Origin of the sequence: Rathayibacter festucae DSM 15932, from assembly GCF_004011135.1 — a bacterium.
In the GTDB taxonomy this organism is placed as follows: domain Bacteria; phylum Actinomycetota; class Actinomycetes; order Actinomycetales; family Microbacteriaceae; genus Rathayibacter; species Rathayibacter festucae.
The window spans coordinates 1-56097 of sequence record NZ_CP028137.1 but is presented as its reverse complement, the minus strand read 5'-3'; the positions used below and the strand labels follow the sequence as shown (position 1 = coordinate 56097).

Below are 56097 nucleotides of genomic sequence, written 5' to 3'. Positions count from 1 at the left end.
CCGGTGTGGCCGACGCGGCCGGTGCGCGGCTCGATGTCGCGCATGCACATCTCGGCACGCGAGACCGAGAAGAGGATCGAGCGCGGGAAGAGGCGGTCGAGCAGGAGGAACTCCGCCGCGTTCCGCGCACTCGGCACGCCGCGGTAGGTGCGGAGGTACGCCTCGTAGGCCCCGCAGGAGCGCAGGATCGTCGTCCAGGACGGGCCGCTCGCCTCGGTCAGCGACCGCGTGGCCAGCAGCCGGGCCGTCATGTCGGCCCGCTCTATCGAGCGGCCGAGGGTGAAGAACTGCCAGGCCTCGTCGCGCGAGGTGGCGGACTCGATGATGCCGACGGCGAGCGCCGAGCGCTCGCGCACCCAGCCGAAGAACTCCGACACCCGCTCCCCCGTCACCCGGCGGGGCATCCGGGTGCGCGTGGTGTTCAGGCACTCCCACAGCTCGGTCGAGACGATCTCGCGGGCACGGCGGGCGTTCTCGCGGGCGGCACCGAGCGAGTAGGCGATCGAGGCGGGGTTCGTGCGGTCGATCGCGAGGATGGTCAGCACGTCGGCGCGGGTGACCTCCTTCATGTCGTCCGGGGCGGTGGAGCCCATCACCGACAGCAGCGAGCGGCAGGCGGTGTCCTCGTCGATCCACGGGTCCTCGAGCAGGAGCTGCAGGTGGACGTCGAGGATGCGGGCGGTGCCGTCGGACCGCTCGATGTAGCGGCCGATCCAGAACAGCGACTCGGCGATCCGGGAGAGCATCAGGCGTCCTCCCCTGCGGCGAGCGTCTGCTGCTGCTGCTGCTGGTCCTGGTCGTGGTTGGCCGCGTCCTGCGGCGACTGGTCGGGCGTGTGGTTCAGCGGATAGACGATCGGGATCGAGGTGGTCACCGCGGCCTGGTCCTCGACGAGCCCGGAGATGTCGTGGGCGTCCGGCTCGGTGAGCGGCGCGCCCTCGAGGCCGACGACCCAGGTGTCCTTCGACCCGCCGCCCTGCGACGAGTTGACGACCAGCTGGCCCTCGGGCAGCGCGACCCGGGTGAGTCCGCCGGGCAGCACCCAGATGTCCTTGCCGTCGTTGACCGCGAAGGGACGGAGGTCCGCGTGCCGGGGCCGCATCCCGTCGTCGACCAGGGTCGGGATGGTCGAGAGCTGCACCACCGGCTGGGCGATCCAGCCGCGCGGGTCGGCCTGCAGCCGCGAGCGCAGCTCGGCCAGCTCCTTCGCCGAGGCGGCCGGCCCGACGACGAGGCCCTTGCCGCCGGAGCCGTCGACCGGCTTCACGACGAGCTCGTCGAGGCGGTCGAGCACCTCCTCGAGCGCGCCCGGATCCTCCAGGCGCCAGGTGTCGACGTTCTTGATCACCGGCTCCTCCGAGAGGTAGTAGCGGATCAGGTCGGGCAGGTAGGTGTAGACGAGCTTGTCGTCGGCGACGCCGTTGCCGACCGCGTTCGCGATCGTGACGTTCCCCAGGCGCGCGGCGAGCATGAGCCCGGGCGAGCCGAGCATCGAGTCAGCGCGGAACTGCAGCGGGTCGAGGAACTCGTCGTCGACGCGGCGGTAGATCACGTCGACGCGGGTCGGCCCGGAGGTGGTGCGCATGAACACCTTGCCGCCGGTGCAGAAGAGGTCGCGGCCCTCGACCAGCTCGACGCCCATCAGGCGGGCGAGCAGGGTGTGCTCGAAGTAGGCCGAGTTGTAGACGCCGGGGGTGAGCACGACGACGGTGGGGTCGTCGACGCCCTCGGGGGCGGAGGCGCGCAGGGCCTGGAGCAGGCGGTTGGGGTAGTCGCCGACCGGCCGCACCCGCATCGACACGAACAGCTCGGGCAGCGTCTGCGCCATCACCCGACGGTTCGAGATGACGTAGGAGACGCCGGAGGGGACGCGGACGTTGTCCTCGAGCACCCGCCAGTCGCCGACCTCGTCGCGGATGAGGTCGATGCCGGAGACCTGGATCCGCACGCCGTTGGCCGGCTCGATCCCGGCGGCCTGGCGGTGGAAGTGGCTGGAGCTGGAGAGCAGGGCGGCGGGGATCACGCCGTCCTTCACCGCGTTCTGCGGGCCGTAGACGTCGGCGAGGAAGGCCTCGAGTGCGCGGACGCGCTGCTTGATGCCGCTCTGCACCTCGTTCCACTCGGCGCTCTCGATCACGCGCGGGACGGCGTCGAGCGGGAAGGGCCGCTCCTCGCCTGCGAAGTCGAAGGTCACGCCCTGCGCGAGGTAGGAGGAGGCGAGCGCATCGGTGCGACCGCGCAGCTCCTCCTGCGTCATCCGCGCGAGCGAGGAGTAGATGTCGCGGTAGGAGTCGCGGACGCCGGCCGGGCCGCTGGTCGCCGCGACATCGGCGAACATCTCGTCCCAGGGTGAGGCGCCCGTGCGGGGCCGCTCGACCTTCTGGGACCCGTATCCGTCGAAGAGGTCACCCATGGCACGACTCTAGTGCGGGGCAGATTGCGGGGATGTTTCGGGCGGCCGGAGGGCGAGGAGACCCCCCGTCACTCGAGGGTCAGGGCCTGCTGCCCGACCGTCACACTGAGCCGCCGGCGCCGAGGATCGCGTCGATGCGGGCCCGTGCCGTCTCGCTGCGGTAGGGGTCGGTCGCCTGGACGAGGGAGTCCGCGATGCCGAGCGCCCCGAGGACCGCGACGACGGAGTCGAGGCGGGCCGAGCCGTCCCCCGCCTCCAGGCGGCGCAGCGTCTCGCGGGTGACGCCCGCCCGCTCGGCGAGCGAGGACGCGGTCATCCCGTTCACGGCTCGCCACCGCCGGATGTTGGCGCCGATCTCGGCCAGCTGGAGGGAGCGGCGAGGCGATCGTCGTGCGACCATTCGATCCTCCTGAGCTCTGTAGCGCCCATTTTAGCGCTTCGTGGCACTTACAGCTTTCAGCCAATCTGCCGCCGGCCGTGCCGAAGAAGCCCTCGAAGCTCTCGGTCGTCTCCGTCTCGGCACGAGCGGTTACATCACGGGCAGTACCTGAAGGGTTACACTTCGAGATGTAGCCGTACGGTTACACCGCGGAGGAGGCGATCGATGTTCAGTGGAGTGAACGATCTGAGGCAGCTGGTGGTCTCACTGCGCGAGAACGCGGGCCTCAGCCAGGCCGAGCTCGCCCAGCGCGCGGGACTCTCCAGGAAGTGGGTGAACGAGTTCGAGCGCGGCAACCCCAACGCCCGCATCGGTGCGGTCCTCGACGTACTCCGAGCGCTGGGTTACGGGCTCGAAGAAAGGGCGCTCGATGGCCGTCCCACGTGAGCTCGTCGCGTACCTCGACGGCAGAAGAGCAGGAACGTTCCTGCAGGAGAACACGGGCGACACCGTCTTCGTCTATGACGACGAGTACAGGCGCGATCCGCTGAGTACGCCCCTCTCGCTATCGATGAGCAAAGCAGTCAAGCGCCACGGCAAGCGGCAGGTCCTGCCCTGGCTCAACGGGCTCCTCCCCGACAACGACGCAGCGCGAAGCGCCATTGCTCAACGCTTCGACGTCAATCCCAGGAATCCCTTCGCCATCCTCGAGCACACAGGGTCGGACGCCCCCGGCGCCGTTCAGCTCCTTCCTCCCGGCGAGGAATCCACTGACGCGGACAGCGACCGAACCGCGATCGAGACCCTGGCGGACGAGGACGTCGCCGAACAGCTCCGCCTCGTCATCGACGAGTACCGAGACGGGACTGCGGACGCGCGCCTCGATCAGCGCTTCTCTCTTCCCGGAGCGCAACCCAAGATCGCGCTCGTTCACGACCGACGCGGATGGGCACGTGCGCTGCGCGCGACGCCGACGACACACATCCTCAAGCCCGTCGCGCCGGACGGGTTCAGGCGCGTCGACGTCGTCGAATACGTGACGCTGACCGCGGCGAACACGCTCGGTCTCGCGACCGCCGAGTTCTGGATCCAGCAGATCGGGCCGCACCGGGTCTTCGTCTCGAAACGCTACGATCGCGCGCCGGGAGCAGACGGAATCATCCGGCGGTTGCATCAGGAGGACCTCGGACAGGCCCTGTCGACGGATCCGGCGAAGAAGTACCAGCGACGGGACGGGGGACCGGGGATCGGCGCCGTCGCGACCCTCATCCGCGCTCTCGCACTTAGCGACAGCCAGAGAGTGCGGATCGGATGGGAGTTCTTCCGCGGAGTCGCCTTCAACAGCGTCGCGTACTGCACCGACGCGCACATCAAGAACTACTCGATGATGCTCGACGGCGCCCACACCCGGCTCGCGCCTCTCTACGACCTGAACACCATCGCCCCCTATCTCGACGATCGGTCCCGTTTCGGCGCCAGGGGTGAAGCGCCACAGGCAGCGATGTCGATCGACGGGGAATATCGCTTCGATGCGATGTCCGAAGCAGGCTTCGCGAAAGAAGCGAAGAAGCTCGGGGTGGACGGTGGCCGAGCCGTCGACGAGATCCGTCGGCTTCGCCGCGATCTGGTGGGAGCCTTCGAGAGCGCCCGAGACTCCCTCGTGGCTCTCGATGACGACACGACGAGCTTCGCCCAGGAGGTCGTGGACGGGGTGGCCCGGATCCCTTCCCTGAATCGCTCCTGAGCGGTCGAGCAGGTGGCGGGAATGAATCCAGCCGCACGTGGTTGGATGAGGATGTACATGCGAACGCATGAATCAGGTCTCGCCAGGACGGGGCCACGGAGAGAAGGAGCGCCTGATGCAGTTCGGCATCTTCACGGTCAGCGACATCACGACCGACCCCACGACCGGCCGCACCCCGACCGAGTCCGAGAAGATCGCGGCCACCGTCGCGATCGCCCAGAAGGCGGAGGAGATCGGCCTCGACGTCTTCGCGCTCGGCGAGCACCACAACCCGCCGTTCTGGTCCTCCTCCCCCACGACGACCCTCGCCTACATCGCCGCGAAGACCGAGCGGCTCCAGCTCAGCACCGCGATGGCGCTGATCACCACGAACGACCCGGTGAAGCTCGCCGAGGACTACGCGATGCTCCAGCACCTCGCCGGCGGTCGCGTCGACCTGATGCTCGGCCGCGGCAACACCGGCCCGGTCTACCCGTGGTTCGGCAAGGACATCCGCCGCGGCATCGAACTCACCATCGAGAACTACGACCTGCTGCACCGCCTCTGGACCGAGGAGTTCGTCGACTGGGAGGGCCAGTTCCGCACGCCCCTCCAGGGCTTCCAGTCGACCCCGCGCCCGCTCGACGGCGTCGCCCCGTTCGTCTGGCACGGCTCCATCCGCTCGCCGCAGATCGCCGAGCAGGCCGCCTACTACGGTGACGGCTTCTTCGCGAACCACATCTTCTGGCCCGCCTCGCACACCGCGAAGATGGTGCAGCTCTACCGCCAGCGCTTCGAGCACTACGGCCACGGCAGCGCCGACCAGGCGATCGTCGGACTCGGCGGCCAGATCTTCCTCGCGAAGAACTCGCAGGACGCGGTCTCGCAGTTCCGCCCCTACTTCGACAACGCCCCGGTCTACGGCCACGGCCCCTCGCTGGAGGACTTCACCGAGCAGACCCCGCTCACCGTGGGCTCGCCGCAGGAGATCATCGACCGCACCCTCGGCTTCCGCGAGTACGTCGGCGACTACCAGCGCCAGCTGTTCCTGATGGACCACGCGGGCCTGCCGCTGAAGACCGTCCTCGAGCAGATGGACATGCTCGGCGAGATCCTGCCCGCTCTGCGCGCCGGCTTCGCCGAGGGCCGCCCGGCGCACGTGCCGGACGCGCCCACCCACTCCTCGCTCGTCGCCGCCCGCGCCGAGCAGCCCGTCCCCGTCAGCGCCTAGGAGGCCCCGCCCATGGACACCCGCAGGATCACCGTCCTCTCGGCCGGCCTCAGCACGCCGTCCTCCACCCGCCTGCTCGCCGACCGCCTGGCCGACGCGGCCGAGGCCTCGCTCACCGAGCAGGGCTTCGCCGTCGAGCGCAGCGTCGTCGAGCTGCGCGACCTCGCGCACGACGTCACGAACAACCTGCTCACCGGCTTCGCCAGCCCGGCGCTGCAGACCGCGCTCGACGCGGTGGCCGGCGCGGACGGCCTGATCGCCGTGACGCCGATCTTCACCACCAGCTACAGCGGGCTCTTCAAGTCGTTCGTCGACGTGCTCGACACCGAGGCGCTGCGCGGGCTGCCCGTGCTGCTCGCGGCGACCGGCGGCTCGCCCCGCCACTCGCTCGCAGTCGACTACGCCATGCGCCCGCTCTTCAGCTACCTGCACGCCGCTCCGCTGTCGACGACGGTCTTCGCCGCGACCGAGGACTGGGGCGGAGCCACCGAGGACGGCCGCGCGCTGCCCTCGCGGATCGAGCGGGCGGGCCGCGAGCTCGCGACCGAGGCGGCGCGCACTTCCCGCGCTCCCGCCGACCCGTGGGCGCTCGACGGCTCGTTCGAGGGGATGCTCGGCCGCCGCAGCTGAGCACCGCTTCTCTCACAGGAGCGCGGATCCGTCCAGTAGCGGCGCACGCCGATGCCCGCAGCTAGCCTCCCCTCGGAGGGCCCGCCGGTGGCCCCCGAGGGGAGGCCATGATGGCTCTGGACACGACTTCGCTCCGCAGGGGCGCCTTCGATCGGGTGACGCTGGACCGCCGCCGCTTCCTCAGCGCCCTGGGCGTCGCCGCCTCGGTCCCGGTGCTCGCGGGCTGCGGCTTCGCGCCGGCCCGCCCGGCGGCGAGCGCCGACAGCGGCACGCTGACCTTCACCACCTGGGGCACGGACGCCGAGCTCGCCGGCTTCCAGCGGGCGATCGACCGCTTCCAGGAGGCGAACCCCGGCTCGACCGTGGCGCTGAACTCGGTGCCGTACGAGCAGATGTTCACCAACATCGACGCGCAGCTGCAGGCGGGCAACCCGCCGGACGTCTTCCGCGTGCCGTACTACACCTTCGGCAGCTACGCGGGTCGCGACCAGCTGCTCGACCTCACTCCGCACCTCGAGGCCGACGTGGCCGACCGCTTCACCGACCCGGCCTGGGCCGCGGTGCAGAGCGGCGGCAGCCCGTTCGGCGTGCCGCACCACACCGACACCTCGCTGATCCTCTACAACACCGAAGCGCTCGCCACCGCGGGCATCACCGACTTCCCGGCCTCGCCGGAGGAGGCCTGGACCTGGGAGGAGTTCACCGAGGTCGGCCGGACGCTGCGCGCCTCGCTCCCCGCCGAGCGCTACCCCTTCGCCTACAACTGGCAGGGCAACGGCGTCACCCGCTGGCTGAGCCTGCTCTTCCAGGCCGACGGCCGCTTCCTCACCGAGGACCTCTCCGCTCCGGCCATCGACTCCGACGCGGGTCGCGCGGCGATCGACTTCAGCCGCAGCTTCTTCACCGACGGCCTCGTGCCGCCGAGCAGCTCGATCCAGGCGACGACCTACGCGAGCGACCTCTGGTACTCGCAGACGACCGCGATGACCTTCGGCGGCGCCTTCCTCATCCCGGACGCGGAGTCGACGCTCGACTTCGAGTGGGGCGCGACCTACTCGCCGCGGAACGTGCGCGGCGGCGGCGACTTCGGCGGCAACGCCCTCGTCGCGACCAAGGCGACCGCGAACCCCGAGCTCGCGGCGGCGTTCCTCGCCTTCGTGACCGAGGAGGAGTCGATGCGCGACTTCTGCGCCGGCGCCTCGCTCCTGCCCACCCGCCGCGACCTGACCGAGTCGGGCATCGAGTTCGAGGTGCGCCCCGAGCTCGCGGAGGTCTTCCTCGGGCAGGCGGGCACCGTGCAGGCCGAGGACGCGGCGCAGGTCGCCTCGCCGGACATGGCGGCGATCATCGCGGTGCTGAAGGAGCAGCTCGAGCAGGCGTTCGTCGGCGGTCAGAGCACCGAGGACACGATCGCGAAGCTCAGCTCCGGCATCGCCACCGCCGTGCAGTGAGCGGCGCGACCCCGTGACCTCCACCCTCCCCGCCCCCGAGGAGGTGACGGCGCGACCGCGCCGCGCCTCCCGGGCGCCCGCCGCCCGCGAGACCGTCGCCGCCTACGGGTTCCTCGCGCCGAACCTGCTGATGCTGGCGCTGTTCGTCTTCGTGCCGCTGGTCGGTGCGTTCCTGCTCAGCTTCCAGCGCACCAACGGCTTCGGCGACGGCGTCTTCATCGGCCTGGACAACTACGCCCGGCTGCTCGGCGACCCGCTGTTCTGGCGCTCGACCCTCAACACCGCGCTGTTCACGCTGATCGTCACGCCGCTCTCGATGGCGCTCGGCCTGGGCGCCGCGGTGCTGCTGAACTCGGTGCTGCCGGCCCGGCCCGTCTTCCGCTCGATCCTGATCCTGCCGATGGCCGTCTCGGGCGTCGCGACGGCGCTGATGGGCGTGCTGATCTTCGACGAGAACAGCGGTGTGCTCGACGGCCTTCTGCAGACGATCGGCCTGCCGCGGATCGCCTGGCAGTCCGGCGGAGCCGCAGCCTTCGCCTCCGTGATCCTCGTCACCCTGTGGTGGCGGGTCGGCTTCAACATGCTGATCTACCTGGCCGGGCTGCAGGGCGTGAACCCCGCCCTCTACGAGGCCGCGCGGCTGGACGGCGCGAACGGCTGGCAGCAGTTCCGGCACGTGACGGTGCCGCTGGTCGGCCCGTCGACGTTCTTCCTGCTCATCCTCAACGTCATCTACTCGTTCCAGGTCTTCGACATCGTCTTCGTCCTCACCGGCGGCGGGCCGCAGAACTCCACCTCGGTGCTGGTGACCTACGCCTACGACACCGGCTTCGTCACCCGCGATCAGGGCTACGCGGCGGCGATCGGCATCGTCCTGCTGATCCTGACGATGATCTTCACCGCCGTGCAGTGGCGCACGAACCGCTCGAGGGACCTCGTCGAATGAACCGCGTCTCCCGCTCGACGACCGCGCTCCGGCTCGTCCTGGCGATCCTCGTCTCCCTCGTCATCCTCTTCCCGCTCTACTGGATGCTCGTCGTCGCGTTCTCCTCGCGCGCCGAGCTGCTCGGCGGCACGCTGCGCCTGTGGCCGCGCGAGTTCACGCTGGCCAACTTCGAGCGCGTCTTCGACTCGTTCCCGGTCGCGACCTGGTTCGGCAACTCGCTCGCGATCAGCCTCACCACCGCGCTGATCACCGTGGCGATCAACCTGCTCGGCGGCTACGCCTTCGCGCAGCTGCGCTTCCGCGGCTCGGGGGTGCTCTTCCTGCTGGCGCTGTCGACGCTGACCCTGCCCGTGCAGGTGATCATGGTGTCGCTCTTCCGGCTCGTCACCGACCTCGGCCTCTACGGCAGCTACTGGGCGGTGATCCTGCCGACGGCGGCCTCGGCCTTCGGGCTCTTCCTGGCGCGGCAGTTCATCCTCGCCATCCCGCGGGACCTGATCGAGGCGGCCCGGATCGACGGGGCCGGTCACTTCCGCGTCTTCACCCGGATCGTACTCCCGCTCTCGAAGCCGCTGATCGCGGTGCTGTTCTTCATGTCGCTCCTCGGCTCCTGGAACGACTTCGCCTGGCCGCTGATCGCCCTCAAGGAGAACGTCCTCTTCACCCTCCCGATCGGGCTGCTCTACCTGCAGGGGCAGTTCGGCAGCGACTACGGCGGGACGATGGCCTTCGCGCTGGTGAACGTGCTGCCGATGGTCGTGCTGTTCCTGATCTTCCAGCGCTACTTCGTGCAGGGCTTCGCCCGCAGCGGACTGCGCTGAGCGGTCCCGCTCGGTGCCGGATCGACTGCTTCTATCACGGCCGTATGTCAATCCCGGCTATTGCGCTCCCCGTTGTCGCGGCACCGCGGTACCGTCTACCCAGGTGCTCGTCCTGAGCGCCACGGAGCACTCCGCTCCAGCGGAAGGCGGGTCGTCGTGAGCACCATCGCCGCCAATGCCGCCCAGCAGCGGGTGGCCGGTCGCTACTACCTGATCGAGCGGATCGGCTCCGGCGGGATGGGCTCGGTGTACCGGGCCCGCGACGAGACCGTGCAGCGCGAAGTGGCCGTGAAGGTCTTCCGCGCCGAGGCCTCCAACCCCGAGGACGTCGCCCGCCAGGAGCGCGAGGTGCGGATGCTCAGCTCCTTCGCGCACCCCGGGATCGTCAACCTCTTCGACGCCGGCCTGCACAACTTCGGCGGCGAGGTGCGCCGCTACGTCGTGATGGAGCTCGTCGCCGACCCGACCCTCGAGGCGCGGCTCGAGCCCGGCCCGATGGCACCGGACGAGGTCGCCGCGATCGGCACCCAGCTGGCCGAGGCGCTCGCGTACCTGCACGAGCGCGGCGTCGTGCACCGCGACGTGAAGCCCGCGAACATCCTGGTCAGCGAGGTCGCCTCCAGCGGCTACGCCCGCACCGCCAAGCTCACCGACTTCGGCGTCGCCCACTTCATGGACGGCTCGCGCCTCACCAGCGACGGCATCGTGATCGGCACCGCCAGCTTCGTCAGCCCCGAGCAGGTCGCGGGCGAGCCGATCAGCGGCGCCAGCGACGTCTTCTCGCTCGGCCTCGTGCTGCTGGAGGCGATCACCGGGCACCGCGAGTACTCCGGGACCGTCCTCGAGGCGGCCATCGCGCGCCTCAACCGCTCCCCCGTCGTCCCGGCGACGCTGCCCGCGCCCTGGCGCGCGCTGCTCACCTCGATGACCGAGCGCGACCCGGCGAAGCGGCCCACCGCCGACCAGGTCGCGCACCGACTGCGCGCGGGCATGACCGCGTCGTCCCCCTCCGGGCTGGATGCGGCGTCCGCTCCCGACGGCCGCGCCGTCCGCCTCCGCCGCGCCGTCATCATCGGCTCGAGCGTCGTCGGCGTCGGCGCCGTCGCCGCCCTCTCCTGGATGCTCGGGATGCTCGCCGGCCGCTGAGCGGATCCCCCGCCGGCCGAGCAGCCGCCACCGCACATGCCGGTGGAGCAGCCGCGCAGCGGCCGCCTTGCATGCTGGTCGAGCAGCCACGCAGCGCGGCGTATCGAGACCCGCCCCTCCCTGACATGAGCCCAGCGGCTCAGGTCTCGGTGACGGCGGATCTACTGGGAAGAGACGCCAGCATGCTGGTCGAGTAGCCCCGCAGGGGCGTATCGAGACCCACCACCGCATGGACGTCGGTCTCTTCCCCGCCCTGCGCTGGCGCCGAAGGCGTCCCCTCCGCTCGATACGCACGCTTCGCGTGCTGCTCGATCAGCATGCAGGGGCCCGCTTCGCGGGCTCCTCGATCAGTAGGCGGGCTCCCGCTCCGCGGGCTCCTCGGCGGCGTCGATCGGCAGGGGGTCAGGCCTCGCCCGGGAGGGCCTGGCGGAGGACGATGCGGGTCCAGGCGCCGACGTAGACGCGGTCGCCCTCCTCGATCTCGCGGCGCTGGCCGGTGGGGATCGGCGTCTGCGGGAGCGGGGCGCCGGCCGCGGCGAGGTAGGTGCCGTTCGCGGACTGCAGGTCCTCGACCCACCAGCGGTAGCCGTCGGTGTTGAGCTGGCAGTGGCGGCGGGAGACGCCGGAGTCGGTGCCGCAGTCGATCTGCGGCGAGATGCCGCGCGAGACGGAGGGCCGGCCGACGAGCACGCTGCGCTCGCGCAGCACGACGATCGTCGGCGGGCCGGCGGAGGGCATCGGGTCCTCGGCCCGCTGCTCGGCGTACCAGTCGGGGTCGACCCAGATCTCGGCGATCCAGGGGTCGTCCTCCTCCGCGGCCGCGGGCACGGCGGGCGCGGTCGTCGGCGTGCTCCCGGTGACCTCGGCGAGGACCTCCGTGGCAGGCGCGGCGGGCGGCGCGGTGGCGACGGGCACGTCGAAGCCGGCCTCCTCCTCCGGAACGAGCGCGGGCGGCGCACCGGGAGCGGCCGGCGCGGGCGCCTCGCCCAGGTGGGCGGCCGGATCACCGGCCGGCGTGGCGGAGCCGCCGACCTCGCCCGGCGCTCGAACCGCGCCCGACTCGGTGAACGGGTCGGCCTCGGGCAGTGAGCCGGTGGTGAAGTCGTAGCCGCAGTTCTCGCAGAACAGCGCGCCGGCCTCGTTGGGGTAGGAGCAGTTCGGGCAGACGGCGGGACCGGTCGGGATCGCCGTGGTCGGGTCGGCGGCACGGGGCGCGGGGGCGGACGGCGCGGCGGGCGCGATCGGCGCACCGCAGACGTCGCAGTAGTCGCCGGACTGGGAGGTGTGCCCCTCCGGGCAGCGGTAGCTCACTTGCGCACCCGCGTGGTCTTCGTCGAGGCGGTGTCGAGCGCCATCTCGTCCAGGCGGGCGACGCCGCGCTTCAGCCGCACCGTCCCCTCGTTGGGGTCGTCGATCTCGACGACCTTGCGCAGCTTCGCGGTCGCCTCGTCGTTGCCCGTCGCGGCGGCGAGCTGCACGGCGCGGCCGAGCTTGACGGTCGCGGTGGCGTCGTCGCCGACGGCCTTCGCGGCGAGGCCGTCCTGGATCGCCGAGGCGAGCTCGGTCTGGCCGGTGTAGTGCGCGACGGCGGGATCGATCCGCGCGGTGAGCGCCGAGTCGTCGGTCCAGCGGGCCTTCACCAGCGCGGAGGCGACGACCTCGTCGCGCACGCTGAGCTGCACGCGGGCGGCGAGCTGCTCGGCGCCGACCGGCTTCGACGCGACGCGGACGGCCACGTGGTACTCCCGTGACTCGTCGCCCCAGGCGCCGGTCGGGTAGGAGCCGGTCAGCGGGTTCACCGAGGTGCGGCGCGAGCTGAGGTCCTCGAGGTTCGGCGCGACCTGGCGGACGAAGAGCAGCTGCGAGCCCTGCGGGGTCCAGACGCGCAGCTCGCCGTCGGCGACGCCGCGGCCCATCGATGCCTGGATCAGCTGCTCGAAGTCGGCGGCCATGTCGGCCGGGTTCGCGATCAGTCCGACGGTGCCGAGCAGCGCGCTGGCGATGGTGCGCGCCTCCTCGACGACCCAGCGGGAGCCGACGCCGCGGACGTCGCACTGGAAGACGCCCCCGGCCGCGCGGATCGCCGCGTCGAGCTGCATTCGCGACTCGTGCTCGTTCTTGCCGTCGGTGAGCAGGATCGCGTGCCGCTGCTTCGCCTCGGGGACGCTGGAGAAGAGCTGGCGGGCGAGGGTCAGCCAGGTGCCCATCGCGGTGCCGCCGTCGGCCTGGAGGAAGCCGATGGCCTCCTTCGCGGCCGCCCGGGCGCCCGGCTCCATCCGCACCATCGACACGGAGGCGTTGGGGTACGGGAAGGCGCGGTCGGCCCGCTCGGAGCCGGCGACGACGGCGAAGAAGGTGCCGTCGAGGATCTGGTCGACCGCCACGGCGGCGGCGCGCTTGGCCGCGGTCATGTTCTCGCCGGTCATCGACCCCGAGCAGTCGACGATGATGATCTCGGCGGCCGCTCCGTCGCTGCCGGCCGCGCCGGTGCCCGAGGCGGTCACCGTCACGATCGCGTGCACATCCGTCGCGCCGTCCGAGAGGAACTCGTTCTGAAAGACACTCGCGCTGAACTCCGCCATTCGGCCAGTTTATTGTGCTGCCTGGCCGCGACGGCCCTCCTCCTCGCCGGATGCGCAGCAACCGTCGGACAGCCGGCCCCTCCCCCGGCGGGCGCGGGCTTCGACTACCAGCTCGGCGGCAGCTACCCGCCGGCCGACGGCGTCGACCTCGTCGTCCGCGACCGCGAGGCCGAGCCCGCGCCCGGCGTGTACTCGGTCTGCTACGTCAACGCCTTCCAGACGCAGCCCGGCGAGGAGGCGGCGTGGGCGTCGCGCCCGGAGCTGCTGCTGCGGGACGCCGCGGGCGAGCCGGTCACCGATCCGGACTGGCCGGACGAGACGCTCCTCGATGTGTCGACGGAGGCGAAGCGGGAGGCGCTGCTCGAGGTGGTCGGGCCGTGGCTCGAGGGCTGCGCCGAGAGCGGCTTCGACGCCGTCGAGGCCGACAACCTCGACTCCGCCACCCGCTCGGAGGGGCTGCTCACCGACGACGACACGGCGGCGTTCGCGCGTGATCTCGTCGACGCCGCGCACCGGGCCGGGCTCGCGATCGGCCAGAAGAACGCGGCCGAGCGAGCGGAGGAGATGCGCGGGCTCGGCTTCGACTTCGCGATCACCGAGGAGTGCGAGGTGTTCACCGAGTGCGACGCCTACACCGACGTCTACGGCGAGCGCGTGTACGAGGTGGAGTACACGGACGTGGACGACGCGGACGCGGTGTTCGCGCGGGCGTGCGCGCGCGGCGACGGCGTCGGCGTGCTGCTGCGCGACCGCGACCTGCTGACGCCCGGCGACGAGGGGTACGTCTCGGAGCGGTGCTGAGGGCGGGGTCCCTAGCGGGTGCCGTAGATGTCGGCGCGATGCCCGATCCTCAGGACGGACACCACTCGCGCCTCCTCGTCGATGGCGACCAGCACGCGATACGCCACGCCGACGTAGCCGGAGCGCAGACCCGCGAGCTCCGCGCTCAGCGGCTTCGTGACGCGCAGGGGGTTCTCGGCGAGGGGCTCGGCGCAGAAGCGGAGCACCGCCTCGGCCAGCTTCGGCGGCAGGCGGTGCAGGGCTCGAACGGCGGGACTGGTGAACCGGACCTCGAAGGGCGGTTCCGGACTCACGCCCGTCGACTCGCCAGCTGCGCGCGGACCTCGTCGAGGCTCAGCGTTCGACCCGCTGCGACCTCCGACTCCGCCTCGCCGATCTCTCCCCGGTGCGCCGGATCGGAGAGCCAGGCGATGGTCTCGGTCAGCGAGTCGAGGTCGTCCGGCGAGATGAGGACCGCCGCCGCCTTGCCGTGGCGCGTGATCACGACGGCGTCGTGGGTCGCCTCCACCGAGTCGACGAGGGACGAGAGGTGGTTCTTCGCTTCACTGACCGAGAGAGTCTGCATGACGGGAATTGTAGCCCGACTTCGGGCCATTTCGGCAGGTCGGACGGACGGGAAGGCCGGGACCGCGGAGGCTGGGCGCGCTGATCCGCTCGGAGCGACGGGCGCGCAGGTCAACCCCGGTCCGCGGCCCGCGTCCGCCTGACAGGCTGGGCGCCGTGTCTCCCTGGTCCCTCGCGCTGCTCAGCGGCGCCATCGGCGGAGCGACCCTCCTCGTCGGAGCGGCGCTCGCCTGGTTCGTCCGCGTCCCGCCCAAGCTGACCGCCGCGATCTCGGCGTTCGGCGCGGGCGTGCTCATCTCTGCACTCGCCTACGAGCTGGTGCAGGAGGCGGCCGACGACGGCGGACTCCTGCCGACGATCCTCGGCACGCTCGCCGGCGCCGTGGTCTTCGTCGGCGCGGACGCGCTGCTCACCCGCGCCGGCGCGGGGAACCGCAAGAGCGCGAAGGGCTCCGGCTCCGCGGGCGGCGGCACCGCCATCGCCGCGGGCGCGCTGATCGACGGGATCCCCGAGTCGATCGTGCTCGGCCTCTCGGTGGCGCAAGGCGGCGCGGGAGCGGCGATCAGCGTGCCGATCGTGGCCGCGGTGGCGATCTCGAACCTGCCCGAGGGGCTCTCCTCGACCGTCGGGATGAAGTCCGACGGCCGCTCCGCCCGCTACGTCTTCACCGTCTGGGGCGGCATCGCCGCACTCTCCGCGATCGCCGCGCTCGTCGGCTTCCTCGTCTTCGCGAGCGCGCCCGGAGCGGTCGTGGCGTTCGTCACCACGGTCGCGGCCGGCGCGATCCTCGCGATGATCTCGAACACGATGATCCCGGAGGCGTTCGACCGGGACGATGTGCTGACCGGGCTGTACGCCGTCCTCGGATTCATCACGGCGTTCGCGCTGCATTCCATTTCCTGAGACGCCGCGGAGCGGCGTCTCGCGGTCGGCGGAGTGCCGCACGCGTTCCATGGAGCGTCTCGCGTTCGCCGACGGGAATCCGCTGGCACGCGGATTCCCGGATACGGCTCGTGCGTGGCCGGGTGGCTCGGAGGACCGCCGGCCGATGGTCGGGGAGAGATGCATGGTGGTCGAGCAGCCCCGGAGGGGCGTATCGAGACCCGGCCTCTGCAGGACGGCGGATCTCGATACGCCCGCTCCGCGGGCTACTCGATCAGCATGGGGGCCCGCCGCGCGGGCGGCTCGATCAGCAGGGGGAGCCGGTCAGCCGCTGAAGGCGGTCAGGGCGTCGTCGAGCAGGGCGAGGCCGCGGGCGACCTCGGCGGGGGTGACCACGGCGGGCGGGACGACGTGGATGCGGTTGTCGGCGGTGAAGGGCAGGAGGCCCCGGGAGAGCAGGTCCGCCTTCAGGCGGCCGACGGCGGCGGCGGGCAGCGGCTCGCGGGTGGCGCGGTCGGTGACCAGCTCGAGCGCCCAGAAGACGCCGGAGCCGCGGACCTCGCCGATCAGGTCGTGCTTCGCCTCGAGGGCGGCCAGGCCGGGGGCGAGGTGCTCGGAGCCGATGGTCTTCGCGTTGTCGACGATGCCCTCCTCCGCCATGGCCTCGAGGGTCGCGACGACGCTCGCCGCGGCGAGCGGGTGGCCGGAGTAGGTGAGCCCGCCGGGGAAGACGCGCTCGTCGAAGTGGTGCGCGATCGGGTCGTCGATGAGGACGCCGCCGATCGGCACGTAGCCCGAGTTGACGCCCTTGGCGAAGGTGATCAGGTCGGGCCGGACGTCGAAGGCGTCGAAGGCGAACCACTCGCCGGTGCGGCCGAAGCCGGCCATCACCTCGTCGAGGATCAGCAGGATGCCGTAGCGGTCGGCGAGCGCCCGCACGCCGGCGAGGTAACCGGGCGGCGGCGTGAGGATGCCGGCCGTCCCGGGGATGGTCTCGAGCAGCAGCGCCGCGATCGACTCGGGGCCCTCGGCCTGCACGACGCGCTCGAGGTGGTGCAGCGCGCGCTCGCACTCCTGCTCGGGCGTCTCGGCCCAGAACTCGGAGCGGTAGAGGTAGGGACCGAAGGCGTGGACGTGCCCGCGGGCGTACTCGTTGGGGATGCGGCGCCAGTCTCCGGTGGAGACGATCGCGGCCCCGGTGTTGCCGTGGTACGAGCGGTAGAAGGAGACGATCTTGTCGCGACCGGTGTAGAGGCGCGCCATCCTGATCGCGTTCTCGTTGGCGTCCGCGCCGCCGTTGGTGAAGAAGATCTTCTCGAAGCCCTCGGGCGCGCGCTCGGTGATCAGACGCGCCGCCTCGGCCCGGGTCTCGTTCGCGAAGGCCGGGCCGACGGTGGTGAGGACCGCCGCCTGCGCCTGGATCGCGGCGACGACCTTGGGGTGCTGGTAGCCGATGTTGACGTTCACGAGCTGGCTGGAGAAGTCGAGGTAGCGGGTGCCGTCGACGTCCCAGACCTCGGCGCCCAGGCCGCCGGCGATCGGCAGCGGGTTGAGCGCGCCCTGCGCGGACCAGGAGTGGAAGACCCGCGAGCGGTCGGCGGCGGTGACGGAGGCGTTGGTGCTGCCGGTGGGAGTCGTGTCCGAGGAGGTCGTGTCCGAGAGCGTCATGCCTCCATGGTGCCGCGCGGGGGCCATTCGCGGGCGGCCCGCTTTGTCGAAGCGTCAGTCCTACGATGGACAGAACGTCGAATCCGATCCCGAGTGGAGCCGCCCGTGCCCGCGACCGTCCGCGATCTGCTCGCCGAGCCCGCCTTCCGCCTCCACGTCCTCGCGGGCGTGCACGACGAGGCGGCCCTCGACGCCCCGCTGGTCTGGGCGCACTCCTCCGACCTCGTCGATCCGACGCCGTGGCTCGAATCGGGGCAGCTGCTGCTCACCGACGGGGTGCACTTCGAGCAGGCTCCCGGGACGCAGGGCGCCGACTTCTCCGAGGCGTACGTGGCCCGCCTGCGCGGCCGGGGCATCCGCGCCCTCGGCTTCGCGACCGGCATCGTGCACGACGAGGTGCCCGCTCCGCTCATCGCGGCCTGCGCCCGGCAGGGGCTGCCGCTGCTCGAGGTCGCCGATCTGACGCCGTTCATGGGGATCATCCGCTTCGTCGCCGACGTCATCTCGCGCGAGCAGCGCGAGCGCCTGGAGTGGTCGCTGGAGGCGCAGCGCCGGGTCGCGCGGGCGGCGCTGCGCCCGGACGGCCTCGCGGCGATCCTCTCGGAGCTGGAGCGCCAGCTGGACTGCTGGGTCGCGCTCTACGACGCGGTCGGCCAGCGGGTGCACCTGCCGACCCGGCTCGACGTGCCGGAGGCGGCGGAGCGCTCGGTCGCGGCGGCCGTGCGCCAGGCGCTCGCCCGGGGCAGCCGCGCGGGGCTCCGGCTCGACGACGGCGGCGGCGTCACCCTGCAGACGCTCGGGCAGCGCGACCACCTGCGCGGGGTGCTCGCGGTCGGCACCGGCACTCCCCTGGATCCGGCCGGCAACGACCTGGTGGCGAGCGTGATCGGGCTCGCGAGCATCGCGCTCGAGCAGCGGCGTGCCCTCGACACCTCGCGGCGGCAGCTGCGCTCGGGTCTGCTCGAGCTGCTCGTCGCCGGGGCCTTCGACGTCGCGGCCCGCACGGCGCGGCAGCTCTGGGGCACGCTGCCCGCCGAGCCGGTCCGCGTGAGCGTGCTGAGCGAGCCGGTGCGCGGCGACTCGCTGCTCGACGAGCTGGAGGTGTTCGCGGAGGAGAACGGGGCGCGGCTGTTCTTCGCCGAGCGCGACGGGGCCCTCGTCGTCATCACGGGTGCGGACGACCTGGCGCTGATCGCGGGAGTGCTGGAGCGGCACGGTGCGCAGGCGGGGGCCTCGGCGCCGGTCGCCTGGGCCGAGCTGGACCGGGGGCTGGTGGAGGCGCGGCGCGCGGCCGATCGGGCGACGGCCGAGCATCCGCTGCTCCGCTTCGAGGACGTGTCGGCGCAGGGGATGCGCGGCCTGCTCACCGCGGCCGGCGCCGAGCCGCTCGCGCGGCGGCTGCTCGCGCCACTGCTCACCCCCGAGGGCGGCGTGCTGCTCGAGAGCGCCCGCGTCTGGCTCCGCTGCAACGGGGCGTGGGAGCCGGCCGCCCGCGAGCTCGGCGTGCACCGGCACACGCTGCGCAACCGCGTCACGGCGGTCGAGCGGGCGCTGGGTGTCGACCTGGACGACGTCGATGCTCGGACGGAGCTCTGGCTGGCGCTGAGCGTGGTCTGAGGGCGGCGTCCACCGCGCCTGCGGTGGGCGGGTCTCGATACGCCGCCTGCGGCGGCTACTCGACCAGCATGCGACGGCAGCCGCTCGGCAGCCAGGCCGGCCGCGGACGGGCCGACGCCTCATGCTGATCGAGTAGGACGCGCAGCGTCCGCATCGAGATCCACCCCTCCGGGGGCGTGCCTCAGTTTTGAGGGAAGCCAAGGTTGATGCCGCCGTGGCTAGGGTCAAGCCAGCGGCTCGTGATCGCCTTCTGCTGCGTGAAGAAGCGGACGCCCTCCGCGCCGTGGGCCTTGGTGTCGCCGAAGAGGGACGACTTCCAGCCGCCGAAGGAGAAGGTCGCGACCGGCACGGGGATCGGCACGTTGATGCCGATCATCCCGACCTCGACCTCGTTCTGGAATCGGCGGGCCGCCCCGCCGTCGTTGGTGAAGATCGCGGTGCCGTTGCCGAAGGCGCCGTTGTTGATCAGGGCGACGCCCTCCTCGTAGGACTGCACCCGGACGATGGAGAGGACCGGTCCGAAGATCTCCTCGGTGTAGGCCTTCGAGGTGATCGGGACGTCGTCCAGCAGCGTCGGGCCGAGCCAGAAGCCGTTCTCGTCGCCGTCGACCTCGATGCCGCGGCCGTCGACGACGACCTTCGCGCCGTCCTCCTCCGCGATCGCGATGTAGGAGGCGACCTTGTCGCGGTGCGCCTCGGTCACCAGCGGTCCCATGTCGCAGCCGCGGCGCCCGTCGCCGATGCGCAGGGTCGCGGCGCGCTCCTGGATCTTCGCGATCAGCTCGTCGGCGACCGGCTCGACGGCGACGACGACCGAGATCGCCATGCAGCGCTCGCCGGCCGAGCCGAAGCCCGCGTTGATGGCGGAGTCGGCGACGAGGTCGAGGTCCGCGTCGGGCAGCACGAGCATGTGGTTCTTCGCCCCGCCGAGGGCCTGGACGCGCTTGCCGTGGCGGGTGCCGGTCTCGTAGACGTACTGGGCGATCGGGGTGGAGCCGACGAAGGAGATCGACTTGACGTCGGGGTGCTCGAGGAGGCCGTCGACCGCGACCTTGTCGCCGTTGAGCACGGTGAAGACGCCGTCGGGGAGACCGGCCTCCTTCCAGAGGGCGCCGAGCCAGATCGCCGACGACGGGTCCTTCTCGGACGGCTTCACGACCACCGTGTTGCCGGCGGCGATCGCGATGGGGAAGAACCACATCGGCACCATCGCCGGGAAGTTGAAGGGGCTGATGATGCCGACGACGCCGAGCGGCTGCTTCACGGAGTAGACGTCGACGCCGGTCGACACCTGCTCCGAGTACTCGCCCTTGAGGTGGTGCGCGAGGCCGGTCGCGAACTCGACGACCTCCTGGCCGCGGGTGATCTCGCCCATCGCGTCGGAGAGGACCTTGCCGTGCTCGGAGGTGATGATCTCGGCGAGCTCGCCCTTCTTCGCCTCGAGCAGCTCGCGGAACTTGAACACGATCTGCTGGCGCTTGGCGAGCGAGGTGTCGCGCCAAGCGGGGAACGCGGCCTTGGCGGAGGCGACGGCCGCATCGATCTCGGCGGCGTCGGCCAGCGCGACCTCCTTGGTCGCGACGCCGAGCGCCGGGTCGTAGACCGGCGCGGTGCGGCCGGATGACGAGGGCGAGGCTGCGCCGTCGATCCAGTGGCCGACGGTGGACAGCGAGGTGGCGGGCGACTCGGCGATGCTCATGGGGACGAGGGTAGGCGGCGACGGCGCGGACGCGGGGAGCGGATGTGTCCAGGCACCGGTGCCTCGGATGGACGGAGCGGCACGGCGGGGGGATCTCGATACGGCCGCTGCGCGGCCTACTCGATCAGCATGGGGCGCCGCAGGCTCGGCCTACTCGGTCGGCGGCGCCGCCTCCGCCGCCGGGGCGAAGCGTGCCAGGGCCGCCGTGATGTTGTCCTGGCCGCCGCGCTCGTTGGCCCAGGCGACGAGCGCCTCCGCCAGCGCGACGGGGTCGTCGCCGACGCGGGCGACGGCGTCGTGCAGGACGGCCGCGAGCTCGTCGGCGGGCGAGGCGTAGTTCCAGAGGCCGTCGGAGCAGACGAGCACCCAGCCGGGCTCGTCGAGCACGGTGGAGGCGAGGGTCGGCGACTCGTCGTGCGCGTCGGCGCCCAGCCACTTGGTGATCGCGTGCGCGTCGGGCGCCGACTCGGCCTCGGCGCGGGGCACGCCCGAGGCGATCTGCTCCTGTGCCCAGGAGTCGTCGACGGTCAGCTGCCGGGCGGGGCCCGCGTCGGGGATCCAGTAGCTGCGGCTGTCGCCGACGTTGCCGGTGACCAGCAGTGCGCCGTCGAGGATCGCGGCGGTGAAGGTGCAGGAGGGCGGGTTGTCGCGCTTCTCGGGCACCGCGGCGTCGATCGCTCCGGAGGCGCGCGCGACCGCCATCTGCAGCAGCGCGCCCCAGCGCTCGGCGCCGTGCACCTCGCCGCCGACCTCGCTGCGCAGGGCGCTCAGCGCGGCTCGGGCCGCGGCGAGGGAGGCGGTGTCGGAGTCGGGGGTCGAGGAGACGCCGTCGCAGACCACCAGCAGCGCCGTCCGCAGGCCGCCGTCCTCGCCGGCCGTCGCGCCGAGCGCCATCGCGTCCTCGTTGGCCGCGTGCCGGATCCCGCGGTCGCAGACCCCGCCGACCAGCGGGTGCGGCGCCTCCGCCCAGTGCTCGCGCTCGGTCGGCGCGCGCTGACCGCACTGCTCGCAGTAGCCGTCGTCGGCGATCGCTCCCCCGCAGTGCAGGCAGGCGGTCGGGCCCTCCGAGCCGGCGGCGGGCGGGGCGGCCGCGGCGGCCGGGACGATCAGCGTCGTCCCGCAGGCCTCGCAGAAGGCGTCGCCGGTCGAGACCGGCTCGCCGCAGTTCGGGCAGGGCGTCGACAGCTCGGCGCTCACAGCGCTCTCCCCGCTCACGTCGCTCTCCCCGCTCACGTCAGCGTCCAGCGGCGCACGGCGTTCGCCCGGTCGACGAGGCGCAGGCGCTCCTCCTTCTCGCGGGTGGCGGCCGCGAGCGAGCGGTAGGAGGTCTCGAGGCCGTCCCGGAGGGCGGGCTCGGTGGCGTCGATCCCGCCGATCGTCGCGCCCTCGGCGGGGCCGTCGCGGCGGACCAGGTCGAGCGCCGACTCCAGCACCCCCGTCGTCAGCTCGAGCCGGGTCCGCGAGTCGATCGCCACCGTGTCGACACTGGCGAGCGCGGCGGAGAGCGACGGAAGTCCGCGGCCGGAGCCGGCCAGCAGCTCGGCGCGGCGGCGGCGGGCGTCGACGTAGGAGGAGCGGGTCGGCGTGACGATGTCGAGCGCGTCGAGCGCGCCGTCCAGGTCGGCCCGGTGCTGCCGGACCCGGGCGAGGCCGAAGGCGGCCGGCGCGGTGTAGTTGGCGTCGGCGCGGGCGCAGATCACGTAGAGCGACTCCGCCACCTCGGGCTCGCCGCTCGACTCGCAGGCCGCGGCGAGCGCGAGCTTGGGGGCGAGCTCGCCCGGCACCTGGCCGTAGACGGTGTTGAACGAGGCGCGGGCGCCGATGTCGTCGTGGCGGGCGAGCTGGGCCAGCCCGCTCATCCAGACCGCGCGCCACTCCCACGGGTCCTCGGTGAGGATCTCGCCGGTCGCGCGGGCGACGTCCTCCCAGCGCTCGGCCTCGATCGCCGCGCGGGCGCGGGCGAGCCGCACCTCGACGGTGACGGTCGGCGCGAGCGCGAGGGCGCGCAGCCGGACGATCGGGTCGGCGACGTTGACGCCGGCCAGCCAGGCGCGGGCCGGGTCGGACTCGTCGGTCTTCAGCCCGGGCAGCGCGTCCCAGGGCAGCGGACGGTCGACCACGTCGGCGACGGGCGCCTCGAAGAGCGCCGACTCGGTCGAGTGCAGCGCCGGGTGCCCCGGCCCGCGGTCGGTCGCGACGACCTCGCGCAGCACGCCGAGCAGCTGCCCGCGCATCTCGTCGACGGTGGCGAAGCGGTCCTGAGGATCGGGCGCGCAGGCCTTCGCGACCAGGCGGTAGAACGAGTCGTACTTCTGGAACAGCGGCGTCTCGGACACCGGCGGCAGCGAGGCGACGTAGGTGGTCTGGTTGCCGCGGAAGTCGAGGACGAGCGAGGCGATCGTCCGCCCGATGGTGTAGACGTCGGAGGCGATCGACGGCCCCAGCTCGGGCACCTCGGGCGCCTGGTACCCGACGGTGCCGTAGATCGCCGACTCCTCGTCGTCGGCCCGGCGCACCCCGCCGAGGTCGATCAGCTTGACCTGGTCGCCGACCTGGATCATGTTGTCCGGCTTGAAGTCGCAGTAGAGCAGCCCGTGGTCGTGCAGGTAGGCGAAGGCGGGCATCACCTCGAGGACGAAGGCGAGCGCCTGGTCGACGGGCAGCGGATCCGCGGAGCCGCCGTTCGCGTCGCGGCGCTCCTGGAGGATCTGCTTGAGGCTCGGACCGCCGACGTACTCCATCACGATGTAGCCGGCGCCCTCGTGCAGGACGAAGTTGTAGATCTCGACGATCAGCGGGTGCTCGACCTCGGCGAGGTACTGCCGCTCCGTCACCGCCGCGGCGTAGGCGTCCGGGTCGCCGGAGTTCAGCAGGCCCTTGAGCACGACCCAGCGGCCGGAGACGTTGCGGTCGCGGGCGAGGTAGATCCAGCCGAGCCCGCCGTAGGCGAGGCAGCCGACGACCTCGTACTGGCCGCCGACGACGTCGCCCTTCGCGAGCTGTGGCGTGAAGCTGAACGGGGTGCGGCAGTTGGGGCAGAAGCCCTCGGTGCGGCCGGGCTTGCCGTCGCGGCCGCGGCCGACCGCGGTGCCGCAGTTCGAGCAGAAGCGCTTGCGCTCGGGGAGCACCGCCTCCTTCATCAGCGCGGCCATCGGGTCGGCGGCGGGGCGCGAGGGGACGGTCGTCAGCCCGGCGCCGAGCCGCGGTCCGCGCAGGCGGGTGGAGGTGGTGCCGACGCGGCGGGTGGTCTTCGAGCCGGTCTGCGCGGTGCGTGCCGAGCCGAGCGCGGCGGTCGCGAGGCGGGCGGAGGAGGTGCGGCCGCTGCGGGCGGTCGCCGCCTCCTCGGTGCTGGAGCCGACGGGGGCCTGCGCGTTCGGCGCGCCCTCGGCGAAGCCGGTGCCGAAGGCGGCGGAGGCGGTGGCGGGCGCGGGGCCGGCCGCGGGAGCGGGGCGGCGCGCGGTGGGAGCGGACACCGCGACGGCCGGCGCCTCCGCCGGCAGCCCGCAGACGTTGCAGTAGCCGTCCTCGATCACGCCGGTGCAGCCCGGGGTCGAGGTGCAGGGGTCGCCGTTCATGAGCTGGCCTTCCGGTGGTGCGAGGGAGACGGGGCTGTGGGCAGGTCGCGGGTGACCACGTCGTACTGCTCGACCAGGTGGCGGGCGAGCGGCACCGAGCAGGGCACCGCGTCGAGCGCGGCGCGGACCTCGGCGTCGGCCGCGACGCCGACGGCGGAGGCGGCCCGGCCGTTGGCGGCGGCGCGCTCGCGCAGGGCCCGCAGCCGGAAGCCGAGGGCGGCCCGCTCGCGCAGCGGCGAGGTGTAGGCGGCCTCGACGGCGTCGAACGCCCGGCCGACGGCGGTGAGGCGGGCGAGGTGCGCGTCGAGCGCCTCGCGGCCGGTCGGCGGCTCGCCGAGGCGCGAGACGTCGGGCACCGCGAGGCGGGGCGGATCCGCGATCTCGCGGCGGCAGCGGGCGACGAGCTCGCGCAGCGGCGCCTCGCGCAGCTCCGCGGCGGCGGCCAGCTCGCGGGCGCGGACCCGGTCGTGCTCGAGGCCGCGGCGCTCGGAGGCGGCGATGATCAGGTCGCGCTCCAGCCGGGCGGAGTCGCTCTCGAGCTGGCCGAGCGGCCCGGAGACGTCGGCGCCGCGGCCGGCCTTCTCGGCGAGGGCGTCCAGCCGCGAGCGGAGCACGGCGACGCGCTGGGCGGCGGCCTGGTCGACGGTGCCGCGCGCATCGCGGGTGAGGTCGCGGCAGCGCTCGATCTCGGCGCGCACCCCGACGATCCGGCCGGCGACGTCGGTGCCGCTCGGGTCGAGCTCGAGGCGCGACTTCAGCTGGCCGATGACGGCGTCGCAGAGCCGGACGGCCTCGACCAGCGAGACGGCGGCACTGCCGCCCGAGCCGGAGGAGTCGAGGCGTCCCCAGATCAGCTGCGACATCCGCTCGCGGGCCACGGCGTCCACGCGGCCGGAGTCCCAGACGACCTCGAGCTCGGCCAGCCGGCGGGTGACGGACTCGCGCAGCGACTGCGCGAGGACGACGTCGGCGGTGTAGCTGTCGGCCTGCGGCGAGGCGAGCGCGGCGGCGTCGAGCCGCGAGAGCTCGCGGGTCGTCCGCTCCAGCCAGCGGCCGAGCTGAGCGAGGTAGTCGAAGAGCGCGCGCTGCGGGATCGCCTCGCCCAGGCGCCCCGGAGCGACGGGCGTCCCCTCCGAGACGCCCGCCTGCGCTCCCGTCACTGCCGCCATCAGCGCCCGTACACGGCGGCGGGCGGCGTCGCCGTGCCGAGATCGCCGAGCCAGCGGTCGTAGATGCTCTGCCAGCGGCCGTCCGCGCGGATGCTCTCGAGCGCCGCGTTGACGAAGCGCACGTAGTCGGTGTCGCCGGCGGGCATCCCGAGGCCGTAGGGCTCGGAGCTGAGCTGGTCGCCGATGACCTTGGCGTACGGGTCCTGCGCGACGAAGCCGGCGAGGATCGTGTCGTCGCCCGCGATCGCGTCGACGGATCCCTCCTGGAACTCCGCGAGGCACTCGGTGTGCGTGTCCGCGGCGACCGCCTTCACGTCGGGGTAGTCGCTCTCGAGCCGGCTGAGCGTGGTGGTGCTCCGCGGTGCGCAGACGTTCTGCCCGGCCAGCTCGTCGATGCCGTCCGCGTCGTTGCTCTCGGAGACGAGCACCTTCAGCCCCGCGGCGTAGTACTCGGAGGAGAACGCGATGCTGCTCCAGCGGTCGCAGGTCATCGTCAGCGTGCGGGCGACCAGGTCGACCTGCGGCGTCGCGGCGTCGCCGCTGAGGGCGGGCAGGCGCTGAGCCGAGGTGATCACGACGAACTCGATCGCGGTCGGGTCGCCGAAGATCGCGCGGGCGATCTCGCGGGCGATGTCGATGTCGAAGCCCTCGATCTCGCCGGTCAGCGGGTTGCGGGAGGACATCAGAAGGGTGTCGGCCGAGACGCCGACGCGGAGCTTCCCGTAGTCCCGGATCTGGGCGAGCCGGGTGCTGTCGGTGACGCCGGTGGGCGCGTAGGAGGTGACCGCCGAGGGCGAGCACTCGGCCGTGGCCGGAGCGGCGGTCGACGGCGCGGACGCCGTGGGGGTCGGCGTGGTCGCCTCGGTGATGGTGCCGAGGTCGCTCGCGCCGCTGGTGCAGCCGGAGACGGCGAGCACGGTGCCGAGCAGGAGCGCGACGGCGCCCGTGCGCAGGGTGCTGAGGCGGGTCATCGGTACTCCTCCAGTCGCTGCGCGACGCCGCGCCAGGCGAGCAGGGCGCCCACCAGGCCGGCGGCGAGCAGGATCCAGGAGGCGACCGAGGCGGTCGCGCTCCCGTCGTCGAGCTCGGTGCGGGTCGCGTTCGTGTCGTCGACGATCGCCAGCCGCGCGTCATCGGCGAAGGCGTCGAATGCGACGTTGGCGGACTCGGGCTCCGTCGAGGTGGCGAGCAGGACCGCCCGGTCCCAGTTCCCGCCGTCGTCCTCGGCGCGAATCGCCGCGTGCAGATCGAGCCACGCGTTCAGCTCCGTCAGCAGCGCCCCGTCGACGATGCCGTCGTCGACCCCGGCCTGCAGCCGGTCCCCCGCGTCCTTCGCCGCCGCCTGGAACTCCGCCTCGAGGGCCGCTCCCGAGCCGCGCTTGATCAGCGTGAAGCTCTCCAGCGACTTCGCGTCGCTCGCCGCGGTGAGCGCCTGCGAGACGACGAGGGTCGCCTGGTAGGGCTCGGCGCGGACCGCCGCCGCACGCCCCGCGATCGAGCCGAGCAGGAGCGCGCCGCCGATCCCGACCAGCAGCAGCAGCCCGGTGGCGGTGGCGAGCGGGCGGTTGAGGTAGCGGTGCGTCCGCCGCGCCAGCCAGACCTGCGCCGCGATCAGCAGGAGCAGCATCGCGAGCGAGCCGATCAGCAGCAGCACGCTGAAGCGCACGGTGTCGTAGGCGGCGGCGACGCGGTCCGCCCCGCGGGTGACCAGCCCGTTGAGATCCGTGAGGATCCCCTTCTCGGAATCGGTCAGCTGCGCCGAGGCCTGGTCGAGGTACGCGGAGCCGACCGGGAAGCCCTGCCGGTTGTTCGCTCGCGCCTGCTCGATCAGCCCGCTGTAGGTGGTCAGCTTGGTGGCGACCTTCGCGAGGGTCTCGGCGTCGTCGGGCTGCGTCGCGGCGAGCTGGGCGATCCGCGAGGACGCGTCGGCGAGGTTGTCCACGTAGGTCTGGCGCTGCTCCGCGGGCTCGAGTCCGCCGACCAGGAAGGTGTTCGCCGCGATCGCATTGGCGTCGACGAGCTGGTTCCGCACGTCCTGCACGCCGATCAGCTGGGCGGCCTGCTCGCGGGCCTCCTGCGCGGCGCGCGCCTGCAGCGACGCGGCCTGCTGGGCGAAGACGCCGAACAGCACGGCGGCGAGCGCCGTCAGCACCAGCAGCAGGCGGAGGGTGCGCGGAGTGGTCGACGTCGCACGGGCGAGGAGGCTCGGCCGCCGAGCGGCCGGCGCGGTCTGCGCGGCTGCGGGCGGAGCCGGCGGCGCGGCAGTGGCGATGCTCATGCGATCTCCTCGGTCGATGCGTCGGTCTCGGACTCCGCTGCCGGGGACTCCGCTGCCGGGGACTCCGCGTCCGGCAGCTCCGCCTCCACGACGTCCTCCGCCTCCAGGGTCCGCAGCTCGTCGAGCGTCGGCTCCTCGGTGTCGCGCAGGCGCCAGGCGTGGCGCGCGATGGCCGCGTCGAGCACGTTGCGCACCCAGCGCCCGTTGCCGAACGCCTCGGTGCGCTCCTGCGCGGCGGCGACGTCGGCGAAGGCGGCGACCGCCTCCTCGGTCGGGGTGAAGTCGGCGGCGGCGGCGAGGCGCGCGAAGATCGCGGACAGCTCCTCGTCGCTGTAGTCCGCGAAGTCGATGGTGGTGGAGAAGCGGCTCGCGAGCCCGGGGTTGGTGTCGAGGAAGCCCTGCATCGGCCCGGAGTAGCCCGCCACGATGACGACCAGGTCGCCGCGGTGGTCCTCCATGTCCTTGACCAGGGTGGTCACCGCCTCCGCGCCGTACTGGTCGAGCGCGAGCGCGTAGGCCTCGTCGATGAAGAGCACGCCGCCGCGGGCCGAGGCGATCACCTCGGCGGTCTTCATCGAGGTCTGGCCGAGGTAGCCGGCCACCAGCTCCGAGCGGTCGACCTCGACGAGCACGCCCTTCGAGAGGATGCCGAGCGAGCGGTAGATGCGCGAGACGAGACGCGCGACGGTGGTCTTGCCGGTGCCCGGATTGCCGGTGAAGACGAGGTGCCGGGTGAGCGTCGGCGTGGTGAGACCGGCGGCCTGGCGCAGGGTGTCGATCCGGAGCAGCTGGGTCTGCCGCTTGATCTCGCTCTTCACCCGGTCGAGGCCGATCAGCGCGTCGAGCTCGGCGAGCAGGTCCTCGATCGCCTCGGGCGGCTCGAGCGGCTCGGGCTCGGCTTCCGGCGCGGGAGAGGCGGGCGGCGCGGCGGCGGCCGGGCCCGGCTCGTCCTGCGGCCCGTCGTGCTCGGTCCGCCGCAGCCGCGCGAGGATCTCGTCGACCCCGGGGACTCCGGCGGGAAGATCGCGCGGGAGTTCGGGCGCGGAGGATCCGGCCGGCGAAGCCGCCGCTCCCTGCACAGCCCCCAGCTGCGCCGCCGCCGTCGCCGACGCCGCCGCGATCCCGCCGATCCCCGGCTGCCCGAGCGAGCTCGCCGCGGACACGACCTCGGTCAGCGCCCGCGCGTACGCGCCGGCCTGCTCCGAGTGCGCCGCGACCAGCCCGGCGAGCAGATCGGTCGGCGAGCTGCGCCAGCGCCGGGCGCTCGACGCCGCGGTGAAGAACGCCTCGAGGCCGCCGGTCGTCCCGGTCTCGGCGAGCCAGTCCTGCCCCGCCCCGGTGATCGACTCCGCGACCGCCGCCGCGAGCCGGGCGCCCTCGGCGCGCACGGCGGCGCCGTCGAGCCCGGCCGCGGCTCCGACCAGGACGAGCGCGTCGAGTGACGCCGGCAGCGTGCTCACGAGGCGCTCGGCGGGGTCAGCGAGCCGGGAGCGGTCGGCGTCGTCGGAGCGGCCGGCGCGTCGAGCCCGCTCGACAGCGACGACTCCGTGAACTTCTCGGCGAGGAACTGCCCGTGCGCGATCAGCGCCGAGGCGTCCTGCCGCGAGACGGCGTCGGAGATCCGGTCGAGGGTGCCCCCGAGCAGGTCGAGCTGGTCGCAGAGGATCATCAGCGAGGTCTTCCCCTTGTAGACGGCGCGGCGGTCGGCGAAGTCGCGCGGCAGGCGCAGGTAGCCCTCGACCGCCTCGGGCAGGTAGCTGGTGGCCGTCGCGACGACGGTGTGGCCCTGCCGGCTCATCCCGCCGAGGCGGTCCAGGCGCGGCACCATCTCGCGCACGGTCTCGTCGACCCGGCGGATGCGGGCCGCGACGATCGCCGGGACCTTGCCCGCGGTCTCCGCCGCGACCCGGTCGAGCGCCGCGAGGATGTCGTCGCTGGACGGCACGCGCGGGAGTGCGGGCGCGGTCTCCTCCGGCACCGAGTCGGTGCCGCCGAACAGGCGGGAGAGCCAGCCCATCGGCTAGCGGCCGAGATCGAGCGAGGAGGCCGCGTCGATGTCGGAGTTGCTGCGGCGGGCCCGCTCGACGTACTCGCCGGCCTTCGCGGTCTCGACCTGAAGGACGCCGACGGTCTGCGCCATGCTGTCGAGCGCCTTGATCTTGAAGTCCGAGATCGAGTCCATGGTCTGGTAGATGTTCGCGAACGCCGCCTGCAGCTGCGGGAGCCCGACCGTCGCCGACGCCGCCTGCGACTGGATGCTCGCGGACTGCTCGGCGAGCATCCGCGAGGTGGCCTCGATCATGTTCGAGGTCGTCGTGTTCAGCGCGGTGATCTGGTCGAGCACGAGGCGCTGGTTGGCGAGCGCCTGCGCGACGATGACCGCCGTGCGCAGCGCCGACACGGTCGTGGTGGTCGCGCGGTCGACGCCCTTGATCAGCTCGACGTTGTTCTTGATCACGACGTCGATCGCCAGGTAGCCCTGGATCGAGACGGCCAGCTGGGTCAGCAGGTCCTGGTGCTTCTGCCGCGCGTAGAAGAGGACGTCCTCGCGCAGCGCCCGGGCGCGGTCCGGGTCGGTCGCGTCGAGCTCGGCGATCTTCGCGGACAGCTTCACGTCGAGGCGCTCGGCGACGTAGATGTACTCGTTGAGGCGCGTCATCGTGTCCCAGAGGTTCTGCTTCTCCAGGTTGAGCGCCGCGTTGTCCTTCCGGAGCTCGTCCTGGCCGTCGTAGAGCGCCTGGATGATCGCGTTGAGGTGCGACTGCGCGCTCTCGTAGCGGCGGAAGTAGTCGGTGATCTTGTTGCCGAACGGGATGAAGCCGAGGATCTTCTTCTGGATGTTGTCCTCGGAGGGGTCGAGGTCCTCGACGGTCCGGCGCAGCTCCAGCAGCGTCTTGCCGATGTTCGAGCCCTCGGAGAGCCCGCCCTCCTGCAGCGCCCGGACGGGCGTCTTCAGCAGCCGGTTCGAGGAGTCGGCGGCCGAGCGGATGTCGGCGTCGCCCATCGTGCGGATGTCGTTGGCCTTCGCCGCGAACTCGGGGCTGCGGGCCTCCGCGGACATCAGCGACGCGAGGTAGCCGTCGACCTTCGCCTCGAGCCCGGGCAGCGCCTGCTCGGGGACCTTCGGCGCGATCGACGGCGCCGAGGTGGTCGCGACGGCGGCGACGGGCTCGGGCGGCGTGAGCGAGAGAGCGTTCTGGGGCGGCTGCAGGGCCTCGGTCATCGGGGGATCCTCACCGTAACGGGCGCGCACCGTGACCGGCGCTCGGCGCCGACTGGACGAACGTGGCCCCAGCATATCGCCGGGGAGTGAGCGCTCCCTCAGACTCCCGCGGGCCGCCGCCGGAGCGTGGCGACCGCGACTCCGCCCAGCGCGATCGCGCCGCCGATCAGCGCCGCGGCCGGCGGGGTCTCGGCGAGCAGGAGCCAGGACAGCAGCACCACGACGGCCGGGACCGCGTAGGTGGTGGCCGCCGTGCGCCCGGCGCTGGAGCGGGAGAGGACGTAGCCCCAGGTGGTGAAGGCGACGGCCGTCGGGAACACGCCGAGGTAGACGACGGCGGCGATCGAGGAGGCGGGCGCGGCCTGCAGCGAGGCGACCAGCTCCGGGGCGAACGGCAGGCAGGCGACGGTCGCCGCCAGGCAGCCGATCCAGGTCATCGTCATCGCGTCGACGTGCCCGAGCAGACGCTTCTGCAGCGTCGCGGCGCTGCCGTAGAGGACCGCTGCGGCGAGGCCGAGGACGACGCCGATCACGTCGAACTGCCCCGAGGAGGTCGAGAAGGCGATGACCGCGACTCCGGCGAGCGCCACCGCCATGCCGCCGAGCAGACGCCGCGGGAAGCCCTCGCCGAGGAGGAGGCCCGCGAGGACCGCGGTGATCATCGGCGCGATGTTGACCAGGAGCGCCGCGGTGCCGGCGTCGACGTGCCGCTCGGCCGCGTTGAGCGCGAGGTTGTAGACGCCGAACCAGGCGACGCCCCAGACGAGCACGAGCAGGAGGATCCGGCCGCGCGGCACCCGGCTGCGCTCCGGACGATCACCGCGGCGGCGCGCCGTGATCACCAGGCGCACGACCGTCAGGGCGATCGAGCCGACCACGATGCGGCCCAGGGTGAGGGCGCCCGGGCCGAAGTCGTCCGCGGCGAAGCGGATCCCGACGAAGGCCGAGGCCCAGAGCAGCACCGTCACCGCGATCGCCGACCAGAGCAGGGCCGCGTCGCGGCGGCTCGGGACGGCGGTGGTGCGGGAGGGCGCGGTGCTGGTCATGGACTCATCGTGGCGGGGCGGCGGGCGTCAGCACCAGTCCACGGTTCTACCGGATCGTGCAGTGCGGCTTCATGATCGCTAGGGTCGGCGCATGCTCGACGTCCAGCGCCTCCGCGTCCTCCGCGCCGTCGTCGCGGCCGGCTCGATCGTCGGCGCCGCGTCGTCGCTCGGCTACACGCCCTCGGCGATCAGCCAGCACCTCGCCGCCCTGCAGCGCGAGACCGGGCTGACGCTGCTCGAGCGGGTCGGGCGCGGCGTCCGGCCGACCGCCGCGGGCCGCACCCTCGCCGAGCAGGCCGACCGCGTGCTGGAGCGGCTCGGCGAGGCGGAGGCGGTCGTCGCCGACCTGCGCGCGGGGCGGGCCGGGCGGCTCTCGATGACCTACTTCGCCTCCGTCGGCAGCGCGTGGATGCCCGAGGTCGCTCGGCGGCTGATCGCCGGCTTCCCGCAGCTGGCACTCGATCTGCGCCTGGGCGAGGAGGTGGCGGAGGACCCGGCGGCGCGGCCGGACGTGCAGCTGCTGGTCGCGGAGCCGGGTGGGACGGCGGACTCACCCGGCTTCACGGCGCACCACCTCATCGACGATCCGTATCTGGCCGTCCTGACCCGGTCGCACCCGCTCGCCGGGCGCGCCGAGATCGAGCTGGCCGAGATCGCGGGCGACCGGTGGATCGACAACGACCTGCCGACCGGCTGGTGCCGCCGGACCCTCGTCGACGCCTGCGCAGCGGCGGGGTTCACGCCGCGCTTCCACGTGCAGGCGAACGATCACGTGACGGCGGTCGCCTTCGTGGCGGCGGGGATGGGACTCACGGTGCTGCCGGCGCTGGCCGCCCAGCCCCTGCCGGCCGGGCTCGTGGCGGTGCCGCTGGTGCGGCCGCGCCCGCTGCGGTCGATCCACGCGGTGGTGCGCGGGTCGGTGGCGTCGTCGGCGCCGGTGCGGGTCGCCGTCTCGGCGCTGGTGGAGCTCGCGGGAGCCGGCTCCGGGCGGTGAATCGCGCCGCGGAGGCCGCGGGGCGCGCCGATACTGCGCTGCACAGGCCGGTTCGCAGCAGCGGGGAGCACGATGGCGGCGTGACCTCCGTCGAATCCGTGACCCGCTCCGCGCCCGCGCTCGGCGGGCCGCGCATCCTCCGCCAGCGCTGGACCGAGGCCGCCTTCCTGCACTGGCGCGTCGACCCGGCGCTGGTCGCGCCGCACCTGCCGCCCGGAGTGCGCCCGGACGAGCACGACGGCGCCTCCTGGGTGGGCCTCATCCCGTTCCGGCTGTCGCGGACGGCGTTCCTCGGCGGGCCGCGCGTGCCGTGGCTGGGCACCTTCCCCGAGGTGAACGTGCGGCTCTACTCGATCGACCGGCACGGGCGCCGCGGAGTCGTCTTCGTCTCGCTCGAGGCGTCGCACCTTCTGCCGGTGCTCACCGCGCAGGCCGTCTTCGGCCTGCCCTACCGCTGGGCGCGGATGGGGATCGAGCACCGCCACGGTGCGGTCATCTACACGACCGAGCGGATCGGCGATCCCGCTGCGCGCTCGCGGATCGTGGTGCGGCCGACCCCGGGCACCGACGCCTCCGAGGACCCGCTGGCCGGCTTCCTCACCTCGCGCTGGGCCTACCACGAGCGCCACCTGGGCTCGACCTGGTACGGCCGCAATCTGCACCGGCCGTGGCCGCTGCAGCGCGCGGAGCTGCTCGCGCTCGACGACGGGCTGCTCGAGGTCGCGGGCTTCCCGGGGCTGGCGACGCGGGCTCCGGACTCGGTGCTGTACTCGCCGGGCGTGGAGACGGTGTTCACGGTGCCGCGGCGGGTGTGACACCCACGGTCCCCCAGAGCTGAGGTGATGGCTCCTCCACAGGGACGACTTCGGCGAGTTCTCCGACGATCCGTCGGAAGGGGCAACCGGAAGTCGGTGGTCTCTGGAACCATTCTCGTATGGTTCAGAACGAGGACGGGGAGCGATCCCGCGAAGGGCGCGCGGGCGCCAATGCCGCGCTCGCCTCCGCGGTCGATGCGGTGTGCGCGGCCGATCCGCTTCGGGCGCGAGCGGAGGCGCAGCGTGCCGAGCTGGTCGAGCGCGCCCGGCTCGCGGCGACGGCCTCGTACGAGGTGCTCGTCGATCCGCTGGTGCGCAGCCGAGCGGAGCGGAGGGAGGCGGCCGAGCGGGCGCTCGTCGCCGAGCTCGCGACCGCCCTGCGGATGTCGGAGGCGTACGTCACCGGGTTGATCGAGGAGAGCAGGCTGCTCGTCAACGAGCTCCCGCAGACCCTCGCCGCGCTCCGTGAGGGGCGGATCTCGCCCGAGCACGCGCGGGTGATCCTCCGTGCGGCCGTCGAGCTGCCGCCCGAGGTGCGCGGGCGCCTCGACGAGGAGGCCGCCGTGGTCGCGGCCGACCGCACTCCCCCGCAGCTGCAGCGCCGCCTCCGGACTCTGCGGGAGCGACTGCATCCCGAGTCGACGACCGAGCGCCACCGGCGCTGCGCCGCGCGGCGCGCGGTCTGGCTCGACGGCGGGAGCGACGGCATGGCCACCCTGCTCCTGCACCTTCCCGCTCCCCAGGCGCAGGGCGCCTTCGACCGCATCGACCGCGCGGCGCGCTCCCTGCGCGAGCTGCCCGGCGAGAAGCGGACGATCGGGCAGCTGCGGGCGGACGTCGGAGCGGCGCTCCTGATCGACGGCGAGACCGACGGCGCGGAGCGGCGCTCGACCGGTACCGCCGTCCCCGTCGGGATCCGTCCGCGGGTCGCGGTCACCGTCCCCGTCCTCACGCTCCTCGGCCGCTCGGACGAGCCGGGCACCCTCGACGGCTACGGGCCGATCGACCCCGAGACCGCCCGCCGCCTCGCGGCCGATGCGCCCTCCTTCACGCGGATCCTCACCCATCCGGAGACCGGCGCCGTGCTCTCCGTGGGCCGGACGTCGTACCGGGTGCCCGCCGACCTGCGGCGCCACCTGCTGCACCGCGACGAGACCTGCCGCTTCCCCGGCTGCACCCGGGCGGCCTCCGCGGGCGACGTCGACCACGGCGTCGAGTGGCAGCACGGCGGCCGCACCGACGCCGACAACCTCGCCCACCTCTGCCGCCACCACCACCGGCTCCGGCACACCAGCACCTGGCAGGTCGAGCACCGGGCCGCCGGAGTCCTGCACTGGACGAGCCCGACCGGCAGGCGGCACGTCACCCACCCGGCGCGCATCGGGCCGCCGAGAGGCCGCGCGGCACCGGACAGGGAACCGGGCGCCGTGAAGGACGAGCCACCGCCGTTCTGAGGTCGGGAGGGTGTCGATGGGAGGATCGGAAGGGGGACCTCTTCAGCGAGAGAACGGGAGCGGGGGCCAGGAATGATCGATGCTTCGCCGCGCCTGATCGAAGTCGTCCGAGCGGGCTGGGAGATGGACTGCTGCGGCGCGCCGTTCGCGGTAGGTGACCGTGTCACGTGGTCGCTTCTGAGCTACCCGGCTCGACCGACCGGTCCGGCCCGCTACGCGGAGGAGCACCACCAGGCCCTGTCCGACGCACTCACGGTGTCCGGGGTCGTGCGCGGGATCGTCGGCGAGACGGTGCTCGGCAGCATCCCGGCGATCGGCGAGGGTGGTGTCCTCGTCCCCGACCCCTCCCGACGGAGGCTGCAGCGACTCGCGTCCTGGGACCGCTCCACCGGCGGCGCGACCCTCCGCGTCGCCCTCGAGATCGACGCGGACGCCGAGCTCCCGCCGCCGTGGGAGCCGCCGGAGTCCACCCCCGACACTCGGACGCCGGACCCGGAGGTCGTCGCCGCTCTGCACGCGCTGCTCGTCCGCCTCCACGACGCGTGGCGCGGCCGGATCGGCATCCGGTCCGCCGACCGCGGCAGGAAGGCGAGCATCGTCCCGCACACCGCGGGCGCCGGCGAACTGCACTGGGCACTCGGAACCGAGCACCTCGTCGTGAACCTCGGCTACGACCGCGTGATCCTGCCCGGCGATCTCGAGGGCGTCGCCCGGCTCGAGGTCATCGCCGACGAGGTCGCCCGCGGCGTCGTCCGTCAGGACCCGCCGATCACGAGTCAAGGGGTCCTGCTGATGCCCGTGCGCAGGCGTAGGGTTCCCACTTCGGCCTGGTGAGAACCGGCTCCCGCACTCGGCTCACGCATCCAGCTCCCGCATCCAGCAGAGGACGAACCACATGCCCACGACACCGACCGCCGTGCTCTTCGACATCGACGGCACGCTCGCCGACACCAACTTCCTGCACGTGGAGGCCTGGTCGCGCGCGTTCTGGCAGGCGGACCTCGACGTCGCGACCTGGCGGATCCAGCGGGCGATCGGCGCCGACTCGTCGGAGCTGCTCGACCTGCTCCTCGAGGACGACGTCGACGACGACGCGCGCACCTTGGTGAAGGGCCTGCACGCGAAGAACTACGCCGAGGCGTCCGCTCGGATCGCGCTCCTGCCCGGAGCGCGCGAGCTGATCCGGGCGCTCGCCGGGCGGGGCGTCCGCATCGTGCTGGCGACGTCCGCGCCGCAGAACGAGCTGGAGATCCTGCTCGACGTCCTCGACCTCGGCGACGCGGTGCACGCGGTGACGAGCGGCGAGGACGTCGAGACAGCGAAGCCGTCGCCCGATGTGATCAGCATCGCGCTCGAGCGCGCCGGCGTCTCGACCGATCGCGCGATCATGATCGGCGACGCCACCTGGGACGTCCTCGCCGCCGAGCGGGCCGGCCTCGCGACCGTCGCGGTGCAGTCCGGCGGCACCGGCGAGCACGAGCTGCGCGAGGCCGGCGCCGTCGCGGTCTACGAGGACGCCGCGGCGATCCTCGCGGATCTCGAGGGCGGACCGCTGGCGAGCCTCCTGCGCTGACCCCGGGAGGAGAGCAGGAGGCCCGCCCCGCGGTCAGCTCTGCGGACGCCTCCGCAGCACGAGCAGCGTGATGCCGATCGCCGCGACGACGGCCACGAGAGCGCCGCCGATCCACAGCACGTCGCCCAGCAGCGCCGGGTCCGACCCCGTCGCCGCCTCCGCCCCGTCCGCGGACGGCGCCGAGGCGTCGGACACCGCGACGGTGCCGTTGCAGTCGGGGACCGACTCCGAGCCCTCGGCGAGGGCGACGTCCGCCCCCGGCTGCCAGTCGAAGCCGTACTGCCCGGAGACGGGGTGCCCGTCGGTCGAGACGACCTGCCAGGTCACCTCGTAGGCACCGGCCGCGCCCAGCTCGAGCGGCATCGACGCCTCCGGTCCGACGACGCTGACGCAGCCGTCGCCGTAGTAGAGCCCGTCCGGCCCGACGACGCGCAGGGCCGCCGCGGCGCCGTCGTTGCCGAGGACCAGCAGGTCGTCGTTGGTCGTCAGAGCGAGCGTGCCGGGCTGCTCGGTCACCGTCGAGTCGACGGCGGGTGTCGTCGAGACGAGGTAGTTGTGCGCGCTGGCGGGCGCCGCCACCGCGACCGAGCCGATCAGCCCGATCGCGGCGGCGGCGAGGACGAGGCGTCCGCCCTTCCGGTGATCGAGCGTCACGCGGACGCCTTCGGGCTGCGGCGACGCGACGCGAGACCGAAGGCGACGCCGACGGCACCCAGGACGAGTCCGCCGACGCCGAGGACGCGCGCGAGCACGTCGTCGCTCTGGCCGGCGGCGGTGGTGGCGGAGGCGGTCGTCGCGACCGCGTCGTCACCGTCGCCGTCGTCGTCAGCGGCCCCGGCGTCGTGGTGGCCGGAGCCCTCCATCGCTGCGGTCACGGCGACGGTCGGCGCGGGCAGCTCCGGCTCGTCCTCGCCCTCGACGGTGGGCTGGTCCCAGGCGGTCGAGCCGGTCTCGCAGGTCTGCAGCACCGGGAACTCGAGGGTCGAGCCGGCCGCGTCCTCCGGCAGCTGCAGCTGCAGCGAGACGGTGTCGCGGTAGCCGTCCGCGAGCGCGGTCTTCGCGGTGTAGACGACGTCGGAGACGCGCTGGGTCGCGGTGTTGCCGTGCGAGTCGGTCACCGGGTCGGCGATCTCGACCTCGTTCTTCACGACGTCCCAGTTGGGGTTCACGGTCGGGCTGACCGAGTTGATCCCCTCGGGGATGGTGATGCTGAGCCCGGTCGTCGGCGAGCCCTCGCAGCCGTGGGCGAGCGAGAAGGTGACGACCGTGTACGAGCCGGCGGCCGTGCTCGACGCCGCGGCGGTGACGTGCGCGCTCGCGGCCGTCGGAGCGGCCAGCGCGAGGGCGACGGAGCCCGCGGCGACGAGCGCGCCGCCGCCGACGAGGCGGACGCGGGAGGAGAAGGCGGAGGCAGAGGAGGAGGTGCGGGTGGTGGTCATGATCGTGAGGAGTCCTAGCGGGAGTCGGCGCAGCCGCGAGCGGGCGGCACCGAGAAGGGTGAGGGCGCAGCGCGGGATCGCGGTGCGCGCGGGCTCACCGGCCGGCACGGCCCACTCGAGCGGGCAGGACGTCAGGCGGCGAGCAGGGCGCGCGCGGGCGGGCCGCGGTGCCGCAGGACCCGCAGGACCGCGTCGAGGGCGCGAGGGGCGCTCGGCTCGACGGAGCCGAGGACGGCCACCGAGGCGCCGAGCGGTGCCAACAGCGCCGAGGCCCGGGCGACCAGGCGCACGACGACGCGCAGCACGGCGGTGCCGAGGGTCCAGAAGACGCGCTCGCCGTGGCGGAGCGCCGCGACGGTGACGACGGCGGCCACCAGGTGCGAGAGGAGCATCAGCGGGGTGTGCGCGGCATGACCCGACGCCCCCGCGATCAGCTCGACCGTGCCGCCGCCGTGGAAGTGGCCGCCGGCGGTGGCGCCCACGACGCTGACGTCGCCGCCACCGCCGGTCACCAGGAAGAGGGAGTGGTAGGCCAGCTGGCTGAGCAGCACCGCGACCTCGAGGCGCGCGAGCGAGAGCGTGCGACCGGCGAGCAGGACGCAGACGACGGCCGCGAAGGCGGTGGCGAGCGCGAGGATCGCCGCAGCGGGAGCCTCGGCGCCGGCGAGGGTGTGCGAGGCGGCGGCGGTCGCGGTCGCGGCGACGGCGGCGACGACTCCGCGTGCCGTCCGTGCCCTGCGCGTCTGCACCTGCTCGACTCCTGGTCTCTCGTGTGGCTGGTCTCTCGTGCCGCACAGCGTGCGCGGACCGACATCCAGGGTAATCGCCCTGCCTCCGCCGTTATGAACCCGTGACCCGATTACTCCGATCGATTCCAAACCCCCTCGGGGAGGGCTCCGAAGACTGTTCAACGGCCGCGAAACGGTCCACACACAGCCAGGTCCTCCGCATCCCGTGGGGGCCGTATCACGAAGGAGCATCCCCATGCGATCCACCAAGCGCACCACCCTCGCCGCGTTCGCCCTGCTCGGCACCGCCGCCCTCGGCCTCACCGCCTGCTCGTCCGGCGCCGGCACCACCGACGCCGCCAGCGACACCGCTTCCGAGATGTCGACCCCGATGATGACCGAGTCCGCCACCCCCATGGCGACCATGGACCCGGCCGCCAACCTCGTCGGCTCCGGCTGCGCCGCGTACGCCGAGCAGGTCCCGGACGGCGCCGGCTCGGTCGGCGGAATGGCCCTCGACCCGGTGGCCACCGCCGCGTCGAACAACCCGCTGCTCACCACCCTGACCGCTGCGGTCTCGGGTCAGCTCAACCCCGACGTCAACCTCGTCGACACGCTGAACAGCGCCGAGTTCACCGTCTTCGCCCCCGTCGACGACGCGTTCGCCAAGCTCGACGCCGCGACGCTCGAGACGCTGAAGACCCCCGAGGGAGCGGCCACGCTCTCCTCGATCCTGACCTACCACGTCGTCCCCGGCCAGATCGCCCCTGACGACATCGACGGCACGCACGCCACCGTCCAGGGCGGCGACGTCACCGTCACCGGTTCCGGCGACGACATCATGGTCAACGACTCCAAGGTCATCTGCGGCGGCGTCCAGACCGCCAACGCGACCGTGTACCTCATCGACACCGTTCTGACCCCCCCGGCCTCCTGAGCCGGCGCGATCCTCGGATCGCACCCCTGAAACGCCGAAGGGCGGGCACCCACCGGGTGTCCGCCCTTCGGCGTTCCTGCGCGAGCAGGGAGACGGCGACTACTCGCCGGCGCTGATCTCGGCCAGCACCCGGTCGCCCGGGTAGGCCTGGATCATGTCGGCGCGGATCTCGGCGCGCTCGAGCAGCTCCTCCATGCGGTGACGGCGGTTGCGCGTGATCAGCGTGACGACCGTGCCCTTCTTGCCCGCACGGCCGGTGCGGCCGGAGCGGTGCAGGTAGGTCTTGTACTCGTCGGGGGCGTCGGCCTGGATCACCAGGTCGATGTCGTCGACGTGGATTCCGCGCGCGGCGACGTCGGTCGCGACGAGGACGTCGACCCGGCCGCTGGTCAGCAGCGCGAGGTTGCGGGTGCGGCGGGACTGGTTGAGGTCGCCATGCAGGCTGGTCGCCGGGATGTCGGCGTGCTCGAGCTGCTCCGCGAGCTGCTCCGCGAACGCGCGGGTGCGGGCGAAGATCAGCGTCTTGCCGGCGCGCGCCGCGAGCTCCTCGATGATCGCGCCCTTGTCGCGGTGCTCGATCAGCAGGACGCGGTGGTCGATGCTCGAGGACGCCTGGTCCTCGCCCGCGACCTCGTGCACACTCGGCTCGACGAGGAACTCGTCGACGAGCGTCGCGACGCCCTTGTCCAGGGTGGCCGAGAAGAGCAGGCGCTGGCCGCCGCGCTTGGTCTGGCGGAGGATGCGCTGCACCGGCTCGAGGAAGCCGAGGTCGCACATGTGGTCGGCCTCGTCGAGGACGGTCACCGTGATGGTCGAGAGGTCGAGGCGACCCTGCTCGATCAGGTCCTCGAGGCGGCCCGGCGTGGCGATGATGATGTCCACGCCGCGCTGGAGGGCGCCGACCTGCTTGTACTGCGGCACGCCGCCGAAGATCGTCGCGGTGAACAGGCCCACGGAGCGGGCGATCGGCTGAATGGTGCGGTCGATCTGCATCGCCAGCTCGCGGGTCGGCGCGAGGATGAGGGCACGCGGGGCGCGGCCGGGCTTGCGGCCCTTGGCTCCGTCGTTCTCCATCAGGCGCTCGACGACGGGGGCGCCGAACGCGATCGTCTTGCCGGAGCCCGTCTTGCCGCGGCCGAGGACGTCCTTGCCGGCGAGGACCTCGGGGATCGTCGCGGCCTGGATCGGGAACGGCGAGGCCGCACCCATCTGGGTCAGCTGGCGGACGATGTTCGCGCCGAGACCGAGGTCGCCGAAGCTGACGCCCTCGACGTCGACGGCGAGCGTCGCGGTCGCCTCGAGGCGCTCGAGCACGACGTCGTCGGCCTGGTGCGAGGCGCGGCCGTCGCGCTTGGGGTAGAAGTCCGAGCCGGAGTCGCGGCGCGGGCCGCGGTCGGTGCGGTCGTAGCCGCCGCGGGCGGGGCGCTCGGTGCCGCGGTCGAAGCCGCGCGACGGGCGCTCGGTGCGGTCGGAGCTGCGGGCGGGGCGGTCGGCGCGGTCAGTGCGGTCGAACGAGCGGGCCGGGCGGGCGTCGCGGTCGTTCGAGCGGGCCGGGCGGGCGTCGCGGTCGAAGGAGCGCGCGGGGCGGTCCGTGCGGTCGAAGCTGCGCGCGGGACGGTCGCTGCGGTCGTAGGAACGAGCCGGACGGTCGTCGCGGTCGTTCGAGCGGGCCGGACGCGCGTCACGGTCGAAGGAGCGGGCCGGGCGGTCCGTGCGGTCGAAGCTGCGCGCAGGGCGGTCGGAGCGGTCGTACGAACGCGCCGGACGGTCGTCGCGGTCGTTCGAACGGGCCGGACGGTCGGTCCGGTCGTAGGAGCGGGCCGGACGGTCGTCGCGGTCGAAGTTGCGCGCGGGACGGTCCGTGCCGCGGTCGTACGAGCGGGCCGGACGGTCGTCGCGGTCGTTCGAGCGCGCGGGACGGTCGGTCCGGTCGTACGAGCGGGCGGGGCGGTCGTCGCGGTCGTAGCTGCGGGACTCTCCGCGGTTCTCTCCCCGCTCCGTCAGCTTGGCGGCGCGCTCCTCGGCGTTCCAGCGCGCCTTCTTGGGCGCGTTCTCGTCGACGGGGCGGTAGCCGCGGTGGCCCTCGCTGCGGGAGCCGGTCTTCGGCGCGGCGAAGCGCGGGCGACCGCCGAGCTGGGACTTGCCGCTCGAGGCGCCGAAGCGGTTGGGCTCGAAGTTCTTGGCGGGGCGTCCGCCGGCGGGCTTCTTGTTCTTGGGCATGGCTGCTTCCTGGGTTCAGGTCTTGCGCGAGCAGGCACACGCCGATCGATCACCCTCGTGGGGTGCGAACGGACAGGGCGCTGCGGGAACCCGGGTGAGTCGCTGCTCTGAGACGCTGACCGGGGCCGATTCACACATGTGATTCATCTCGCGACGACTGTCGGAGATCCGGCCCGCTTGACTGACAAACCCATCCGCGCGGCGACGCACGGAGTCAAGAGCCGACCCAGGGAGTTTACACGCGACCCCGGGCGCTGGCTAGGGCACCGGCAGCCCGCCCCCTCAGCTCGACGCGCGCCGCGCCCGGTACGCCGCGACGTTCGCGCGGTTGCCGCAGTTGCCGGTGTCGCAGTAGCGCTTCGAGCGGTTGCGGGAGAAGTCGACGAGCACCGCCTCGCAGTCGTCCGCCGCGCAGATCCGGATGCGGTCGCGCTCGTCGCCGCGGATCACGTCGACGAAGCCCATCGCCGCCTCCACCACGATGCGGGTGGCCAGCGGGCTCTCGTCGCGGGTCGCGTGCAGGTGCCAGCCGAAGATCCCGTGCCGCACCAGCTGCGGCAGCGCGCGTCCCTCCTCGAGCATCCCGTTGACGACGGCGACCAGGTCCTCCTCCGCGCGGCTGCGCCAGAGCGAGCGGAGCGGAGCGCGCACCGAGCGCACCGCCTCCAGCTCGGCGGCCGAGCCGTCGCGGCTGCCGGTGTAGCGGTTGTCCAGCAGGAACTCGTCGAGCTGCTCGATCGACGCCATCTCGTCCTCGCCGGACTGCGACAGCTCGGGGAGGGTGTTGACCAGGACGGCCGTCGAGGTGAGGGCCGCTTCCACGTCATAGGCGAAGACCATGTTGACTCCTGACACGTTCGCTCAGTACTGTCACGAGCATAACGACTTTGACTCCTGAAAGAGGCAGACGTGACTCCCACTGCGCCACCGCGGCAGCTCAGCTCCGGCCTGCTCCTGGCCCTCGCCGCCGCCGCCGCGTTCGGCCTGGGCGGGCCCTTCGTGAAGCCGCTGCTCGAGGCGGGCTGGAGTCCCTCCGCCGCCGTGCTCTGGCGGGCCGGCGGCGCGGCGCTGATCCTCGCGATTCCGGCCGTGCTGTCGCTGCGCGGCCGCTGGCACGTGCTGCGCCGCAACCTCGGCACGGTCGGCCTCTACGGCGTCTTCGCCGTGATCGCCGCGCAGCTCTGCTTCTACAGTGCGATCGAGCACATGTCGGTCGGCGTCGCGCTCCTGATCGAGTACCTCGCTCCCGTGTTCCTCGTCCTCTTCGCCTGGGCGCGCACCCGCCGGCATCCCGGCCGCTTCACCCTCGCCGGCTCGGCGCTGGCGCTGGCGGGCCTGGTGCTGGTGCTCGACCTCTCGGGCGAGTCCACGCCGGAGCTCGTCGGCGTCGCCTGGGCGCTGACCGCGTCGCTCGGCCTCTGCGTCTACTACGTGATCGCCGGCCGGATCGATCAGGAGCTGCCGCCGATCGCGCTCACCGCGGGCGCGATGACGGTCGGCGCGGGGCTCCTGCTGATCCTCGGCGTCACCGGACTCGTGCCGCTGCGGGCGACCTTCGGCGACGTCGTGTTCGTCGGGAACGACGTGCCCTGGTTCCTGCCCGCGGCGGTCATCCTCAGCATGTCCACGGTGCTCGCCTACCTGCTCGGGATCGAGGGCGGCTCGCGGCTCGGCACCCGGATCGCCTCCTTCGTCGGCCTGACCGAGGTGCTGTTCTCGATCGTCGCCGCCTGGGCCCTGCTCGGCGAGCTGCCGGCGCCGATCCAGTTCGGCGGCGGGGCGCTGATCCTGGTCGGCGTGGTGCTCGTGCGCCTGCAGGCGGAGGCGCCGGATCCCGTCGCACCGGAGCCGCTGGAGTCGGACGAACGGCCGCCGGTCCCGCTGTCCACCCCCTGATCGCGGGGTCGCTCTAGGCGGGCGCCGCCTTCTCCCTTATGCTCGCCTCACCCATGCGCGAGCCCAGCCGACCCACGCGACCGATCGCCCTCTCGTCGGCGATCCTGACGCTGCTCGCGGTCGGCCTCGCCGGTTGCTCGAGCGCTCCCGTCTCGCAGCCGGTCGCGCAGGCGGCCGGCGTCGCCGCGGTCACCGCCTACGACGACGTCCCCGTCACCGCCGACCTCGTCTACGACCAGGCGACCGGCCAGGCGCTCGACGTCTGCTCGCCCGTCGACGCGGCCGCCGGCGCCGCCCTCCCCGCGGTGCTCGTCGTGCACGGCGGCAGCTGGACCCGCGGCGACAAGTCCGACCCGAACTGGCGCCCGCTCTGCCAGTGGCTCGCGTCCGAGGGCTTCGTCGCCGTCTCGGTGAACTACCGCCTCGCCCCGGCCGACGTCTTCCCCGCGCAGATCGAGGACGTCTCGGCCGCCCTCGACTGGATCCTCGAGCCCGCGCAGACCGAGCGCTTCGGCATCGATCCGTCCCGGGTCGCCGCGTTCGGCGGCTCGGCCGGCGGCAACCTCGTCTCGCTGCTCGGCACCGACGACGCGCTGACGGCCGACGACGCCGGCACCTCGCGCCTCGCCGCGGTCGTCGACCTCAGCGGCCCCGCGGATCTCACGGCGGCGGGCCTGGCGGACGACGACCCGATCGTCGGAGTCGGCGCGGCGGTCCGCGGCTACCTCGACTGCGCCGACCTCGAGGACTGCGCCGTCGCCGAGCAGGCCTCGCCGATCGCTCACGTCGACGGCACCGAGCCGCCCTTCCTCATCGCCCACTCGGCCGGCGAGCGCGTGGCGCTCAGCCAGTCGCAGGACTTCGCCGAGGCGCTGGACGCGGCCGGCGCGAGCGTCGACTTCGTCCTCGTGCCCGGCACCCGGCACTCGATCGCGATGCTCGACGACTCGCTCCGCCGCACCGTCGTCGACTTCCTGCACGAGCAGCTCGACGCGCCGGCCGAGCAGACGCTCTCGCTCGAGCCCGCCACGCAGACCGAGCCGGCCGCGGCGCCCGCGTCGTGACCACCGGGGTCGTCGTCCGGCTGGAGCGGCCGGAGCCGGCAGCGCTCGCCTCGCTGCTCACCGCCGACCTTCCACCGCACGCCCGGCTCCTCGTCGCCCGCGACGGCGCGACGCAGCAGCCGATCGGCGTGCTGGCGCTGACGCCCGGGCCCGACGACTTCGCCGAGCTGCTCGCCCTCGAAGTGGCCCCGGAGTCGCGGCGGAGCGGAGTCGCCCGCCGGCTCGTCGCCGCCGCGCTCTCCTACGCGAGCGTGCAGCGCATCCGCACGCTCCGCTTCCGCGTGCCGGTCGAGGCGGAGGCGGCCCTCGCCGCCGCCCGCGCGCTCGGCTTCACCGAGATCGACGGCTTCGGCGCACACGTGGGCGACGACTCGGGCGTCTGCTTCGCGCGCTCGGTGCGATGACCGACGCCGTCTCACCCCGCGACCTGGTCGCCTCCGCCCTGCGCCGCGAGCGCGGGCGCCTCGGCCTGAGCATCTCCGAGATCGCCCGCCGCGCCGGGATCGCGAAGTCGACGCTCTCGCAGCTCGAGGCCGGCGAGGGCAACCCGAGCCTCGAGACGCTCTGGGCGCTCGGCGGCGCGCTCGGGGTGCCGTTCTCGCATCTGGTCGAGCCGCCGCGGCGGTCCGTCCAGCTGATCCGCGCCGGGGAGGGGCCGCGCATCGCCTCGGCGACCGCCGACTACGCCGCCACCCTGCTCAGCGTCTGCCCGCCGGGAGCCCGCCGCGACGTCTACCGCCTCACCGCCGAGCCCGGAGCCGCACGGAACTCGGAGCCGCACGCCCGCGGCACCGTCGAGCACCTGATCCTGTCCACCGGACGCGCCCTGGCCGGTCCGGCCGACGCCCCGGTCGAGCTCGCGCCCGGCGACTGCCTGTCCTACCCGGGCGACGAGCCGCACGTCTTCGACGCCCTCGAGCCGGGGACGAGCGCCGTGCTCGTCTCGGAGCAGGTCTGAGAAGGCGCTGGCCCTCAGTCGAAGGCGCCGGCGCTCAGTCGAAGGCGCAGGCCGTCTCGTCGGACAGCGCGCGGCTGATCCGCTCGCGGTGATCGGCGCTCATCGGCGGCAGCGCGTCCGGCGCGAACCAGCCGACCTCGCTCGACTCGTCGTCGGCGACGTGCGCCTCGCCCGAGAGGTAGCGGGCGCGCAGCACGTGGTCGAGGTACTGCGCCCGGTCGCCGTTCGGGTACTCCATCGGCGGCAGGGTGTGCAGCCAGACGACGCGCTCGACCTCGATCTCGACGCCCGCCTCCTCCAGCGCCTCGCGGCGGGCAGTGCCGGTGACCGTCTCGCCCGGGTCGATCACGCCGGTGACCGCGGTCCAGGCGCCGGTGTCCGCGCGGCGGACCAGGAGGACCTGGCGGACCGGCTCCTCGCGGACGATCACCGCCGTGACACCGGTCAGCCAGAGCAGCTCGGTGCCCACCCGCTCGCGCAGGCGGAGGATGAAGTCGGGGGTCGCCACGTCGTCCGGCTCCCGAGCCCTAGCCGGCGAGCGCGCCGGCGTCGAACGGCTCGGGACGGAAGTCGAAGGCGACCACCCCGGCCGTGTCGAGCAGCGGCCCGACGAGGCCCTTGAAGGCGTCGTGCGCCGGATCGAACAGGCCGGGGCCGTCGACCGCCGGGCGGCCGATGTAGTAGTTCAGGTCGCCCTCGGACGCGAAGGTCAGCAGGAACGCGCGGTCGAAGCCCTCGCCCGCGCCCTCGGTGCTGAGCTGCGGGCCGTTCTCGATCGAGACGATGTACGGGCGGCCGTCGCGGAGGCACTCCTCGCCGAGCGCGAGGAAGGACGCGATCACGCCGTCCACCTCGGCGACGAGCGCCGTCGGCCTGAAGCGGAACAGGACGATGTGCCGGATGGTGCCCGGGCGGTAGTCCGCGGCGACGAAGCGCTCGGGGCCGACCTCGGCGATCGCGCGGGCGGCGCGGTCGGGGCCGCTCGTCCAGCGGGAGCCGATCGTCTCGGGGGCCGCGGCGACGACCTCCGCTGCCGTGGTCTCCACTGCCGGGGTGCTGAATCCTGTGTCGCTCATGCCGACGCCTCTCCGGCGCGGGCGGCACGCCGCCGCTCACGATACCCCTCGACCAGGTTGTAGACGACCGGCAGCACGACCAGGGTGAGCACGGTCGAGGACACCAGGCCGCCGATCACGACGATCGCCAGCGGCTGCGAGATGAAGCCGCCGTGGCCGGTGATGCCGAGCGCCATCGGCAGCAGCGCGAAGATCGTCGCGAGCGCCGTCATCAGGATCGGGCGCAGCCGCCGCTCGGTGCCGTGCAGCAGCGCCTCGCGCACGGGCATCCCCCGCTCGCGGTACTGGTTCACCAGGTCGATCAGCACGATCGCGTTGGTGACCACGATGCCGATCAGCATCAGCACGCCGATCAGCGAGGGCACGCCGAGCGGCACGCCGGTGAGCACCTGCAGCAGGATCGCGCCGGTCGCCGCGAACGGCACCGACACCAGCAGCAGCAGCGGCTGCAGGAGCGAGCGGAACGTGGCGACCATCACGACGTAGACGATCAGGATCGCCACCAGCAGCGCGATCCCGAGCTGCGAGAACGCGTCGCTCTGATCGGCCGTGACGCCGCCGAGCGAGGCGGAGACGCCGGCCGGCAGCTCGGTGTCGTCGATCGCGCTCTGCACCGCGACGTTCGCCGAGGCGAGGTCGTCGCCCTCCGGGGTCACAGTGATCGTGGCGGTGCGCTGCCCGCGCTCGGTGGTGATGCTCGCGGGCCCGTCGGTCCGCTCGACGACGGCGAGCGAGGAGAGCGGCACCGTCCCGGTGCGCGTCGGGATCTCGAGGGCCGACAGCTCGTCGAGGGTGGCCGGCGGCTGCGCGTCGGCGAGGTAGACGGAGAGGGTGCGGTCGTCGATCACGACACTGCCCGTCTGCGTCGGCTGCAGCGCCTGGCTGACGAGCGTGCCGACCGCGACCTCGGTGAGCCCGGCGTCGGCGGCCGCCGCGCGGTCGACCCGCACGGCGATGTAGGGCAGCGAGGAGGAGAGGTTGCTCTCGGCCTGGCTGATGCCGTCGGTGCCGCGCAGCGCCGTGAGCAGCGCGTCGTTCGCGCTCTGCAGGTCGCTCTGCGAGGCGGTGGAGAGGTCGACCTCGATGTTCGAGGAGGCGCCGAAGCCGGAGGACGCGGCGACGCTGATGTCGTCGGCCGAGGCGACCGAGCCGAGCGCCGTGCGGACGTCGGCCTGCACGGTCTCCTGGTCGGCCGACTCGTCGGTGGTGACGGAGTAGCGGATCGAGGTGCCGCCGCCTCCGCCGCCGAACGCGCTCTGCAGCCCGCCGCCCGCCGAGCCGATCGAGAGCTGCACGGTCTGCACGCCGCCGACCTCGAGGATCGCCGCACTGGCCTGCTGCGCGGTCGCGTCCTGCGCGTCCAGGCTCTGCCCGTCGGGCACGGTCTGGGTGACGGTGAAGGTGTTCTGCCCGCTCGCACCGAGGAAGTTGGTCTTCATCAGCGGGTAGAGCGCGCCGGTGCCGACGAGCACGAGCAGCGCGAGCAGGACGGTCGCGACCGAGTGCTGGAGGGTCCAGGCGATCACGGGGCCGTAGACCCGCTGCAGGCCGGCCGCGCGGCGGGGAGTGGCGCGGGCGCTGTGGCGGGCGTGCTCGGGCTCGGCCTCGGGAGCCGGGACCACGGTCTCGCCGGCTGCGCCGCGCTCCTCGGCGAGCGCCGCCTGCGCCGCCTCGCGGACACCGGGGCGCTTGGAGGGCCGGAGGAACCAGTACGCCAGCACCGGCACGATCGTCAGCGCGACGAGCAGCGAGGCGAGCAGCGCGATCGACACCGTCAGCGCGAACGGCCGGAACAGCTCGCCGGTCGTGCCGCCGACGAACGAGATCGGCAGGAACACCGCGACGGTGGTGATCGTCGAGGCGGTGATCGCGCCCGCGACCTCGCGCACCGCGACCGCGATGGTCGCCGCGCGCTCCTCCCCCGCGTCGAGGTGCCGCTTGATGTTCTCGATCACGACGATGGAGTCGTCGACCACCCGGCCGATCGCGATCGTCAGCGCGCCCAGGGTGAGGATGTTCAGCGTGTAACCCGCGGTCTGCAGGCCGATGAAGGTGATCAGCACCGAGGTCGGGATCGAGATCGCCGTGACCAGCGTCGAGCGCACCGAGAGCAGGAACAGCAGGATCACGAGCACCGCGAAGACGAGGCCGAGCGCCCCCTCCTGCGCGAGCGACTCGATCGAGTCCTGGATGTAGGGGGCCTGGTCGAAGACCGAGGTGAAGGTCGCGTTCTCGCCGAGCGACGCCTCGAGATCCGGCAGCAGCGCCGTGACGCCGGTGGAGACCTCGACCGTGTTCGCCGCGGGGAGCTTGGTGATCGAGAGGGTCAGCGCCGGCTGGCCGTTCACCCGCGAGATCGAGGTGATCGGGGCGTCGGTGACGGCCACGGTGGCGACGGAGCCGAGGGTGGGGGCGGGCGTGGGCGCGAGGGCACCGCCGACCTGGATGCCGGCGGCCGCAGAGGCTCCGGCGGACCGGATCAGCGGCAGCGCCGCGATCGCGTCGGTCGAGTCGAGCTTGACGCCGGACTGCACCGAGAAGGTGCTGCCGTCCTGGGTGATCTCGCCGCCGGCGACCAGCACGCCGTTCTGCTGCAGCGCGGTGCGGATGTCGGCGGTCGAGAGGCCGGCGGCGTTGAGCGCTGCGTCGTCCGGGGTGATCGTGACGCGCTGCGCGCTCTCGCCGACCAGGGCGACCTCGCGGACGCCGTCCACCTTCTCCAGGTCCGGGATGACGCTCGTGCGCAGGCGGTCGGCGAGCGCCTTCGCGTCACCGTCGCTCGAGACGGCGAGCTGCAGCACCGGCAGGTCGTCGAACGAGCCGGTCACCACCTGCGGGTCGACGCCGTCCGGGAGCGTGCTCTTGATCCGGTTGATCGCCTGCAGGATCTTCTGCTCGGCGGTCGCCAGGTCGGTGCCGTAGGCGAAGGAGGCGGAGATCAGCGACGAGTTCGTGGACGAGGTCGCGCTGGTCGTCTCGAGCCCGGGAACGCCCTGGATGGCGGTCTCGATCGGCGTCGAGACGTCGTCGTTGACCACCTCCGGAGCGGCGCCCGGGTAGCTCGAGATCACCGCCAGCTGCGGGAAGGAGATCGACGGCGCGAGCTCCTGCTTCAGCCCGGTGAGGGCGACGCCGCCGAAGACGGCGATGACGACGGTGACGAGCGCGATGAGCGCCCGGTTCTTCATGCTGAGGACCGCGAGGAGATGCACGCCGTGAGTCTTCCATCAGCTGGCTGAGTATTCGTCCCCCTCCGGGAGGACCTGGAGGATCAGACGACGTCGGCGAGGTAGCCGGTGTCGGCCGCCGGGTGGCGCGCGACCTGGCTCCAGGCGACGGCGAGCGCGTCCACGGCCCGGTCGGTGATCTCCGGCGAGTAGCCGATCGGGATGCGCAGGAAGCGCTCGAAGGCGCCGTCGATCCCGAAGCGCGGGCCGGCCGTGATCAGCAGACCCGAGGTGCGGGCGGCGAGAGCGAGCTGCGAGCTGGCCGGGCGGCCGAGGCCGACCCAGGTGGAGAGGCCGCCGGAGACCCGCGGCACACTCCACTCCGGGATCGCGCGGGCGAGCGCCGCCTCGAGGTGGTCGCGGCCGGCGCGCAGCTGCTCGCGGCGCAGCTCCAGCACGCCGTCCATCCGGCCGAGCATGTCGGCGACCAGGAGCTGCTCGACGATCGGGCTGCCGAGGTCGCCGGCCGAGCGCGCGGCGACGAGCTTGCGGACGACGCTCCGCTCGGCGCGGATCCAGCCGATCCGGATGCCGCCCCAGAGCGTCTTGCCGACCGAGCCGATCGAGATCACCGTGCCCTCGGGCCCGTAGGAGGCGAAGGGCAGCGGCGACATCCGCCGGTCGATGTCGAGCTCGGCGGTGGTCTCGTCGGCGATGATCAGCGTGCCCTGGCGGGCCGCGGCGGCGATGGCCCGCTCGCGCAGGTCGACGGCCATCGAGCGGCCGGTCGGGTTGTGGAAGTCGGGCATCAGGTAGGCGAGCGTCGGGCTGGTGCCGCGGATCGCCGCGATCAGGCCCTCGCCGTCCCAGCCGTCGGCGCCGTCCACGTTGACCGGCACCAGCCGGGCGCCGGCGAGCCGGAGCGCCTCGTAGGCGTGCGGGTAGGTCGGCGCCTCGATCAGGGCGCGGTCGCCGCGGGCGAGCAGGGTGCGCGCGACGAGCGCGATCGCGTGCTGCGCGCCGATCGTCACCATGATCTGGCCGGGCTCGGTGCGCAGGCCGCGGCGGGTGTAGCGCTCGGCGATCGCGCGGCGCAGCAGCGGCAGGCCGACGGTGTCGTAGGAGCCGTCCTCGAAGTACTCCGGCGCGAGGCGCGCGGCGCGGGCGTAGGCCTCGGCGAGCTCGGGCACGGCGGGCAGCGCCGCCTTGGTGAAGTCGACGAAGTCGGGCGCGAGGGTCGGCACGGCGTGCACCGCGGCGCCGGGCAGGCGGGTCGCGCTGCCGGAGCCGCGGACGCTGACGAGGTAGCCGCTGTCGCGCAGCTCGCGGTAGGCAGCGGCCACGGTGGTGCGGCTCACGCCGAGCCGCGCCGACAGCTCGCGCTCGGCGGGGAGCCGGCTGTCCGTCGGGATGCGGCCGTCGATGCTGAGCAGGCGGATGCGGTCGGCGAGGGCGAGGTACGCGGGCGGGTGCCGCGCTGCTCGCGCCAGTCGCCGAGGAGGGTCTGCAGGGCGCGCACGCCGAAGTGGACATCAGCCATGCGTCCAAGATAGCCGGATTGGACCGCGCGAAGAAGGCCACTCCTGCGATGGGATTCTCGGCATGACGATCACCGCGCCCCTCGCCGTCCCCGCTCCCCCGGTGAGCCAGTGGCGGCTGCGACCCGTGCCGCGGCTGCTGGTCGGGCTCGTGCTCTACGGCTTCGCCGACGCGATGATGATCCGCGCGTCGATCGGCGTGGACCCGTGGACCGTCTTCGCCCTCGGCGCCGCCCGCCAGACCGGACTGGGGATCGGACTGCTCACCAACGTGATCGGACTGCTCGTCCTGCTGCTGTGGATCCCGCTGCGGCAGCGGCCCGGCCTCGGCACGGTGCTGAACGTGCTGGTGGTCGGCACCACGATCGGCGTCGGGATCGAGCTGCTCGCCGTCCCCGCCGAGTGGTGGGGGAAGGCGCTGCTGTTCGCCGGGGCCTGGTGCTGCTGGCCGTCGCGAGCGGGATCTACATCGGCGCCCGCCTCGGCGCCGGCCCGCGCGACGGCCTGATGACCGGACTCCACAACCGCTTCGGCGTGCCGATCTGGGCGGCCCGCGGCGGCGTCGAGCTCATCGTGCTCCTGATCGGCTGGGCCCTCGGCGGCGACGTCGGCCTCGGCACCCTCGCCTTCGCCCTGCTGATCGGCCCCCTCTGCGCGGTGACCCTGCCACTGCTGGGCGTCCGCCGCCACTGACGCCACCTGCTGATCGCGCGGCCTGCCCCGTCATGCTGAGCAGCCCGCGCAGCGGGCCCCGTTTCATGCTGATCGAGTAGCCCGCGAAGCGGGCGTATCGAGATCCACCACCGCCGGCGAAACGAGTCTGCAGACCGCCCTGCTGAGGACGGTGGGTCTCGATACGCCGCTGCGCGGCTACTCGACCAGCATGTGGCCGCACAACATCAGCTGAGACGAGGGTCCCTCCCCTGACAGCGGAGGCCCACCCTTCTCAGCTGATGTTGTGCGGCGCCCGGCCGCCCAGCGCTCCTCCTAGCGCTTCGCGCTCAGCTCCGCGCGGGTGCGCTCGGCCTCGTCCGAGTCCTGGATGGAGGCGATGCCCTCGGTGATCGAGGTGCCGGACGCCGGGGCCTCGTGCTCGTCCGCGCCGAGGGTGGCCTCGTCGAAGGGGGCGCGGCCACCGAGCACCTCGCGGACCTGCACCATGTCGATCTGCTTGGTCCAGGTGCCGACGAGGAGGGTGGCGACCGCGTTGCCGGTGAAGTTGGTGACCGCGCGGGCCTCCGACATGAAGCGGTCGATGCCGACGATGACGCCGACGCCGTTGACCAGGTCGGGGCGGAAGGACTGCAGGCCGCCGGCCAGCGTGGCGAGGCCGGCGCCGGTGACGCCCGCGGCGCCCTTGGAGGCGACCATCATGAAGAGCAGGAGCCCGATCTGCTCCGGGATCGACATCGGGGCGCCGGTCGCCGAGGCGATGAAGAGCGAGGCCATCGTGAGGTAGATCGCTGTGCCGTCGAGGTTGAAGGAGTAGCCGGTCGGGACGGTGATGCCGACGACGGGCTTGGAGACGCCCAGGTGCTCCATCTTGGCGATCAAGCGGGGCAGAGCGGCCTCGGAGGAGGAGGTGCCGACGATGAGCAGGTACTCGCGGGCCAGGTACTTCATCAGCGAGAAGATGCTGACGCCGGTGACCAGGCGCAGCAGCAGGCCGAGGATGACGACCACGAAGATCGCGCAGGTGAGGTAGAAGCCGATCATCAGGGTGGCGAGGGCGACGACCGCGCCCCAGCCGGTCTTGCCGACCACCGCGGCGATCGCGCCGAATGCGCCGATCGGCGCGACCCAGAGCACCATCGAGAGGATGCGGAAGACCAGCACCTGGAGCTGCTTGATCGCGCCGAGGATCGGCTGGCCCTTGGCGCCCATCTTCTGCAGTGCGAAGCCGACCAGGAGGGCGACGAAGAGCGTCTGCAGGATGCTGCCGTCCACGAGCGAGGAGAACAGCGAGACCGGGATGATCCCGAGGATGAAGTCGCTGGTCGACTCCGCCTTGAGGTCCGTGGTGTCGTAGGTGGCGCTCGAGATGTCGAGGCCCTCACCCGGGTGCAGGATGTTGCCGACGACCAGGCCGATGGCCAGCGCGAAGGTCGACATCACGATGAAGTAGCCGAGGGCGAGACCGCCGACCTTGCCGACCGTCGCGGCCTTGGCGATCGAGCCGATGCCGATCACGATCGTGCAGAAGATGATCGGCGCGATCATCATCTTGATCAGTCCCACGAACGCCTTGCCGACGGGCTCGAGCGTCGCGGCGAACGCGGGGCGACCAGGCCGACGATCACGCCGGCGACGACCGCGATGATCACGGCGATGTAGAGCCAGTGGTTGCGGTCGATCCGCCGGCGGGTCTTCGCGGGGTGACCGCGGGGCTGAGCCTGTCGGTGCGGGGCCGGTCGGCGGGCTGCCGGGCGTCTTCGCCATGAGCGTGTCCTGTCTCTTCATCGAGCTGGGAGGGGTGAGACGATGCTGACCCCCGCGGGTCGCCCGGCCGATGTTGCGTTCATACTGTTCACGGACATCGAGCTGTTCACGGACATCGAGGTCCAGGTCGCGGACGAGGAGGTCGGATGCCCGGAGCGAGCCCCCGCGGCAGCATCGCCGCCCGGCTGTTCGCGGTGCAGCTGGTCTGCATCCTCGTGATCGGCGCGGTGGCGGTGCTGGTCCTCGCGTTCGACGCCCGCGGGCGCGCCGGCGACGACGCGGCCCAGCGGAGCCTCGTGGTCGCGCGCACCGTCGCCGACAACCCGTTCGTCCTCGACGCGGCGCAGGGCGCGGACCCGTCCGCCTCGCTCCAGCCCTACGCGGAGGAGATCATGGCCGACACCGGCGTCGACTTCCTCACGATCATGAACCCCGACCGCACCCGCTACACCCACCGCGACCGCGCGCAGATCGGCCTGCCGTTCATCGGCCACCATCGCGCCTGCGCTCGAGGGCCGCACCTTCACCGAGACCTACACCGGCACCCTCGGCCCTCGGTGCGCGCCGTCGCCCCGATCGAGAGCGCCGACGGCACCGTCGTCGCGCTGGTCTCGGCGGGCGTGACCCTCAGCCGCGTGGACGCCTCCTTCCTCCCCCGCCTGCAGGTCGTCGCGGGAGGCGTGCTCGCGCGGTGGCGCTCGGCGGCATCGGCTCCTGGCTGCTCGCCCGCTACCTCCGCCGGGTCACGGGCGGCCGGGGGCCCGAGCAGATGAGCCAGGTCTTCGCCTACTACGAGTCGGTGCTGCACTCGGTGCGCGAGGGGCTGCTCCTCGTCGACGACCGCGGGCGGCTGGTGCTCGCGAACGACCACGCGCTCGAGCTGCTCGGGCTCGAGGCGTGTCGATCCCGGTTTCCCGTCGCCGAGCTCGACCTCCCCGACGCCCTGCGCGCGGTGCTGCTCGCCGACGAGCCGGTCGCCGACCGCCTGGTCGTCGCGCACGAGCGGATCCTGGTGGTCAACGAGCGACCGGCCGCCTCCCCCGGTGCCCGGCCGCTCGGCACCGTCACGACGCTCCGCGACCGCACCGAGCTGCAGCGAGTGTCCGGCGAGCTGGAGTCGATGCGCACACTCTCGGACGCGCTGCGCTCGCAGACCCACGAGTTCTCCAACCGCCTGCACACCATCGCCTCGCTGATCGAGCTCGGCCGGCCGGAGGAGGCGCTCGCCTTCGCGGCCGGCGAGCTGAACCTCAGCCAGCGGCTCGCGGACCGGGTGCTCGGCTCGGTGCAGGAGCCGGTGATCGCCGCGCTGCTGCTCGGCAAGGCCGCTCAGGCCCGCGAGCGCGGGGTCGAACTGCACCTCGAGACGCACTCGAGCCGGCGCGCAGGGCTTCGAGCCCGGCGACCTGGTGACCGTGCTCGGCAACCTGATCGACAACGCGCTCGACGCGGCCGCCTCCTCCGCCGCCGACCGCGAGCCGTGGTCGAGGTCTACCTCGGCCTGGCCGAGGCGTCGGGAGCCGAGGGCGCCGAGCTGGTGCTGCAGGTCTCCGACAGCGGACCCGGCGTCGCCGAGGCGGCCGACGTCTTCGCCCGCGGCTACTCGACGAAGGAGTCCGATGCGTTCGGCCGCGGCATCGGCCTCGCGCTGGTGCAGCAGGTGGTGCAGCGGCTCGGCGGGAGCATCGAGGTCACCCGGCACGTCGGCGCGGTGTTCACGGTGCAGCTGCCGCTGCGGGACCCGGCGGGGCGACGCGATGAGCACGCCCGCGACCGCCGCGCCGATCCGCGTCCTCGTCGTCGAGGACGAGCCGCTGACCGCGAGCGCGCACGCCGACTACGTCCGCCGCGTCGAGGGCTTCGAGGTCGCGGCCGTCGCCGGCAGCGGGGCCGAGGCGATCCGGGCCCTGCGCGCCGATCCCGCGATCGCGCTGATCCTGCTCGACATGAACCTG

General features: G+C 73.0%; 50 protein-coding genes and 2 pseudogenes (1 of these 52 only partly in view). 24 read left to right on the top strand and 28 right to left on the bottom strand.

What is annotated here, in order from left to right; translation table 11 throughout:
- The 3 genes from C1I64_RS00260 to C1I64_RS00250 form a co-directional block, all read right to left on the bottom strand.
- A protein-coding gene (locus C1I64_RS00260) for an alpha-E domain-containing protein (RefSeq protein WP_123444951.1) crosses the window boundary here: on the bottom strand, positions 1-746 show its 5' portion. 187 nt of this gene lie to the left of the window's left edge; the window shows 746 of its 933 coding nt (coding positions 1-746); the start codon lies at positions 744-746; the stop codon falls past the left edge of the window.
- The gene (locus tag C1I64_RS00255) at positions 746-2413 is read right to left on the bottom strand and encodes a circularly permuted type 2 ATP-grasp protein (RefSeq protein ID WP_123444950.1); all 1668 of its coding nucleotides are present in this window, start codon (positions 2411-2413) and stop codon (positions 746-748) included. Before C1I64_RS00255 ends, C1I64_RS00260 begins: the two co-directional genes overlap by 1 nt.
- 100 nt (positions 2414-2513) lie before the next feature.
- Positions 2514-2813 (bottom strand): helix-turn-helix domain-containing protein, encoded by a 300-nt coding sequence (locus tag C1I64_RS00250; RefSeq protein WP_127885853.1) that lies wholly within the window; start codon positions 2811-2813, stop codon positions 2514-2516.
- A gap of 204 nt (positions 2814-3017) precedes the next feature.
- Here C1I64_RS00250 and C1I64_RS00245 point away from each other — a divergent pair, with 204 nt between their 5' ends.
- The 8 genes from C1I64_RS00245 to C1I64_RS00210 all read left to right on the top strand — a co-directional run bounded on the left by C1I64_RS00245 (position 3018) and on the right by C1I64_RS00210 (position 10740).
- On the top strand, positions 3018-3239 hold the full coding sequence (locus C1I64_RS00245) for a helix-turn-helix domain-containing protein (RefSeq protein WP_127885852.1): 222 nt from the start codon (positions 3018-3020) through the stop codon (positions 3237-3239).
- A complete protein-coding gene (locus C1I64_RS00240) occupies positions 3223-4536 on the top strand; it encodes a HipA domain-containing protein (protein ID WP_127885851.1) in 1314 nt (437 codons plus the stop codon). The genes C1I64_RS00245 and C1I64_RS00240 overlap by 17 nt, the downstream gene beginning before the upstream one ends.
- 115 nt (positions 4537-4651) lie before the next feature.
- Positions 4652-5746 (top strand): LLM class flavin-dependent oxidoreductase, encoded by a 1095-nt coding sequence (locus tag C1I64_RS00235; protein ID WP_123733452.1) that lies wholly within the window; start codon positions 4652-4654, stop codon positions 5744-5746.
- 12 nt (positions 5747-5758) lie between these two features.
- A complete protein-coding gene (locus tag C1I64_RS00230) occupies positions 5759-6376 on the top strand; it encodes an FMN reductase (protein ID WP_123734953.1) in 618 nt (205 codons plus the stop codon).
- Between the two features lie 107 nt (positions 6377-6483).
- Positions 6484-7827 carry an ABC transporter substrate-binding protein gene (locus C1I64_RS00225; RefSeq protein WP_244209372.1) on the top strand — a complete coding sequence of 448 codons (1344 nt, stop codon included), beginning with the start codon at positions 6484-6486 and terminating at the stop codon, positions 7825-7827.
- A gap of 13 nt (positions 7828-7840) precedes the next feature.
- Positions 7841-8773, top strand: a complete 933-nt coding sequence (locus tag C1I64_RS00220) for a carbohydrate ABC transporter permease (RefSeq protein ID WP_244209371.1) — start codon at positions 7841-7843, stop codon at positions 8771-8773.
- A complete protein-coding gene (locus C1I64_RS00215) occupies positions 8770-9594 on the top strand; it encodes a carbohydrate ABC transporter permease (RefSeq protein ID WP_123701944.1) in 825 nt (274 codons plus the stop codon). Before C1I64_RS00220 ends, C1I64_RS00215 begins: the two co-directional genes overlap by 4 nt.
- A 156-nt stretch (positions 9595-9750) precedes the next feature.
- The gene (locus C1I64_RS00210) at positions 9751-10740 is read left to right on the top strand and encodes a serine/threonine-protein kinase (protein ID WP_127885850.1); all 990 of its coding nucleotides are present in this window, start codon (positions 9751-9753) and stop codon (positions 10738-10740) included.
- A gap of 402 nt (positions 10741-11142) precedes the next feature.
- Here the strand turns inward: C1I64_RS00210 and C1I64_RS00205 are convergent, their stop codons facing one another.
- Positions 11143-12051, bottom strand: coding sequence for an FHA domain-containing protein (locus tag C1I64_RS00205; protein ID WP_127885849.1), 909 nt, complete (start codon positions 12049-12051; stop codon positions 11143-11145).
- Positions 12048-13322: a VWA domain-containing protein gene (locus C1I64_RS00200; RefSeq protein WP_127885848.1), complete on the bottom strand. Its 1275-nt coding sequence runs from the start codon at positions 13320-13322 to the stop codon at positions 12048-12050. Before C1I64_RS00200 ends, C1I64_RS00205 begins: the two co-directional genes overlap by 4 nt.
- Positions 13323-13334: 12 nt before the next feature.
- On the opposite strand from C1I64_RS00200, the gene C1I64_RS00195 reads away from it, so the two are divergent.
- On the top strand, positions 13335-14123 hold the full coding sequence (locus tag C1I64_RS00195) for an endo alpha-1,4 polygalactosaminidase (protein WP_127885847.1): 789 nt from the start codon (positions 13335-13337) through the stop codon (positions 14121-14123).
- Positions 14124-14134: 11 nt separating this feature from the next.
- On the opposite strand, the gene C1I64_RS00190 is transcribed toward C1I64_RS00195, so the two are convergent.
- Together C1I64_RS00190 and C1I64_RS00185 are read right to left on the bottom strand one after the other, a co-directional pair.
- Positions 14135-14416, bottom strand: a complete 282-nt coding sequence (locus C1I64_RS00190; protein ID WP_127885846.1) for a type II toxin-antitoxin system RelE family toxin — start codon at positions 14414-14416, stop codon at positions 14135-14137.
- On the bottom strand, positions 14413-14688 hold the full coding sequence (locus C1I64_RS00185) for a type II toxin-antitoxin system Phd/YefM family antitoxin (protein WP_127885845.1): 276 nt from the start codon (positions 14686-14688) through the stop codon (positions 14413-14415). Before C1I64_RS00185 ends, C1I64_RS00190 begins: the two co-directional genes overlap by 4 nt.
- A gap of 155 nt (positions 14689-14843) precedes the next feature.
- Between C1I64_RS00185 and C1I64_RS00180 the strand changes: the two genes are divergently transcribed.
- Positions 14844-15590: a ZIP family metal transporter gene (locus C1I64_RS00180; RefSeq protein ID WP_127885844.1), complete on the top strand. Its 747-nt coding sequence runs from the start codon at positions 14844-14846 to the stop codon at positions 15588-15590.
- Between the two features lie 303 nt (positions 15591-15893).
- On the opposite strand, the gene C1I64_RS00175 is transcribed toward C1I64_RS00180, so the two are convergent.
- The gene (locus C1I64_RS00175; protein WP_127885843.1) at positions 15894-17237 is read right to left on the bottom strand and encodes an aspartate aminotransferase family protein; all 1344 of its coding nucleotides are present in this window, start codon (positions 17235-17237) and stop codon (positions 15894-15896) included.
- Positions 17238-17342: 105 nt separating this feature from the next.
- On the opposite strand from C1I64_RS00175, the gene C1I64_RS00170 reads away from it, so the two are divergent.
- Positions 17343-18854 carry a PucR family transcriptional regulator gene (locus C1I64_RS00170; RefSeq protein WP_164874405.1) on the top strand — a complete coding sequence of 504 codons (1512 nt, stop codon included), beginning with the start codon at positions 17343-17345 and terminating at the stop codon, positions 18852-18854.
- A 181-nt stretch (positions 18855-19035) separates the two neighbouring features.
- On the opposite strand, the gene C1I64_RS00165 is transcribed toward C1I64_RS00170, so the two are convergent.
- The 10 genes from C1I64_RS00165 to C1I64_RS00120 form a co-directional block, all read right to left on the bottom strand.
- Positions 19036-20553: a CoA-acylating methylmalonate-semialdehyde dehydrogenase gene (locus C1I64_RS00165; RefSeq protein WP_123444932.1), complete on the bottom strand. Its 1518-nt coding sequence runs from the start codon at positions 20551-20553 to the stop codon at positions 19036-19038.
- 150 nt (positions 20554-20703) lie between these two features.
- Positions 20704-21768 (bottom strand): PP2C family protein-serine/threonine phosphatase, encoded by a 1065-nt coding sequence (locus C1I64_RS00160; RefSeq protein WP_244209370.1) that lies wholly within the window; start codon positions 21766-21768, stop codon positions 20704-20706.
- Positions 21769-21782: 14 nt separating this feature from the next.
- On the bottom strand, positions 21783-24128 hold the full coding sequence (locus C1I64_RS00155; protein WP_127885841.1) for a serine/threonine-protein kinase: 2346 nt from the start codon (positions 24126-24128) through the stop codon (positions 21783-21785).
- Positions 24125-25297, bottom strand: a complete 1173-nt coding sequence (locus tag C1I64_RS00150) for a hypothetical protein (RefSeq protein ID WP_127885840.1) — start codon at positions 25295-25297, stop codon at positions 24125-24127. Before C1I64_RS00150 ends, C1I64_RS00155 begins: the two co-directional genes overlap by 4 nt.
- On the bottom strand, positions 25297-26268 hold the full coding sequence (locus C1I64_RS00145; RefSeq protein WP_127885839.1) for a glutamate ABC transporter substrate-binding protein: 972 nt from the start codon (positions 26266-26268) through the stop codon (positions 25297-25299). The genes C1I64_RS00150 and C1I64_RS00145 overlap by 1 nt, the downstream gene beginning before the upstream one ends.
- Positions 26265-27575 carry a hypothetical protein gene (locus tag C1I64_RS00140; protein ID WP_127885838.1) on the bottom strand — a complete coding sequence of 437 codons (1311 nt, stop codon included), beginning with the start codon at positions 27573-27575 and terminating at the stop codon, positions 26265-26267. The genes C1I64_RS00145 and C1I64_RS00140 overlap by 4 nt, the downstream gene beginning before the upstream one ends.
- Complete coding sequence (locus tag C1I64_RS00135; protein WP_127885837.1) at positions 27572-29035, bottom strand: AAA family ATPase; 1464 nt, start codon at positions 29033-29035, stop codon at positions 27572-27574. The genes C1I64_RS00140 and C1I64_RS00135 overlap by 4 nt, the downstream gene beginning before the upstream one ends.
- Complete coding sequence (locus C1I64_RS20295) at positions 29032-29592, bottom strand: hypothetical protein (protein WP_185019940.1); 561 nt, start codon at positions 29590-29592, stop codon at positions 29032-29034. Before C1I64_RS20295 ends, C1I64_RS00135 begins: the two co-directional genes overlap by 4 nt.
- Before the next feature lie 3 nt (positions 29593-29595).
- Complete coding sequence (locus C1I64_RS00125; protein WP_123701898.1) at positions 29596-30798, bottom strand: toxic anion resistance protein; 1203 nt, start codon at positions 30796-30798, stop codon at positions 29596-29598.
- 98 nt (positions 30799-30896) lie between these two features.
- Complete coding sequence (locus C1I64_RS00120; RefSeq protein ID WP_127885836.1) at positions 30897-31844, bottom strand: DMT family transporter; 948 nt, start codon at positions 31842-31844, stop codon at positions 30897-30899.
- A 91-nt stretch (positions 31845-31935) separates the two neighbouring features.
- Here C1I64_RS00120 and C1I64_RS00115 point away from each other — a divergent pair, with 91 nt between their 5' ends.
- From C1I64_RS00115 to C1I64_RS00095, 5 genes are all read left to right on the top strand, one after another.
- Complete coding sequence (locus C1I64_RS00115) at positions 31936-32838, top strand: LysR family transcriptional regulator (protein ID WP_127885835.1); 903 nt, start codon at positions 31936-31938, stop codon at positions 32836-32838.
- Positions 32839-32918: 80 nt separating this feature from the next.
- Entirely contained in the window at positions 32919-33653 is a 735-nt protein-coding gene (locus C1I64_RS00110) for a YqjF family protein (RefSeq protein WP_207901590.1), read from the top strand.
- A 119-nt stretch (positions 33654-33772) separates the two neighbouring features.
- A complete protein-coding gene (locus C1I64_RS00105) occupies positions 33773-35107 on the top strand; it encodes an HNH endonuclease signature motif containing protein (RefSeq protein WP_127885834.1) in 1335 nt (444 codons plus the stop codon).
- Between the two features lie 72 nt (positions 35108-35179).
- Complete coding sequence (locus C1I64_RS00100) at positions 35180-35941, top strand: DUF6578 domain-containing protein (protein WP_341867811.1); 762 nt, start codon at positions 35180-35182, stop codon at positions 35939-35941.
- Between the two features lie 61 nt (positions 35942-36002).
- Complete coding sequence (locus C1I64_RS00095) at positions 36003-36680, top strand: HAD family hydrolase (RefSeq protein ID WP_127885832.1); 678 nt, start codon at positions 36003-36005, stop codon at positions 36678-36680.
- 33 nt (positions 36681-36713) lie between these two features.
- Here the strand turns inward: C1I64_RS00095 and C1I64_RS00090 are convergent, their stop codons facing one another.
- The 3 genes from C1I64_RS00090 to C1I64_RS00080 all read right to left on the bottom strand — a co-directional run bounded on the left by C1I64_RS00090 (position 36714) and on the right by C1I64_RS00080 (position 38868).
- Positions 36714-37334, bottom strand: a complete 621-nt coding sequence (locus C1I64_RS00090; protein WP_127885831.1) for a copper resistance CopC family protein — start codon at positions 37332-37334, stop codon at positions 36714-36716.
- Positions 37331-38119 carry a YcnI family copper-binding membrane protein gene (locus tag C1I64_RS00085; RefSeq protein ID WP_127885830.1) on the bottom strand — a complete coding sequence of 263 codons (789 nt, stop codon included), beginning with the start codon at positions 38117-38119 and terminating at the stop codon, positions 37331-37333. The genes C1I64_RS00090 and C1I64_RS00085 overlap by 4 nt, the downstream gene beginning before the upstream one ends.
- 131 nt (positions 38120-38250) lie before the next feature.
- Positions 38251-38868: a hypothetical protein gene (locus tag C1I64_RS00080; protein ID WP_127885829.1), complete on the bottom strand. Its 618-nt coding sequence runs from the start codon at positions 38866-38868 to the stop codon at positions 38251-38253.
- A 235-nt stretch (positions 38869-39103) separates the two neighbouring features.
- Between C1I64_RS00080 and C1I64_RS00075 the strand changes: the two genes are divergently transcribed.
- Positions 39104-39784, top strand: a complete 681-nt coding sequence (locus C1I64_RS00075) for a fasciclin domain-containing protein (protein ID WP_123444917.1) — start codon at positions 39104-39106, stop codon at positions 39782-39784.
- 99 nt (positions 39785-39883) lie between these two features.
- On the opposite strand, the gene C1I64_RS00070 is transcribed toward C1I64_RS00075, so the two are convergent.
- Together C1I64_RS00070 and C1I64_RS00065 are read right to left on the bottom strand one after the other, a co-directional pair.
- Positions 39884-42004: a DEAD/DEAH box helicase gene (locus C1I64_RS00070; RefSeq protein ID WP_127885828.1), complete on the bottom strand. Its 2121-nt coding sequence runs from the start codon at positions 42002-42004 to the stop codon at positions 39884-39886.
- Positions 42005-42286: 282 nt separating this feature from the next.
- Positions 42287-42844, bottom strand: a complete 558-nt coding sequence (locus C1I64_RS00065; protein ID WP_127885827.1) for a CGNR zinc finger domain-containing protein — start codon at positions 42842-42844, stop codon at positions 42287-42289.
- A 69-nt stretch (positions 42845-42913) separates the two neighbouring features.
- On the opposite strand from C1I64_RS00065, the gene C1I64_RS00060 reads away from it, so the two are divergent.
- The 4 genes from C1I64_RS00060 to C1I64_RS00045 are packed head-to-tail and all read left to right on the top strand — an operon-like array spanning position 42914 to position 45922.
- A complete protein-coding gene (locus C1I64_RS00060; protein WP_244209369.1) occupies positions 42914-43900 on the top strand; it encodes an EamA family transporter in 987 nt (328 codons plus the stop codon).
- Between the two features lie 53 nt (positions 43901-43953).
- Positions 43954-44964 carry an alpha/beta hydrolase gene (locus C1I64_RS00055; protein WP_127885825.1) on the top strand — a complete coding sequence of 337 codons (1011 nt, stop codon included), beginning with the start codon at positions 43954-43956 and terminating at the stop codon, positions 44962-44964.
- Positions 44961-45368: a GNAT family N-acetyltransferase gene (locus C1I64_RS00050; RefSeq protein WP_127885824.1), complete on the top strand. Its 408-nt coding sequence runs from the start codon at positions 44961-44963 to the stop codon at positions 45366-45368. The genes C1I64_RS00055 and C1I64_RS00050 overlap by 4 nt, the downstream gene beginning before the upstream one ends.
- A complete protein-coding gene (locus tag C1I64_RS00045; RefSeq protein WP_127885823.1) occupies positions 45365-45922 on the top strand; it encodes a helix-turn-helix domain-containing protein in 558 nt (185 codons plus the stop codon). Before C1I64_RS00050 ends, C1I64_RS00045 begins: the two co-directional genes overlap by 4 nt.
- Positions 45923-45956: 34 nt before the next feature.
- Here C1I64_RS00045 and C1I64_RS00040 read toward each other — a convergent pair whose 3' ends face one another.
- Genes C1I64_RS00040 through yczR form a run of 4 tightly spaced genes read right to left on the bottom strand, consistent with a single transcriptional unit; the run spans position 45957 to position 51655 of the window.
- Positions 45957-46430: an NUDIX hydrolase gene (locus C1I64_RS00040; RefSeq protein WP_127885822.1), complete on the bottom strand. Its 474-nt coding sequence runs from the start codon at positions 46428-46430 to the stop codon at positions 45957-45959.
- A 19-nt stretch (positions 46431-46449) separates the two neighbouring features.
- Complete coding sequence (locus C1I64_RS00035) at positions 46450-46998, bottom strand: Dabb family protein (protein WP_123444909.1); 549 nt, start codon at positions 46996-46998, stop codon at positions 46450-46452.
- Positions 46995-50210 (bottom strand): efflux RND transporter permease subunit, encoded by a 3216-nt coding sequence (locus tag C1I64_RS00030; protein ID WP_127885821.1) that lies wholly within the window; start codon positions 50208-50210, stop codon positions 46995-46997. Before C1I64_RS00030 ends, C1I64_RS00035 begins: the two co-directional genes overlap by 4 nt.
- A gap of 59 nt (positions 50211-50269) precedes the next feature.
- The gene (gene yczR / locus C1I64_RS00025; RefSeq protein ID WP_425272929.1) at positions 50270-51655 is read right to left on the bottom strand and encodes a MocR-like transcription factor YczR; all 1386 of its coding nucleotides are present in this window, start codon (positions 51653-51655) and stop codon (positions 50270-50272) included.
- Between yczR and yczE the strand changes: the two are divergent.
- Positions 51576-52396 (top strand): annotated as a pseudogene (gene yczE / locus C1I64_RS20910) (membrane protein YczE). The gene yczR and the pseudogene yczE sit on opposite strands and share 80 nt — an antisense overlap.
- 294 nt (positions 52397-52690) lie before the next feature.
- Here the strand turns inward: yczE and C1I64_RS00015 are convergent.
- Positions 52691-54057 (bottom strand): annotated as a pseudogene (locus C1I64_RS00015) (cation:dicarboxylate symporter family transporter).
- Between the two features lie 231 nt (positions 54058-54288).
- On the opposite strand from C1I64_RS00015, the gene C1I64_RS20450 reads away from it, so the two are divergent.
- Both C1I64_RS20450 and C1I64_RS20445 read left to right on the top strand, forming a co-directional pair.
- Positions 54289-54915, top strand: coding sequence for a sensor histidine kinase (locus C1I64_RS20450; protein WP_244209366.1), 627 nt, complete (start codon positions 54289-54291; stop codon positions 54913-54915).
- A partial coding sequence (locus C1I64_RS20445) for a sensor histidine kinase (RefSeq protein ID WP_341867810.1) occupies positions 54834-56097 on the top strand: 1264 nt, incomplete at its 3' end. The genes C1I64_RS20450 and C1I64_RS20445, both read left to right, overlap by 82 nt.

Bases quoted from the DNA above. Each gene is read 5' to 3' on its own strand.
- C1I64_RS00255 (WP_123444950.1), bottom strand. From the start codon at position 2,413: ATGGGTGACCTCTTCGACGGATACGGGTCCCAGAAGGTCGAGCGGCCC.
- C1I64_RS00250 (WP_127885853.1), bottom strand. From the start codon at position 2,813: ATGGTCGCACGACGATCGCCTCGCCGCTCCCTCCAGCTGGCCGAGATC.
- C1I64_RS00245 (WP_127885852.1), top strand. From the start codon at position 3,018: ATGTTCAGTGGAGTGAACGATCTGAGGCAGCTGGTGGTCTCACTGCGC.
- C1I64_RS00240 (WP_127885851.1), top strand. From the start codon at position 3,223: ATGGCCGTCCCACGTGAGCTCGTCGCGTACCTCGACGGCAGAAGAGCA.
- C1I64_RS00235 (WP_123733452.1), top strand. From the start codon at position 4,652: ATGCAGTTCGGCATCTTCACGGTCAGCGACATCACGACCGACCCCACG.
- C1I64_RS00230 (WP_123734953.1), top strand. From the start codon at position 5,759: ATGGACACCCGCAGGATCACCGTCCTCTCGGCCGGCCTCAGCACGCCG.
- C1I64_RS00225 (WP_244209372.1), top strand. From the start codon at position 6,484: ATGATGGCTCTGGACACGACTTCGCTCCGCAGGGGCGCCTTCGATCGG.
- C1I64_RS00215 (WP_123701944.1), top strand. From the start codon at position 8,770: ATGAACCGCGTCTCCCGCTCGACGACCGCGCTCCGGCTCGTCCTGGCG.
- C1I64_RS00200 (WP_127885848.1), bottom strand. From the start codon at position 13,322: ATGGCGGAGTTCAGCGCGAGTGTCTTTCAGAACGAGTTCCTCTCGGAC.
- C1I64_RS00185 (WP_127885845.1), bottom strand. From the start codon at position 14,688: ATGCAGACTCTCTCGGTCAGTGAAGCGAAGAACCACCTCTCGTCCCTC.
- C1I64_RS00175 (WP_127885843.1), bottom strand. From the start codon at position 17,237: ATGACGCTCTCGGACACGACCTCCTCGGACACGACTCCCACCGGCAGC.
- C1I64_RS00165 (WP_123444932.1), bottom strand. From the start codon at position 20,553: ATGAGCATCGCCGAGTCGCCCGCCACCTCGCTGTCCACCGTCGGCCAC.
- C1I64_RS00155 (WP_127885841.1), bottom strand. From the start codon at position 24,128: ATGAACGGCGACCCCTGCACCTCGACCCCGGGCTGCACCGGCGTGATC.
- C1I64_RS00150 (WP_127885840.1), bottom strand. From the start codon at position 25,297: ATGGCGGCAGTGACGGGAGCGCAGGCGGGCGTCTCGGAGGGGACGCCC.
- C1I64_RS00145 (WP_127885839.1), bottom strand. From the start codon at position 26,268: ATGACCCGCCTCAGCACCCTGCGCACGGGCGCCGTCGCGCTCCTGCTC.
- C1I64_RS00140 (WP_127885838.1), bottom strand. From the start codon at position 27,575: ATGAGCATCGCCACTGCCGCGCCGCCGGCTCCGCCCGCAGCCGCGCAG.
- C1I64_RS20295 (WP_185019940.1), bottom strand. From the start codon at position 29,592: ATGGGCTGGCTCTCCCGCCTGTTCGGCGGCACCGACTCGGTGCCGGAG.
- C1I64_RS00125 (WP_123701898.1), bottom strand. From the start codon at position 30,798: ATGACCGAGGCCCTGCAGCCGCCCCAGAACGCTCTCTCGCTCACGCCG.
- C1I64_RS00120 (WP_127885836.1), bottom strand. From the start codon at position 31,844: ATGACCAGCACCGCGCCCTCCCGCACCACCGCCGTCCCGAGCCGCCGC.
- C1I64_RS00115 (WP_127885835.1), top strand. From the start codon at position 31,936: ATGCTCGACGTCCAGCGCCTCCGCGTCCTCCGCGCCGTCGTCGCGGCC.
- C1I64_RS00105 (WP_127885834.1), top strand. From the start codon at position 33,773: ATGGTTCAGAACGAGGACGGGGAGCGATCCCGCGAAGGGCGCGCGGGC.
- C1I64_RS00100 (WP_341867811.1), top strand. From the start codon at position 35,180: ATGATCGATGCTTCGCCGCGCCTGATCGAAGTCGTCCGAGCGGGCTGG.
- C1I64_RS00095 (WP_127885832.1), top strand. From the start codon at position 36,003: ATGCCCACGACACCGACCGCCGTGCTCTTCGACATCGACGGCACGCTC.
- C1I64_RS00085 (WP_127885830.1), bottom strand. From the start codon at position 38,119: ATGACCACCACCCGCACCTCCTCCTCTGCCTCCGCCTTCTCCTCCCGC.
- C1I64_RS00075 (WP_123444917.1), top strand. From the start codon at position 39,104: ATGCGATCCACCAAGCGCACCACCCTCGCCGCGTTCGCCCTGCTCGGC.
- C1I64_RS00070 (WP_127885828.1), bottom strand. From the start codon at position 42,004: ATGCCCAAGAACAAGAAGCCCGCCGGCGGACGCCCCGCCAAGAACTTC.
- C1I64_RS00065 (WP_127885827.1), bottom strand. From the start codon at position 42,844: ATGGTCTTCGCCTATGACGTGGAAGCGGCCCTCACCTCGACGGCCGTC.
- C1I64_RS00055 (WP_127885825.1), top strand. From the start codon at position 43,954: ATGCGCGAGCCCAGCCGACCCACGCGACCGATCGCCCTCTCGTCGGCG.
- C1I64_RS00045 (WP_127885823.1), top strand. From the start codon at position 45,365: ATGACCGACGCCGTCTCACCCCGCGACCTGGTCGCCTCCGCCCTGCGC.
- C1I64_RS00035 (WP_123444909.1), bottom strand. From the start codon at position 46,998: ATGAGCGACACAGGATTCAGCACCCCGGCAGTGGAGACCACGGCAGCG.
- C1I64_RS20450 (WP_244209366.1), top strand. From the start codon at position 54,289: ATGCCCGGAGCGAGCCCCCGCGGCAGCATCGCCGCCCGGCTGTTCGCG.